This is a genomic window from Ruegeria sp. BG8, from assembly GCF_056538325.1.
This window is the reverse complement of sequence record NZ_JBQFSZ010000004.1, coordinates 339,990-388,551: the sequence shown is the minus strand read 5'-3', so window position 1 is coordinate 388,551 and position 48,562 is coordinate 339,990. Positions and strand designations below refer to the sequence as shown.

Annotated in this window: 35 protein-coding genes and 2 pseudogenes (1 of these 37 running past the window's edge); 24 read left to right on the top strand and 13 right to left on the bottom strand. The window is 54.0% G+C overall.

All coding sequences use genetic code 11. From position 1 onward, the window contains the following. From ACR0DG_RS11420 to ACR0DG_RS11400, 5 genes are all read left to right on the top strand, one after another. Positions 1 to 1,466, top strand: a 1,466-nt coding sequence (locus tag ACR0DG_RS11420) for a hypothetical protein (RefSeq protein WP_480707157.1), incomplete at its 5' end; no start/stop codon positions are given. Between the two features lie 17 nt (positions 1,467 to 1,483). Continuing rightward, positions 1,484 to 2,275: a SapC family protein gene (locus tag ACR0DG_RS11415; RefSeq protein ID WP_480700482.1), complete on the top strand. Its 792-nt coding sequence runs from the start codon at positions 1,484 to 1,486 to the stop codon at positions 2,273 to 2,275. Beyond that, entirely contained in the window at positions 2,272 to 3,582 is a 1,311-nt protein-coding gene (locus tag ACR0DG_RS11410) for a TolC family protein (protein ID WP_480700480.1), read from the top strand. The genes ACR0DG_RS11415 and ACR0DG_RS11410 overlap by 4 nt, the downstream gene beginning before the upstream one ends. A gap of 7 nt (positions 3,583 to 3,589) precedes the next feature. After that, positions 3,590 to 5,710 (top strand): type I secretion system permease/ATPase, encoded by a 2,121-nt coding sequence (locus ACR0DG_RS11405; protein WP_480700479.1) that lies wholly within the window; start codon positions 3,590 to 3,592, stop codon positions 5,708 to 5,710. Position 5,711: 1 nt separating this feature from the next. After that, entirely contained in the window at positions 5,712 to 7,013 is a 1,302-nt protein-coding gene (locus ACR0DG_RS11400) for an HlyD family type I secretion periplasmic adaptor subunit (protein WP_480700478.1), read from the top strand. Between the two features lie 145 nt (positions 7,014 to 7,158). Here the strand turns inward: ACR0DG_RS11400 and ACR0DG_RS11395 are convergent. Then, positions 7,159 to 7,812, bottom strand: a pseudogene (locus ACR0DG_RS11395) (site-specific integrase). 199 nt (positions 7,813 to 8,011) lie between these two features. Between ACR0DG_RS11395 and ACR0DG_RS11390 the strand changes: the two are divergent. Continuing rightward, positions 8,012 to 8,989, top strand: a complete 978-nt coding sequence (locus tag ACR0DG_RS11390; RefSeq protein ID WP_480700477.1) for a serine hydrolase domain-containing protein — start codon at positions 8,012 to 8,014, stop codon at positions 8,987 to 8,989. A 314-nt stretch (positions 8,990 to 9,303) separates the two neighbouring features. After that, positions 9,304 to 11,481: a CARDB domain-containing protein gene (locus ACR0DG_RS11385; protein ID WP_480700476.1), complete on the top strand. Its 2,178-nt coding sequence runs from the start codon at positions 9,304 to 9,306 to the stop codon at positions 11,479 to 11,481. 452 nt (positions 11,482 to 11,933) lie between these two features. Here ACR0DG_RS11385 and ACR0DG_RS11380 read toward each other — a convergent pair whose 3' ends face one another. After that, entirely contained in the window at positions 11,934 to 12,569 is a 636-nt protein-coding gene (locus ACR0DG_RS11380) for a glutathione S-transferase (protein ID WP_480700475.1), read from the bottom strand. Between the two features lie 282 nt (positions 12,570 to 12,851). On the opposite strand from ACR0DG_RS11380, the gene ACR0DG_RS11375 reads away from it, so the two are divergent. Continuing rightward, a complete protein-coding gene (locus ACR0DG_RS11375) occupies positions 12,852 to 13,391 on the top strand; it encodes a helix-turn-helix transcriptional regulator (protein WP_480707156.1) in 540 nt (179 codons plus the stop codon). A 60-nt stretch (positions 13,392 to 13,451) separates the two neighbouring features. Here ACR0DG_RS11375 and ACR0DG_RS11370 read toward each other — a convergent pair whose 3' ends face one another. Next, positions 13,452 to 14,783 (bottom strand): MATE family efflux transporter, encoded by a 1,332-nt coding sequence (locus ACR0DG_RS11370; RefSeq protein WP_480700570.1) that lies wholly within the window; start codon positions 14,781 to 14,783, stop codon positions 13,452 to 13,454. 252 nt (positions 14,784 to 15,035) lie between these two features. Between ACR0DG_RS11370 and ACR0DG_RS11365 the strand changes: the two are divergent. Beyond that, positions 15,036 to 15,743, top strand: a pseudogene (locus ACR0DG_RS11365) (IS6 family transposase). 168 nt (positions 15,744 to 15,911) lie between these two features. Here ACR0DG_RS11365 and ACR0DG_RS11360 read toward each other — a convergent pair. Both ACR0DG_RS11360 and ACR0DG_RS11355 read right to left on the bottom strand, forming a co-directional pair. Next, entirely contained in the window at positions 15,912 to 17,834 is a 1,923-nt protein-coding gene (locus ACR0DG_RS11360; RefSeq protein ID WP_480697891.1) for a DUF3604 domain-containing protein, read from the bottom strand. A 532-nt stretch (positions 17,835 to 18,366) separates the two neighbouring features. Beyond that, positions 18,367 to 19,308 carry a response regulator gene (locus ACR0DG_RS11355; RefSeq protein ID WP_480697890.1) on the bottom strand — a complete coding sequence of 314 codons (942 nt, stop codon included), beginning with the start codon at positions 19,306 to 19,308 and terminating at the stop codon, positions 18,367 to 18,369. Positions 19,309 to 20,047: 739 nt separating this feature from the next. Here ACR0DG_RS11355 and ACR0DG_RS11350 point away from each other — a divergent pair. Together ACR0DG_RS11350 and ACR0DG_RS11345 are read left to right on the top strand one after the other, a co-directional pair. Continuing rightward, positions 20,048 to 20,620, top strand: coding sequence for an acyl-homoserine-lactone synthase (locus tag ACR0DG_RS11350; protein ID WP_480697889.1), 573 nt, complete (start codon positions 20,048 to 20,050; stop codon positions 20,618 to 20,620). A gap of 301 nt (positions 20,621 to 20,921) precedes the next feature. Next, positions 20,922 to 22,055, top strand: a complete 1,134-nt coding sequence (locus ACR0DG_RS11345) for a response regulator (protein ID WP_480697888.1) — start codon at positions 20,922 to 20,924, stop codon at positions 22,053 to 22,055. Between the two features lie 27 nt (positions 22,056 to 22,082). On the opposite strand, the gene ACR0DG_RS11340 is transcribed toward ACR0DG_RS11345, so the two are convergent. Next, positions 22,083 to 23,417, bottom strand: coding sequence for a cytochrome P450 (locus tag ACR0DG_RS11340; protein WP_480697887.1), 1,335 nt, complete (start codon positions 23,415 to 23,417; stop codon positions 22,083 to 22,085). Positions 23,418 to 23,666: 249 nt separating this feature from the next. Between ACR0DG_RS11340 and ACR0DG_RS11335 the strand changes: the two genes are divergently transcribed. The 4 genes from ACR0DG_RS11335 to ACR0DG_RS11320 all read left to right on the top strand — a co-directional run bounded on the left by ACR0DG_RS11335 (position 23,667) and on the right by ACR0DG_RS11320 (position 28,066). Further along, positions 23,667 to 25,139, top strand: a complete 1,473-nt coding sequence (locus tag ACR0DG_RS11335; RefSeq protein WP_480707154.1) for a sensor histidine kinase — start codon at positions 23,667 to 23,669, stop codon at positions 25,137 to 25,139. 168 nt (positions 25,140 to 25,307) lie between these two features. Further along, entirely contained in the window at positions 25,308 to 26,402 is a 1,095-nt protein-coding gene (locus tag ACR0DG_RS11330; RefSeq protein ID WP_480697885.1) for an NAD(P)/FAD-dependent oxidoreductase, read from the top strand. Then, entirely contained in the window at positions 26,383 to 26,685 is a 303-nt protein-coding gene (locus ACR0DG_RS11325; RefSeq protein WP_480697884.1) for a (2Fe-2S)-binding protein, read from the top strand. The genes ACR0DG_RS11330 and ACR0DG_RS11325 overlap by 20 nt, the downstream gene beginning before the upstream one ends. After that, the gene (locus ACR0DG_RS11320) at positions 26,672 to 28,066 is read left to right on the top strand and encodes an FAD/NAD(P)-dependent oxidoreductase (RefSeq protein WP_480697883.1); all 1,395 of its coding nucleotides are present in this window, start codon (positions 26,672 to 26,674) and stop codon (positions 28,064 to 28,066) included. The genes ACR0DG_RS11325 and ACR0DG_RS11320 overlap by 14 nt, the downstream gene beginning before the upstream one ends. Before the next feature lie 159 nt (positions 28,067 to 28,225). Here ACR0DG_RS11320 and ACR0DG_RS11315 read toward each other — a convergent pair whose 3' ends face one another. Continuing rightward, entirely contained in the window at positions 28,226 to 32,053 is a 3,828-nt protein-coding gene (locus ACR0DG_RS11315; protein WP_480697882.1) for a PA14 domain-containing protein, read from the bottom strand. A gap of 181 nt (positions 32,054 to 32,234) precedes the next feature. On the opposite strand from ACR0DG_RS11315, the gene ACR0DG_RS11310 reads away from it, so the two are divergent. The 9 genes from ACR0DG_RS11310 (at position 32,235) to ACR0DG_RS11270 (ending at position 43,986) form a co-directional block, all read left to right on the top strand. After that, complete coding sequence (locus ACR0DG_RS11310) at positions 32,235 to 33,941, top strand: ABC transporter transmembrane domain-containing protein (RefSeq protein WP_480697881.1); 1,707 nt, start codon at positions 32,235 to 32,237, stop codon at positions 33,939 to 33,941. Between the two features lie 422 nt (positions 33,942 to 34,363). Next, positions 34,364 to 36,034, top strand: a complete 1,671-nt coding sequence (locus ACR0DG_RS11305; RefSeq protein ID WP_480697880.1) for an ABC transporter transmembrane domain-containing protein — start codon at positions 34,364 to 34,366, stop codon at positions 36,032 to 36,034. Further along, a complete protein-coding gene (locus tag ACR0DG_RS11300; RefSeq protein WP_480697879.1) occupies positions 36,031 to 37,359 on the top strand; it encodes an HlyD family type I secretion periplasmic adaptor subunit in 1,329 nt (442 codons plus the stop codon). The genes ACR0DG_RS11305 and ACR0DG_RS11300 overlap by 4 nt, the downstream gene beginning before the upstream one ends. Positions 37,360 to 37,570: 211 nt before the next feature. Beyond that, on the top strand, positions 37,571 to 38,599 hold the full coding sequence (locus ACR0DG_RS11295; protein ID WP_480697878.1) for a GlxA family transcriptional regulator: 1,029 nt from the start codon (positions 37,571 to 37,573) through the stop codon (positions 38,597 to 38,599). A 125-nt stretch (positions 38,600 to 38,724) separates the two neighbouring features. After that, positions 38,725 to 39,864: an aromatic ring-hydroxylating oxygenase subunit alpha gene (locus ACR0DG_RS11290; protein WP_480697877.1), complete on the top strand. Its 1,140-nt coding sequence runs from the start codon at positions 38,725 to 38,727 to the stop codon at positions 39,862 to 39,864. Positions 39,865 to 40,044: 180 nt separating this feature from the next. Continuing rightward, positions 40,045 to 40,836 carry an SDR family NAD(P)-dependent oxidoreductase gene (locus ACR0DG_RS11285; RefSeq protein WP_480697876.1) on the top strand — a complete coding sequence of 264 codons (792 nt, stop codon included), beginning with the start codon at positions 40,045 to 40,047 and terminating at the stop codon, positions 40,834 to 40,836. Further along, positions 40,836 to 41,576 (top strand): SDR family NAD(P)-dependent oxidoreductase, encoded by a 741-nt coding sequence (locus ACR0DG_RS11280; protein WP_480697875.1) that lies wholly within the window; start codon positions 40,836 to 40,838, stop codon positions 41,574 to 41,576. Before ACR0DG_RS11285 ends, ACR0DG_RS11280 begins: the two co-directional genes overlap by 1 nt. Continuing rightward, a complete protein-coding gene (locus ACR0DG_RS11275) occupies positions 41,576 to 42,508 on the top strand; it encodes a 3-hydroxyacyl-CoA dehydrogenase family protein (protein ID WP_480697874.1) in 933 nt (310 codons plus the stop codon). Before ACR0DG_RS11280 ends, ACR0DG_RS11275 begins: the two co-directional genes overlap by 1 nt. 74 nt (positions 42,509 to 42,582) lie before the next feature. Continuing rightward, the gene (locus ACR0DG_RS11270; protein ID WP_480697873.1) at positions 42,583 to 43,986 is read left to right on the top strand and encodes an MATE family efflux transporter; all 1,404 of its coding nucleotides are present in this window, start codon (positions 42,583 to 42,585) and stop codon (positions 43,984 to 43,986) included. 9 nt (positions 43,987 to 43,995) lie between these two features. Here the strand turns inward: ACR0DG_RS11270 and ACR0DG_RS11265 are convergent, their stop codons facing one another. From ACR0DG_RS11265 to ACR0DG_RS11240, 6 genes are all read right to left on the bottom strand, one after another. Beyond that, positions 43,996 to 45,093, bottom strand: a complete 1,098-nt coding sequence (locus ACR0DG_RS11265) for a M56 family metallopeptidase (RefSeq protein WP_480697872.1) — start codon at positions 45,091 to 45,093, stop codon at positions 43,996 to 43,998. Beyond that, entirely contained in the window at positions 45,080 to 45,475 is a 396-nt protein-coding gene (locus ACR0DG_RS11260) for a BlaI/MecI/CopY family transcriptional regulator (RefSeq protein ID WP_480697871.1), read from the bottom strand. The genes ACR0DG_RS11265 and ACR0DG_RS11260 overlap by 14 nt, the downstream gene beginning before the upstream one ends. Positions 45,476 to 45,542: 67 nt before the next feature. Beyond that, the gene (locus ACR0DG_RS11255) at positions 45,543 to 45,944 is read right to left on the bottom strand and encodes a DUF2160 domain-containing protein (protein ID WP_480697870.1); all 402 of its coding nucleotides are present in this window, start codon (positions 45,942 to 45,944) and stop codon (positions 45,543 to 45,545) included. 8 nt (positions 45,945 to 45,952) lie between these two features. Continuing rightward, positions 45,953 to 46,750, bottom strand: a complete 798-nt coding sequence (locus tag ACR0DG_RS11250; RefSeq protein WP_058280831.1) for a carbohydrate ABC transporter permease — start codon at positions 46,748 to 46,750, stop codon at positions 45,953 to 45,955. After that, positions 46,747 to 47,610: a carbohydrate ABC transporter permease gene (locus ACR0DG_RS11245; protein WP_170479010.1), complete on the bottom strand. Its 864-nt coding sequence runs from the start codon at positions 47,608 to 47,610 to the stop codon at positions 46,747 to 46,749. Before ACR0DG_RS11245 ends, ACR0DG_RS11250 begins: the two co-directional genes overlap by 4 nt. Further along, positions 47,610 to 48,562, bottom strand: partial view of an ABC transporter ATP-binding protein gene (locus ACR0DG_RS11240; protein WP_480697868.1) — the 3' portion only. It continues 121 nt past the right edge of the window; only the last 953 of its 1,074 coding nucleotides appear in the window; its start codon lies off the right edge, out of view — the gene reads right to left on this strand; its stop codon occupies positions 47,610 to 47,612. Before ACR0DG_RS11240 ends, ACR0DG_RS11245 begins: the two co-directional genes overlap by 1 nt.

The window sequence follows — 48,562 nt, the reverse complement described above, 5'->3', positions numbered from 1 at the left end:
CCATCACTGGCTCGGCTGCAGATGAGCAGTTCATTCTGGGCGCGGGGACCGATGTTCTGAATGCGGGCGGCGGCTTTGACCAGGTGCGGTATGACCGCAGCGGTGTTGAAGGCGGGGTGACGGTGAACCTGCAGACCGGCACGGCGACGGGTGTTTGGGACGGTCTGGCGTTCGATCATGCGTTGACGGGCGTTGAATCTGTGCGCGGTTCGCGCGATGGCGATGACGACCTGACCGCAGCCGACACCGGCTCGCAACTTGAAGGCCGTGGCGGGAATGATGTCTATACCGGAGGCGCAGGAGAAGATATCTTCATCGTCGGTGTCGGAAACGATGTGGTTTTTGGCTTTGACCTTGAACTCGACCAGTTGCAGGATCGCGGTGGGGCATTCGATGGAGCGCTTCCAGACTACAGTGAGGTTGACTTCGACGGGCAGCCTTCCTTGCGCTTTGATCTGGGCTCTGGCAACAGCGTAACACTGGCGGGCATTTCAGTTGCTCAGTTCGAAAACACGCTCATTCAGGAAGTTCTGCCATTCTCGCCTGAGACGATGGATGATCCTGCGATCTTGACACTAAATGGCCCGGCTTCATTGAATTTGATCGCCTCTGACGCTCTAAGTAACGACCTCACCCAAAGCGCAGGCGAGTTTACCTTCGAGGAAACTGTTGGTCTTGAGACATACAGTCTTTCGGTTGTCGGCTCAGGTTTGGGTGTCAGCGGGCCACTGGGTAGCGAGGTTTACTCAGGGACGGTCGATGCCGCAACGATGACACTGGGATCCGACGTCGTGTGGTCGTTTACAAATCTTGGTATCGAGTTCGGTGACTTTGTGACAATGCTAAATAGTGCCGTTGGCTTGGGAGACATTGACGCGTCGCTTGGGCTCGGAAGTCGCGATTTGGTTGTCGTTGGCGATGACACTCCACAGGATCTGTTTGTCGAAGGCGTCGATCAATGGATCGAAACCGGCGGTGGCGATGACGCGATCACATTTGATCGTTCCGGTACCGGGGTGTTCATCCTCGGGGGTGGCTCTGACACGGTTAACCTTCAGGATGGAGACGGCCAAGCGTATATTTATATCGACCCTGACGACCTCGGTATCGATCAGATTAACGGGTTCCGCTTCAATGACGATGACTCGATCGGCGATCGAATTGTTATCGAGGACCAACGTGCGGACTTCTCGCTGACGTTTGGGGTCGACGATGTCACAGATCAGGGTGCGCTGGATGCGATTGCGTCGACGTTCGACGATATCGGTGAAGGTGAATACGTGCTGTTTTTCGACAGCTCAGGAAACGCTGTTATGCAGGAACTGATTGGCAGCAACACCTTGGGTCAGACCGTTGCGACCTTCAGCGGGGCGGATACGAGTACACTGTCCGATGGTCATCCGTTCGAACCAAACTTGGTTTTTGCTGAAGACTTAGAACTACCTGCAACCAGTGTACTGGTCTGAAGATAAGGTCTCAACTGATGCCTGAACCCGGTGCGCCTTCGCTGCGACCAGTAACACTGAAAGAATGCGCCAATCTTCGTTGGCGCATTCCGACTAATCATCGTCATGTCTCGTTTAGTCCGACCGTACTGCTCAGTGCTCCCGAGTTGCCGCTGGTGTCTTTGGAATTGCCATGGGCATTCGTGGACACAAATGGAAGCTGGCGCGCGATATCAGTCCTGAAAGTTTCGCGGCAGTCTGAGTGTCCCTGGCTCGGCGAAGATGGCAAGCTTGCACTGGCGCATATCCCGTTTTTACTACGCATGTATCCATTTTCGATTTTGCCTGACGGTGCCGGACATGTCTTTGCCTTGTGGGACGATCCCGACTGTGTCGGCGAAACAGGCCAGGCCTTGTTTCAAGGCCGAGAGCTTTCTTCTCCGGTCAAGCCAGTGGCGCAAGCATTCGCCAAATTCATTGGCGGGCTTGAACTGGTAAACCGCATTGGCAAAGATTTGCATGCCGCTCGGCTATTAAAGCCGTCGGCGTTGCGAAATAAAGGAGAAAGTCAGCTTTATGATGTGGACGAATCCGCGCTAAGACGGTGTCAGCCAGAGCTACTTTCGAAGCTGGCACAAAACGGGGCGTTGGGAGCGGCTTATGCGCAGATTTTGTCACAGCATCACCAAAAAAGCTTTTTAGGAACAAAGGCTTCTTCAAACCATTCCAGGCGTTCGGTAGTGACCGACCCGGATAACGCTTTTCTTGGGGCATTGACGGATGACCTGTTGGAAGGCTTGCACTTAAAGCCGGGGGCGTTAGCACCATGAAAGCTGGGATAGCGTACACAATAGTTTTGGCTTTGGTCGCAGGGTGTACGCAGAACCCGGATGCAACCAACTCTGTCGACACAGTTGCCCCGGCGGCGCAAACGGCTGACAAGCGAAACATATCCGGATCCGTTGCCCGCACTGATTTCGCTGAGCTCATTCGGACAAGTGTTGTCGAATCTCCGTCCTCTTCGGCGGGTCTTGCCAGTATATCGGCCTCACGGTCTCGTATTGATGCTGAAAAAGGCGCGTTTTTGCCCCAACTGAATGCCGAAACCTCTTTCACGTCCGAGGGTGAGTCCGTTCCTATTCTGCGGTTAAGCCAGATCATCTATGATGGTGGGAAAGTATCGGGCCGCGTTAGTTTGCGAAAAACCGAAGCACGTCAGGCCTGGCTGGATGAACTATCTGTCCTCAGTGCACTGAGTTTTGAAGCAGTTGAAACGGTAGTTGATCTAGACCGAAATCAAAGGCTGGAACAACAAGCGCGTCAGAACCTGAAGCGGATCGCGGGGGTCGTTGATGACATGCAGGCCCGGTTTGATGCTGGAGGAGGATCGGTTGCGGATCTTCTGGCCGGGCAGGGGCGTCAGTCCAACGCTGAAACAGAGCTGGCGCAAGCCCAAACCGAGGTTGCTTTGTCTAGGGCTGCCTGGGTCGAGGTTTTCGGTAAACCGCCTTCAGCCATACCAACTATTCCGCCTGCACCGGGGCTGGTTTCAGACTCGGCTCAGATAATGGTCGCGCGAAGCCCACGCTTGCAAAGCCAGATCGCGGCCAGCGAAGTGCGTGCGCAAGAAGTTGTTGTGGCGGAACGCGCGATACGGCCCACTTTGCTGGCTATTTTGGAAACAGATTTTGATTCAGGTACTTTGGATGATGGGGCGCAGGCAAGATTGGGTGTGGACATTCCAATCTACCAAGGAGGTTCTGCGCGGGCCAACGTACAGACGGCGCTGGCCAATCTGGAGCAAAGCAAAGCGCAGGAAGAAGAACTGAAACGAGAGTTGTTGCGCAACCTGTCGCAAGCTTTGGAAGAAACAACTTCGATTCAAAAACGTCTTCAATTTGCGCGTCGGGCAGTTGCGATCAATGACGACGCGCTTGAAGCTGCCCAACGGCAATTTGAGATCGGAAGAAGCACTTTTTTGCAGATATTGGACGCTTTGCGCGAACTGAATACGGCTCAGGTCCGAGTTATCCAGCTAGAGGCCCAGGCGCATCGGGCTGAATATGCGATCCTGGCCGTAACCGGGGACATTCTTGACGCATTGGGTGTCGCCCGACCTATTGACCCCACCCTGTGATCCACGTATGAAACCTGTTGATAGCGACCCGCTGATAAACCACCTGAAAGTCCTTACGGAGCATTTGGGTCACGGGCTGTCCGAGGCTGACTTCTTTCGTGTTTTTGAAGGCAGGCCTGATTCATACGAAGTCCGGGATGCGGTCAAAGCGCTGGAGGCAGCCGGCTACAAGGCCGAATTTGGGAAAGCCAAGGTCGTCACGCTGGATCCCATTCTGTTTCCCGTTCTCGCATTTACGTCGGATGGGGCACCGGTCGTTGTACTGGACCGGGAAGACAAGGATCGGTTCCTGATCGTTGACGCATCGACTGGATCAAATGAACCACAGATTTGGCGACGAAACGATCCACGGCTAAAAAAGGCGCGGTGGATACTGCGTGCCGCGCGTACCCGTCGGGCAGAAGATGCCCGAATGTCCCCACAGGGTCATTGGTTTTGGTCCGCCTTTAGTGATCTGCGCGGTGTTTACGCACAAATCCTTGTGGCAGCCATGGTCACAAGTATTCTGGGCCTTGCTACATCACTGTTTACCATGGTCGTCTATGACCGCATTCTGCCCAATGAGGCGGTAGACAGCCTTTTTGCACTCGTGGCGGGTGTCGGGTTTGCACTCCTATTCGATTTCCTTATCAAAAACCTGCGCAGTCGGTTTATTGATACGGCCGGCAAACGGGCCGACCTGAAAATCGCCGAACGTTTGTTCAATCAACTTTTGGCGCTCAAGATGAAAGCGCGGGGTGGTCAGAACGGAAGAATGGCGTCGATCCTGCGGGATTTCGAAGTGGTGCGGGACTTCTTCACTTCGGCTTCTCTGGTAACTTTGGTCGATTTACCATTTTTGTTTGTTTTCATCGGCGTCATCTGGGCTATCGGAGGGCCCCTGGCGCTTGTTCCCGCTATTGCTGTTCCAATCACGCTGATTGCCGGGATTCTGGTCCAGCCATTTCTAAGTCGGTACGCGCGCGAATCCAGTGTTGACGGACAGACCAAACAATCCGTGCTTATGGAAACGCTGACCGGGATGGAGACCCTAAAAACGACGGGTGCGGAACCGGTTATGCGGGCACGTTGGGCAGACACAGTCAGGGCGCAATCGGAAAGTTCGGGCAAGACGCGGATTTTGTCTCAGGGAACGCTGAACCTGACCTTACTGGTACAACAGATTGCCCAGGTTGCCATCGTCTTTTACGGCGTGTTTCTGATCCGGGATGGCGTAATTTCCATGGGTGCCTTGATTGCGTGTGTCATCCTCACCGGGAAAACGCTGTCTCCTTTGTCGCAATTGGCACAGGTCTTGACTCGATTGAACCAGGCACGGGTCGCGTATCGTCAGATTGACGCGCTAATGGCGCAGGAAGTTGAGCGGGAGGTCGGACGCAGGTATCTGTCGCGCCGCGATCTCGCCGGGCAAATCGAATTCAAAGATGTCAGCTTTTCTTATGATGAAGCCTTGGGTCCTGTCCTGAAAGATGTGAACCTATCCATAAACGCAGGGGAAAAAGTCGCGATATTGGGCCCTGTGGGTTCGGGCAAAAGTACTTTGGCGCGTCTTATTCTGGGTCTTTATGAGCCGGATGAAGGGTCCATTGTTCTCGATGGGTTGGATGCCCGCGCGGTGGACCCAGCCGACAAAACACGCAACATCGGGGCGGTTCTTCAGGATTGTTGGTTGTTTTCGGGAACCATGACCGAAAACATTGTCGCAGGCAGATTTGGCGTCACGGATGAGGAAGTTCATCGCAAAGCTACGCTGTCTATGGCGGATCGTATCGCGGCCGCGCATCCGCATGGGTTTGATATGGAAATCCGGGAAGGCGGCAGCGGTGTTTCGGGCGGCCAAAGACAGGCGATCGCAATTGCAAGGGCGCTGATCGGTGATCCCAAGACTCTTGTGATGGATGAGCCAACTTCGGGAATGGACGTACAGACCGAGGCGCAGGTCATTAGCAACCTCAAGCAGTGGCTATCCAGTGATCGCACCCTTGTTTTGGTGACTCACCGCACAAGTTTGCTGCAACTGGTGGATCGGGTCATCGTCATGACGGATGGCAGGGTTACTTATGACGGAAGTAAGGAAAAAATGATAACTCGAGCTCGCCCAGCAGCGCGTGTGGTGAAGGAGGCGTAGGATGGCGGGAGCAGATTTTGCGGCAACTGCCCGGGAACTTCGAGGAAGACGTAGCGCGGCAGGTGGGCTATTGCTACTAGCGGTGATTTTGTTGCTGTTGATTGTTTTTGTCTGGGCTTATTTCACCGAAATCGACGATGTTACCCGCGCCGAAGCACGCGTGGTCCCGTCTCAATTGGTCCAGATTGTGCAGGCTGCCGAAACAGGAACCATCACAGAAATCCGCGTCAAGGCCGGTGATACCGTTGATGCGGGGGATATTTTGATGAGGTTCGATCCCGCGCTGCTGCGATCGGAACTGGATGCAGCCGTATCCGAATTTACGGCGCTGACGCTACAGCGGGCGCGACTTGAAGCGCAAATCGGCAACCAGGAATTCCACGTGCCTGAAATCTCGACAGCAGGGGACACGTTGATCCGCGCCGAACAGGACCTTTTCACGGCTATGGGCGCACAATTGAAAGCTGATTTGGACGTGTTGGAATCGCGCCGAGACATAAAACTGGCCGAAATTGAAGCCGCTAGGATCAACAAGACCATGAGCCACGATGCCATTGCCCTTCTGGAAGAGGAAATGGCCGTGATCAAGCCTTTGGTCGAGGGGCGGCTGGAAAGCCCTTTGGTGATGATCGACCTGCGTCGTGAACTCAGCGATCAATCTGGACGTTTGAGTGATTCAGACAATCGCATATTGATGGCGCAATCTGCGTTGACAGAAATTGAAAACCAGATCATCGCGCGAAACCGGGAATTCAGAGCTGTTGCCAACAGGGAGTTGACTGAAACTCAAACCCGTTTGGCCGCGTTAGAAACCCGCATTCCAGCCCTTGAAACCCGGTTGAGCCGCGCAGAAATACGTGCGCCCGCCCGCGGTATCGTCAACCAGGTTCTGTTCTCGACGCTTGGTGGCGTGGCGCAGCAAGGCCAAACAGTTGCCGAAATCGTGCCCTTTGGCGACGCGGTCACAGTCGAGGCTTTTGTAACCCCTGATGACATCGCTTTCATCAGACCCGATCAGGATGTCAAAGTGCGTATTACAGCCTATGATGCATCGCGTTATGGCGCTCTGAGCGGTCGTGTGACCCGTATTGGCGCGGATACCGTTTTGGCACCAGATGGCGAGTCTTCCGTCTATGTTGTCGAGGTTCGTTTGGATGGTGAGCTTACTGATGCAGAGGGGCAAAAACTGGATGTGATCCCAGGGATGATCGCGCAGGTCGACATGCTTTCTGAGCCAAAAACAGTTTTAGAATATCTTACCAAACCCGTTGTACGGATTAAGGATCGAGCTTTTAGAGATTGAAAGAAAAATTACTCGTTTCGCCGTCAAACTTTGGATCTATATAGTACTTGGCTTTGCCCTTTGCAGTGAATGTCGGCGATGCGGACAGCAAATGCAGGGTGCTAAACGGCAAGTTTGGGCCACCTGTTCAAACGGTCCAGGATTTCTAAACTTCGATGGTTTCCGCGATAGCCAAAGCGTCTTCTAGTTCGACCCCCAGATATCGTACCGCGCTATCCATCTTGGTATGTCGGAGTAGAAGCTAAACTGAGCGGAGGTTGCCCATTTTCTTGTAAGATTGAGTTACATTGGTTCTTCGCATGGAGTGTGCATCATAGGTGCTTGCCTCAAGTTCGACGGACGTCGCCCAATCCCGGACTATCCGGGCATGCTGTTGGGTTTAGGTATTCAAACGTTCATGAAAACGGCCGTACCAAAGTTTACCGGCTCCGACCATTAGCTAATCTACCATCCACTTCTCGCACGAAACAGGTGTACCTTCGGAAATTTCGAAGCGTACCGGTTTCTGCATTTTGCTTTGCAGAACGGAAGCGTGCTCTTTGATCTGTCCCGATGACACGACAGCCGCTACTTTCATCTTCAATAGGTTACCGCCGCGGGGTTTGCTGTCGATAGCCATATTGATCAATGCAAGGTCACAGTGGTTTTCGGCCAGCTCGTGTCTAAAGCGGATCTCCCAAACATGTTTCGGTTTTAGCGGTCGCTTTCTACGAACAATGCGACCCTTGTTCCACGCTGGTCGAAGGGCGCGAATGGCAGGCGAGTTTGGGTTTTCATTACTGATCTTACTATCCGCCATAACCACGCACAACGACAACTCGAAGTTGACCAAGGCAGTATAAGTCAGTCTACTTCGCTGCCAAGCCGCATGGCAGCAACGAGCCCAGAGCTTTCGTTTGCCGGTCCGTAAGTCGCGCAGGGGCTAAGGCAATTGACTTTCACAACAAGAGAGACCAGCGGGACTGGAAATTTCGGCAAACGTAGCCACATGTGCTGGTATGATCAGTCGCCGACAATTTGTTGTAGCCGCAACTAGTGCAGTTGCTGCTCCGCACATCGCGAGAGCACGGGCCGGTGCCCTAAGCGAAGCGATTGGCCAGCTCCCGCAACTACATTCCCTTCAGATCAAAAGAGGCAGCGACACAGTCTTTGCAGAAGCGCCTCGTGGCCCCGGTCTCAACCGACTGGCAAATATCAAATCCTGCTCGAAGAGCATCGTCTCACTGCTTCTTGGGGTGGCGATCGAAAACGGTGAAATCCCATCGATCAATTCGACTCTTGGGGAGGTCGCACCCGGCATTCTTCCACCAGATGCCACTCCCGGATCAGCAGAGATTTCGATGGAGGATTTGGTGACACTGCGGGCGGGTCTCGAAAGGACTTCAGGCCCCAACTACGGTGATTGGGTGCGCTCACAAAACTGGATTGCAGACGCTCTGACCCGCCCGATGGTGGCAGAACCCGGGACACGCATGCTGTACTCAACAGGTTCAACACATCTCCTTGGGGCCGCTCTAACTGAAGCTACAGGGAAGAGCCTTCTTCAGCAGGCTCGGGAGCGGCTCGGTGACCCGCTGGGAATTGAGATACCCGCATGGACGCGAGACCCGCAAGGCTACTATCTCGGCGGAAATGAGATGGCACTGAAACCCACAGCGATGTTGGAGATTGCAACCCTATTGCTTAATCGCGGGGCATTTCAGGGGACTCAGATCATTCCCCAAAATTGGATTGAGGCTTCAACCAAACCCCACGCTCGATCCCCTTGGTCAGGCCTGGAATACGGATACGGATGGTTCTTGTCGCCTTCCGGCTATTCCCTGGCGAGAGGCTACGGCGGCCAAATCATCGCGGCACACTTCGAACGAAACCTCGCCGTCGTCATAACTTCTGATCCCACATTGCCCGCCCGATCAGGTGGCTACTTCGGCGACCTTGTCCGGCTATTGGACGGCCCGGTACTAGCAGTCGCATAGGCCGAACGCCCCGAACCGGCGGATGACTACCTGGAGCTCAATGTGACGCATGCTGTTTTCTGACCAACAGCAGAATATATAGCGAACTGGCATTGGCCCCCGTGCCAACGGCCCAATTCTGATCTTCGCATTTTGCAAATGCGCAGCAGTGTAGCTTCAACGAAACAGAAATGCACCACATCACCCCGCAGCCGGTTTCCACCTTTTGGGGAAATCAATCTAAGATTGTTCGATCGTCTAGACGCTCATTGTCAAATTGTTGACGTAATTCTTTGTCACTCATCCAGTAAGTCTATAGATTAAAGGAGTTTATTATGCCCAAACCTAATAAAGGTGGCAGTGACAACAACGTCATTTCCGGAAACAAAAGAGACAATGTGCTCATTGGTTCAGATGCCGACGAGATATTGGACGGCAAGGGAGGGAACGACCGGCTGATCAGCGGCGGTGGTAACGATAAAGTATATGGCGGAAGCGGCACCGATACAGTTGTATTCACCCATGCCAGAGACGACTACGACGTCAATTTACTGAGCGATGGCAGTATCCAGGTAGCTGGTCCAGAAGGCACTGACACAATTTCGGGCGTCGAAGCATTCGAATTTGCGGACATGACGCAATCAGCGGCCGAAGTCATTGTACCCCGCCTTGCCAATCTTACTGCCGGGGCCCTTGAGGTTGAAGATGCAAGCCTGTCCCCCGGCGAGACAACCGACATCCACGTGGATATCGCGTCCAACGGTGTGATCGACGCCGCAGAGTCTACAGTTGAACTTTTGGTCGCATCCGCCCCGGACGACGCGGCTGTGATAAGCACAGTCGATACGGCGCAGCTTGGAGCGACACCCGTTGGAACTTCGGACACGGTCTCGTTCTCATTTGACCCGGGATCGCTGGAGCCGGGAACGTACTGGGTTGCCGTGCGCGTAGACAGCACCAATGCTCTTGACGAAGAAAGTGAAGCGGACAACCAGACTGACTGGGTGCAGATCACGGTCGAAGCCCCCAGCACAGACCTGCAACTTGTGTCCGCAACCGTCGACGGCAGTTCTGATCTTGATCTGGAAAGCGGTGCGAGAATTCAGATGAATTACGTCATCCACGATGCCTCCAACATGGATGTCTCGTATTTCAAGGTTGCGACATATATTTCTGAGGATGCCACGATTTCTGCGGACGATCACCGGATTGCGGGTATCACCGGTGGAACCTATTCCGGATTGACGACAAGCCCCTCAACGTCTCATTGGCTGCCAGAGGACTATGCTCCGGGCGATTACTATCTGATCAGTGTTGTTGAATGGGGCGACGGAACCGCAGACACGCAACTGGACAACAATACTGTCGTCCAAACGATCACTCTTTCTCCACCACCAGAACCGACCGTGGATATCTCGATGGGCACTGTCAGCATCGAGGCTTCATCAGATTTCGATCTGGGTCCGAATGATTTCCCTGGTTCTTCTACAGGTGCGCGGCTTGATCTGGAATTTGACGTATCAAACCTTGGCACTGGTCCGGCAATCAATACAGGGTTCACGGCCTATCTTTCAACAGATGGGACCCTTTCTGAAGATGACATCGAGATTTGGACCGGCACGGCAAGCCTGCAAGCAGGGGGAACGACGACCCTCACGGCTTCCGCAAACATCGACGTTAGCGTGGCGGCTGGTGACTATCAGGTCATTCTGGTTTCAGATGTCCCTTCGGACGTTGATCCTACCAACAACAGCTCGGCAGCCGACGTGACATTGGTCGGTGGAATTGTGGTTGGTACCGAAGCGGATGACGTTTGGATCAGTGGCGCCGGTGGAGACATCGTGGACCTGCTTGGCGGTGACGACATTGCATTTGCCGGGCCCGGCTTTGACTTGGTCGATGGCGGCGCAGGCATTGATACGCTGAATTTCTCCTCAAGCTCAGAAGGTGTAGAGCTATATTCTGTAGAATCCAACTCGTACGAGTTGATCGAATTCTCACAGGCCAGTGGTCAGATCGCGTCGGTCTACACAAATTTTGAGCGTATCGTAACGACGGATTACGACGATCAGGTGGATTTGTCCGGAAGCACCGTTAACGATCTTCAAACCGGGGCAGGAAATGACCTGATCATCGGCAGCGACGGGGACGACACGATCGATGCCGGTGTAGGAGACGATTTGATTGTCGGCAACCTCGGGAATGATGTGCTGATCACCGACGACGGAAATGACATGATCGGCGTAGTGCGCAGCACATCGACTGGCGTTGCAACAGGGGATGGTCACGACGTTGTTGATGACTTCGATTTCAACTTCGACTCCGTTGTGATCGAGGTTGGAGCTGGCGAAACATATGATCCTTTGCTGGACCTCGTCCAAACTAGCGACGGTGCGCTGTTGCAGTATGCTGAGGATTCCAGCTTGCTGTTGAAGGAAGTGGATATCGACGATCTGGAATTCCATCACTTCCTGATAATTGAAGGACAGCCAGATGTTTCAGTTGGTTTTTGACTAACCCTGCACTGACCTTTGGAAAACCGATTTGCAGGAGTGAAACAGGAAAGGCATCGGCAACTGCGGTTGCCTTTCCTGATCCAGATCACGCCTAGGGTCACCGCGAAGTCTCCCTCAAACGCTTAAGAAAAATCAGGCAGATATCAAAGTTACAGCACAGGCGCGCTGACCAAAGGAGAGTTGACGTCCGCTAGTTACTCAAAAAGGATAGCGTTTGAAATTGCGCCCCGGCACTGACTCTACCCACCGCTGCAGTTTTCTTTCCAGCCATTCCGTTCGCAATGTGGCCCTTATACTTGACGAAACCAACGGTAACAAAGTCCCCCCGTCCAGTCATATGATAAGACGTAGTTCGACCAAATATGGCTAACTTTTGCTGTGCGGGCTGCGAATGCAGCATCTTGACCGGTTGGTTAATGGAGGGAAGGGGTCGGTACGAAGTCTTGCGTTTAGACGTTGAGCCAAACCGGTGCATCGTCTTCTGACCAAATTGTATGCTTTGTCATTACCAGCATAAAAGTTTCACTGTCCAGGAACTGATCCAACCAAGCCACTAATCTTGGCCACTCCTGTGCATCAAACCACGCCCTGTCTATATGAGCAAATTGGCGAACAAACGGCAGAAGCGCTAGATCGGCTAAGGTGGGCCTACCTCCAAATAGCCAAGCTCGCCCGACTAACCGTTCGTTGAGGTCGAGCAAGTAGCGCATCGCTTTCCTGCGTTCCTCATTGATGTCCAGATCCGGATAACGCGTGGCGTATTTTGTGTGATCCAATGCAGCTTTGAACGGGCCATCATTCACCGAAATTAGGTCCCAACCTTCTGAAGGCATGTCCAAAAGCCGCTGCGGGTCGTTTTGTTGTAGCGCCCAAACCATGATTTCTAGGCTTTCATCTATGACTTTGTCTGGAAGGCGAAGCGCGGGCACTGTGCCGGATGGAGATGTTTGCAAGAAAGCCTCTGGCTTGTCCCGCAAGAGAATTTCGCGCAACTCGACTGTTACTTGTGAACTCGCAAGTGCGAGCCGGGCTCTTATCGCGTAAGGGCAGCGGCGAAACGTCCAAAAGATAGGGTGGTTATCCATACGAGGATTTATCTCCGAACTACCTGATTGGTCAAACCTTCTATCGATTGCCAATTGGGACTTCCGCTTAACGTTTATGGACAGTAGCGTGGCGATCCTGACTTCCCAGCAGATAAACGCTGCGACGGAGCCGGAGTTGGCTTTGCGGTTGCTGTCGCAGTAAAAAGAACGGTCGCTGGATGCCGGCTTATGGGGCCATGCACCTCACTGATCAGACCAGCAATTTCGGCCCCTATCCTAAGTGGAACGAGGCACTTACCCTGCTGCACTGGGCAGCCGATCTTGGCAAGCACACGGGGCACGCCGCCGGGCATCTGGCGCCTGAAGGAAATCGCCCCTGACCGGTTCTATCAGGGTGAATATTTCCGCAGCTACTATGCCCAAACCGGACTGGCTGAAGAAGTTGGATTCCTAGTTGACGTAGATGACCGTCTTTCGATCGTTGTGTCGCTGATGCGAACCGAGAAAAAGTTCAGCAAGACAGAGATGCGTGTTTTGTCGGATATCCAGCCTGTCGTGGACGCGCTTTGCCGCCGCCACTGGTCTGATACGGAAAGAAGAGACCGGGCCAAGACGTCCGAACTCATGAACCAAAAAGTCACCACGGCTTTCAAGTCAATCGGCGACGGCGCTTTGACCCCCAGAGAGGGTCAAATAGTTGAACTGACGCTACGCGGACATTCCTCCGAGGCGATCGGAAAACTCCTGAACATTTCGCCGGGCACCGTTCGCATACACAGGCGCAACGTGTACTCCAAACTACGCATCAATTCGCAGGGGGAACTGTTTTCGGTTTTCCTGCAGACCATGGGAAACGAATAAACAGTTGGGCAAACGTTGTTTTGGGCTGGCGCCGAAGTCCGTTCACATTGAGTCACACAACTATTCCACTTTGGTCAGTGACCAAAACCGAATGGGTAGTGCAACCGCCGCGACCACCAAGCCCAGGGTATACCCCAGCCAAACACCAACAGCGCCAAGATCGAACACGAACCCAAGTACATAGCAGGCTGGTAGGGCAAGTGGCCAATACGCGGTAAGCGTAATGATGGTCGGCCAGCTCATATCTGACATTCCGCGCAAAGCCCCAAGCGCAGTGCCTTGGACGCCGTCTGCGACTTGCAGAAGCGCAACAATCAAAAACAGTGTTGCGGCAAGGTCTATCACCGAGGGGTCGTCGGACATTGTTTCCGCCATCACGCGACCTGCGGTCACAAAAACGATGGCTGCAATTGCTTGCCAGAGTGTCACCATGACAAAAGATGCTTTCAGGATAGGCCTCAGTCGAGAAACATCCCCTGCACCGACTGCTAGCCCAACGCGGATCGACGCGGCACCCGCCATCCCAAGGGGTATCATGTAGGCCAGGCCGCCCAGTGCATTGACGATCTGGTGTGCAGCCAAAGCTTCGGCTCCAAGCCAACCCATCATAAGGCCAACCACGGCATATGCTCCGCCTTCACCAGCATAGCCAATACAAAGCGGAGCCGCGCCCTTTGTCTGCGCCCATACGTCGGACCAGGCGACAGATACGCGTTGACGAAATGCCGCAAGCCCGGGCGATCTTACAAGAACCACAATGGCTGCCAAAAGTGACGCACATTGCGAAAGTATGCTGGCCAACCCGGCACCCAGAATTCCGAGGTCGAGGATATGGATAAGGGCGTAATTGGCAGGCACATTGATAACGACACCCAGATAGGACAGCACCACCGCAGTCCACGGGCGACCGACCGAGTCGAACAGTGCTTTAAGACCGAAGAACAGAGTGAACGGAATGATCCATAGCGCCATCGACATCCAGTAAGGCGCCAGGATCGCAAGCACCTCTTCCGGTTGACCTAACGGGCCCAACAAAGGGTAGAGCGCGGCCATCGAAAGTGCCGCAACCCCGCCGCCGATCAGGCACAGCAACATCCCACTGCGCAATGCTAAAGCGACCCGCAAGGCGTCACGTGCCCCTTCGGCCTGACTGATCTGAACAGAAATTGCAGTAACAATGCCCCAAAGGGCAGAGATCAAAATAATCAGAACTGCAGTTGTCACACCGGCTGCTGCCAGCGGTACGGTCCCAAGCGGGGACATCATTACGGTGTCAACCACACCAATCAACAGGGCTGCGGCCAGTCCCACCATCAATGGGACAGCCAGCCTAATGAGCGGCAGCAATTCTGAGCGCGTAGACGCCCCAGGTGTAATGGTTTTATTTGTCATGATTCATAAACGGGAATAGCCCGGCCTTTAAGTCGCGCTTTAGCGTTTTTCGCTCTGAGTGATTAGGGGGCGTTTAGCCCTGCGAAGGCAGAATCATGACTTTGGTTCTTTTGGGGGCTGTGGTTTTCGTGTGTTTCTAAAGGATAACTTTGCGCCCGTCCAGAGAGCACCATATTCGGCTCGTACACTGTAGCAGGCCTTTTTAGAGGAAACTGGCTTGAGGCGGCTAAGGTGGTTTCGTAGCATCGTGGGATGACAAAGACCAATCCATTTCGCTACTTCAAAACCAGCCCAGAGATCATTCGCCTGGCGGTTATGATGTATGTCCGGTTCCCGCTGTCGCTGCGGAACATGTAAGATCTTCTGCATGAGCGCGGCATCCACGTAAGCCACGCAACGGTGCGGTTTTGGTAGAACAGATTTTGTCCAATGTTCGCAGCTGAGATCCGCAAAAACAGGGGGAGCCTGATGCGTTCTTACTCGAACTTGTAGTGGCACCTGGACGAGGTTTTCGTGAAGATCAATGGCGAGACACACTACCTTTGGCGAGCCGTTGATCATGAGGGTGAAGTAATGGATAGCTATGTCACTAAGCGTCGGGATCGTAATGCAGCGTTGAAATTCTTAAGAAAATCAATGATGAGGTATGGCCGGCCGGAAGTGATTGTGACGGACAGACTTCGGTCCTATGGCGTCGCTTTGAAAGTTATTGGCAACGCGTGAAGGCAGGAAATGGGATGCTGGGTGAACAACCGAGCGGAAAACTCACACCTTCCATTTCGACGAAGAGAACGAGCGATGCTGCATTTCCGACAGATGCGATGTTTGCAAAAGTTCGCCGCTGTTTATTCTTCGGTGCACAAACACTTCAATCAGGAACGCCATCTTTGTTCGCGACACATTATTAAAGTTAACCGAACCGTCGCCCTCGCCGAGTGGCGTCAACTTTGTTCCGTGTAAGCTCACGCATTTGCCGGCAAACTGAGACCGGTTCGAATTCGTCTGAAAGCACTCCCTGCAGAGCTTTTTTAAGCTGCCGCCACCCATCTGGGTATGTCGCACCTGTTGCTTGGCGGGACAGAGGGTAAGGTGCAGTTGCAGCCGATGCGTTGTGTTTTGGAATTTAGCTCAACCGCCTGGCGTGTACCAAATCGGAGACGAATAGGCGCGTTCTTGATGGGTGAGGCGAGCCTCCTCAGGCAGATCTATTCCAAACCTCAACTTGTCATATAGTACCCACCGGGGGGTCGGAATCTCCAGCACCCGGACGTAGTAGAATGCACGCTCGTCCGGGTTGAACTCGGGATCGGTCCACACCGTCAAAAGCTCGGATGCGCCGATCGTATTGCTCCAACTTGCGGTGTCTAAATCGACAGTGTTACCGACATCCGGTAGGTTTCCTTGCGCATCCAATGTGCGTTCACCGGACCAGGCGACATTGAAAACCTTCTCTTGTAGATTTCCGTTGGCGTCTAGCCAGCCTTTTATGACCTGTACACGATCAAGATTTGCTCCGATCGGGTCGCGTAATGCTCCAATCAGGAAATTCGGCGCGCCGTCGTTCTCACGGGGTCGCAGGTCGCTGCCCATGGGCACACCTTTTGTGTACCCCACATCGGCCACCAGCCTCGTCAACATATCCTCTTCGGCAAAGTCCCAGCCACCAAAGAATCGCAACCCAATTCGTGGTCCGGTCGTTGCATACGTTTCCCTGCGTTTAAAGGCGTCGAAGATTGCGGCCCTTGTATTTTCCGATGCCCAAACTGCAGTGTAGCCAGACGCGACCAGTGTATGCCCCTCAAAGGCACCAAGATCGCTTTCTACAAACGGGTGCAACACGCGCGTGGCAGAGGGTTCTGCGCTGACCGATTTTCCGAAGTAGTTTTCCTCTTCGGCTGTCGCGAGCGAAGTGTGGCTGTCCGTCGCGCCACCCATCCCGAACTTGTAGGGATTGACGCCGAACTTTTCTTCCAAAGCCAAGCCTCGTTTCAGAGCTTCACGCGCGTATTCGCCGGCCAGCATATCTTCGGTTTTTAACTCGGTGATATCGAGGTTGCCGACATCCCAGTTTTCATAGTCGGCAAATGGGTCTTCAGGGCTGAGAAAGGGATGGGCTTCTCCGTCACCCTTAATCTGAGTCACCTCGTAATGAGGTTCCCATTTGGCGCGGTTTGTGACGTATTCTTCATCGACCTTGCCACCGTGATAGGTGTCTTCCGTCGGAAACATCCAACCGTTTGACAGATTGCCGTTGTGCGCGAATGCAACGGCGCGTCCCCCGGTTTTTTCCTGATATTCTTCGAGCCATGCATAAAGTGCCCTTGGGTCGGTGTCGCCGTACGGGGGCTGGGTTACTGGGGGCACCATCTGCAAGGCGCGAATTGGCCCATCCCGAAGCATGACGTTGCGATGCAGATTGAAACCCTTTGGAACCGAGGTCCATTCGAATCCGATAAAGGCGGTGAACTGGCCCGGATCGTTGTGTCGTTCTGCGGCTAGTACAATCTGTTCCCAAGTGAAGGCGAACGCATCGGCGCCAGGGCTGTAGGACTCCAGCAGTATTTCGGGAAGGGTCATCTGCGAAAAGTTAGTGATAATATCAAAGGCAGCTTTTGCGGCATTTTCCCCGCCAGCTTTATACCCCTCATACCATTCCAGCCCTTTCGGGTCGGACAAAACACCAGGTTTGCCCGCCTGAAGGTCTGGCGCAAACCCCATCAGGTCAGTGTGATCGGTCAGAACCATCCAGTCCAAAGGTCGGGACAGGCGAACTGGTTGTCCGGTTGACGAGATAACCTGCTCGCCCTTAGCAAACCGCCATGCGTCATCCGGAAGCAACGTGTTGCCAAATGCGCCGGCGTCCAAGGACAAACCGGTATGCAGGTGCGTGTCACCCCAGAGGGGGCGCTCGGGGAAAGTCCGATTGGCGTAGGGTGAAAAGGGCTGTTCAGCAAAAGTACCTTCCGCGGCTTTTTCGCTAGGTACAGCGTCAGCAACGCCAGAGGTCGGTAGTAATACCATAGTAAATAGGCAAGCGGACAATCGAAGCATCTGAACCTCCCAATTCAAACAACCAAACGGGTGTGATGGATTGTGAAATCACATTCGAATTTAATTATATCATAAGAGCGTAACGTAGCGTGAGAGTTTTTGGTTGCCGTTTACAAACGCTGTTCATCGCTGACACTTCGTGCAGTCGAAAAACCTTGCTCTAGCTTAACTTCTGGAGAGGGCATTCGAAATAACCCGTCCGACCGCGCTAAACGGTTTTAACTTCGAATCCGGTTTTTAAGATGGGTCATTTGACGCCCAATGCTATGGGTTATGGCGCGGCAGGTCTTCAATCATCCGTGTCGTGCTGAAAAGTTTTATGCCTGTAGTCGAAGCATCCCACTGCTGGAAAAGCCGCAGCAAATGGTCCAATTTTCTCGATAGTCAGGCAAGGGCACCGCTTTGTCAGCCGTCACCGACGACTAACAGCGATTATAGTGATAAACTAAACCAAGACGCCACAATCTAGTTGTCGGCTTGTGAGCTTGCTCAGAGATGTAGCGGCTCGGCTGAAGAGCCTTGAGCATTCAAATCAGCCGACCCGTGCTACCGGTGTGTTGGGGATATCCGCCAGTTCCACGGCTTTGTCTATTAGGAACAGCGCTTCCATCTTGGACGATGCGCGCAGGGCGATTTCCTGACCTACCTGATAAGAAAAATCGCCATATGGATCATTTGCACCTAGACCTGACATGAGGCGCTTGGACAGTTGATGGCCCAACTGAGCGGCGGTTACGCCCGATTTGCTCTCATGGATGAGCAGAAAGACGCCATTCCCCCAATAGGTCGCAAAGTTTCGCCCTTCCTGTGTCGCGGCCAACAGCGCGGATCCGGCGGCCGCCATGGTTTCACGGAACTCAACTGAAGTCGAAGCGAGGTAAATTTCTTCGACGTCCGTGACTTTGACGGCCATCATCTTGGACGCTCTGGAGTGCATCGTCGACAACTGGACCACGTAGTTTTCGAATTCTGCCAACCCAATGCAACCTGGCAAATCGCCAAAATACAAAGGATCACTGAGGCGGAAGTCAGGGTTGATCTCGGAATCGTTCACCGCATAAACATCAGCCTCAAAAACTTCGATCGCTGCGCGGCGTTCTGCGGCAAGTCTGTAAGCGTCAGATAGTCTCTGCTTTAGGTCAGCAAACTCGAAAGGTTTGGTGACGTAATCTGTCGCGCCGACTTCGAACGCCTCGTCGATGTACTGTTTTTGCACCATCGCCGTGATCATAATGATCGGAGTGAACTGATAGTCGGGCAGGGCACGTGCTTTTTCGCACAATGTAATGCCGTTCATCTCGGGCATCTGCACATCCAGCAAGAGACAGTCAAACGTCTCGGTCGTTTGGGACAGGACCTCAAGTGCCTCTTGGCCGCTGCGGGCGGTTACGACATCTTCATAGCCAAAAGCGCCCAGAACACAGGTCAGCAGCTCCAGAATGCTCGGGTCGTCATCTACGGCAAGTATACGCATAAACAGTCACCAGATTTTGCCGCCAAACTGAACCTTTAGGCTTTGCAGACCATGGGTAAAGGCCAGCTGGGGCGTTGACATCTCAATTTTGAGCAGGTTGTCGGAGAAAAACGGCAAAAGGATGACGCATGATGGGCGCACAAGTGACCGAATACCTTTTTTTTCAAGGCAAAATGATTAGAGAAAAAAGCGAAGTGCGGTGAGAGTTATCCACAGTCGATTCTCAATCATGAGTTGGGTAATTGAGTGAACTGCGGGGCTTTGCCATAGACGTTTTCCAGTCAGTTCTGTGGCTTTGGTCATGAAAATCTATGCCAAAATCTGAATTTTTTGGAAATTTTCTATCTATCAAGAAGTTGTCCGGAGTCTTTGAAAGCAAAGATCAGTGCAAATTGGTGAAATGAGTACGCAATATGTGCCCAAATTCTATGTAATTTGCTCAAGGTTATGTGTTGGATGTGAATTCGCCACACAAAATCGCGTTTCAAAAAAAAATCATCATTTAGTTGTGGACGTGGCAATCAATATCTTGTCATAAGTGTGTCTAAAATAAGAGCAAAATATGGACCGACCACTCAGGTACGAACAGGCATATCCAGCGTCCAAGGTATTTCCCGACCTGGAGCCAGCAAATACAGGCCAACCCGTGCCGAAACCTGCGGCACGGCGCAAGCTTTTCTCGTTTAAACGGGGGAAGGCTGATCGTACGCGCGATTTGGGAAGCATTCGTGCAACGGCCATGAGTTTCCGTAATATGCACGAATACGGGACGCTGCTGTCCAAGTACCTTGAGACCAGAAAGTCCATTTTCATAGATCGTCTTCATTGGCAGGTCGGCGAAGTCGACGGGATGGAATTCGATCAGTACGATACACCTGCGTGTAAATGGGTCGTGTTGCACGAGTTCGGCGAGATCATGGGCGGTGTGCGTCTGCTACCCACCGATGCAAGGTGCGGGGTCTACAGCTACATGCTGCGGGATGCGCAAAGGGGTATTCTTAATGACTTGCCCACGGATATTCTGTTCTTCGAAGCCCCGGTTAATCCAAACATCTGGGAGGCGTCGCGCTTTTTCGTAAGCGACCACGTTCCAGCAGCGCGTAGATTGGCAGTACAGCAGGAACTGTTTTATCGCATGACAACTACCGCTGCAGAAAATGGAGCTTCGCGTATTCTGGGTATCGTACCTGCGGTTTGGGCGCGTTGGTCTCGGCGTCTTGGGGTCGGGGCCGCACCAGTTGGTGCAAAATTTTCTATCGATGGAACAGTCAGTCAGTCGGTCTTGTTCAACATTGATGCTCCGCGCAGGTGACAACCTTTACTTGCTTCACGGGCTATTAGTTTCTTGTTGAGACTGGATTGCGGCGTTGGTACTTTGTGGCAGGCCCGTAGCACGGCTTGCGATTGGATGAATGCGCCGGTAATTTACTGAATTTGTTGAATAATAATTTGTGGCCTCACTAATTTTTTAGATCAAAAAGCCCAAATCTGCGCCAAAATAAGGTCAAGAAAAAACCCAAATCTTTCGAGGTTTTTGCAGTTTTTGCCGCCGTTTCGTCCCACTCGTTTTCTAATCTATCCCTGTTTAACAGGTGGAAAGCGGTTGATCAGTCATGAAACACTCGACCCCAGGAAGAGACCAATTCCAGCGTAAGCTGAACCAGCGCGCGTTGAAGCAGACATCTTTAAAGGTGTTAGCTGTCGATGACGAATTGGGAATTCTTGAACTTTTGCAGACAGCTCTGTCAGAGTTTGAAAGCTGCCAGGTGTCAGTGGCAAGTTCTGCTGACGAAGCGCTTCAGATCATCAAGGCGTCGGAAACTCCGTTCGATTGCTTTCTGTTGGACATCCAGATGCCCGGAACGAACGGGATCGAGTTGCTGCGGCAAATTCGGTCGACGCCTGGAAATGCGGAAACTCCGGCGATCATGCTGACGGCGATGAGCGACAGAAAACACGTAGAGGATGCTTTTGCCGAAGGGGCTTTTGACTACATCACCAAGCCTTTCGACTTCTTCGAATTGCGCAGCCGTATGAATGCGGCGCATCTGATGATGCAAGAGCGGATCCGTACCCGGATGACCAAGGATTCAGTAAAAAATCTGCAGGATGTGCTTGATTATAATCAACAGTTCAGTTTCGAAGATCCACTGTCGATCACGGGCATAAAGCGCTGTTTGCGGTATGTTGAGTTCGACAACTATATTGAGCAACTTGCAAGAAGTCGGCTGTTTGACTCGTGGGTTACGGCCGTCAGACTGCAGGACGCAGCGTTCCGTTTTGATTTGAATGAGTTTGCTGAGTTTCGCCGCACGATTTCCGCGTTGGGGCAGACCCTTCAAACGGCGACCCGAGATGCAGAGTCGATTTTCTCATACCGCGGCAGCGGCATTTTCCTTGTCGTGTCGCATGGTAGGTACAGCGCTGCTAAATTGCCCAATGAAGAAAGCTTGAACAGTATCTTTGGCGATGTACTGGGTGGTCAGGGAATCTCGGGCAATGTGCGTGCAGTCATGAGCGCGCCGATCTCTATGCGGGCAATCTCAAAAACCGGCGCGCTTGCAGCGTTCGACAAGGCCGTTGCAAAACTTGAGGTGCGGGAAAAGGTTTCGCACATGGTGGAACAGCCGGCGCGGCAGTCCATGCAAAAAACTGTGCGACGCAAAAAAGACAAGCCGCAGGGTCGGCTGTTCGAAACCGTTTTGAAAGAGATGTACGGCAGTAGAACCTACCTAAATCGGGGGTAGGTGAGGCGGACGTTCCTGCGATCCTTATCAGACGCGTGTTGCGTTCAAGACAAGTGGGCCACTGGTGCGCATTGTGAATGTCAGTACCGGCTCAGGCAATGGTACGTCGGAGAGCGAGAAGGACACCCGCCGAAGAACCGAGGCCATAAGCACCATGATTTCGGTCTCGGCGTATTGCGCACCGATGCAAATCCGGGGTCCGGCACCGAAGGGGATGTATTGTCCTCTTGGTATCGTGCCACCAAGAAACCGCTCGGGTCGGTATTTATCTGGTTCATCCCAAAGCTTTTCGTTGCGGTGCAGGGAATAAACCGGAAAGAACAGCGCGTCCCCTTCTTCAATCTTCACGCCATTGACATCCAGCGCATCGGCGGCGTCACGCGCAAAGAACGCAGCCGATGGGTACAGGCGGAGTGTCTCTTTGATGTGCGCGCGCAGCAAAGGCATATTTTCAAGGTCGGAAAATTCTATCGGACCGTCGGACCGTACCGAAAGGATTTCTTGGCGTACCCTGTGTTGCATACCGGGGTTCAACGCCAGTAGGTAGTACCCCCAAGCCAACGCGTTGGCCGAGGTCTCATGCCCTGCCACAACAAAGGTCAACAGATTGTCGACCGTTGTTTCTGCATCTTCAAAATCGGATTTCAGCGCCTCAATCATCAAATCAAGAAAATCTTCGGGTTCTTCTCTGTTCTCAGAGCGGCGCAGCTCAATCACCTGGCGCGCAAGATCGCGCATTTTGGTAACGGGTGCTTTGCTGCTGAGCCATTTTTTGCGCGGAAGCCACTTTGGAAGCCCCATTAAGTCAAACAGAGAAAGGTCTGAAATGTAATTGAAATATGCGATCAGGCCCACGCGAATCTGTTCGGCGCTCACTTCCTCATTGCCCGAGAAAATGACCCGCGAGATATTGGTCAGCGTCGATGCGGGCGCAACCTGCGCCATGTCGACCGGTCCTTCATTTTCAGCAAGCGAGTCCGCGATTTCGATGCCGGTTTCCGCAAAGTGCCGCGCCAGAACGGGCAGGTTTCTGGCCGCAAACAGGGGCGAGTACCGATGTCTTTGTTTTTTCCACTTTTCACCTTCGGACAGGATTAATCCATTGCCTACGGCAGACCCGATGATATCCTTGGTGAACTTTGCTTTCGGAAATGCACGGCCTTGGCCAACCAACAATTCGGTGATCATTTCCGGGTCGCAGATATAGTGAATATTGAGCGGTCCCCGGACATATGTCTCGCGAAGCGTTTCTGCTGGAATGACCTCAAGCATATTGCGGCCCGCTGACCGCGCGAACTGTATTAATGAGACCGGTTCTTCTGCCAGCCGTGCCGCAACCGGCGTGACCGCCAGCTGGTCCATTTCTATCTTTCCTATAGCGATCAAAGCACCACCCCTTTGATTGTCTCGCCAGCCTGTAGGGGCATTAAGGGGGAAACTCATTGAAAACGCAATGAAATCGAAAATTAATAAGGTCAAGCGTTGCTGCTTTGCCCGCTATGCTGCGTGAGTGAGCAGTGAGGTCAGGCAAAGCTGCGCGCGACAATATTGAAGTTCGGTTCAGACTATTGCCAAACTGTGAACCCATTTCCGACCAACTACGTCCTCATTGTGTCGCTAATCAGAGGCAAGGACGACGAGCAAAAAGATTTCACGATGACCGCCATCGAAGCACCTCAACTGGATCGGGTCTCTGAACACCCCGACAACAGGCTGCTACAGAACATCAAGGATTACACTGCCATGAGCTTTGCGCTGCTGTGGCAGCGGCAGGCGATTTTTCTGGCGACAACAATCCTGACTGCATTCTTTTTCAACCCGCTGAATGCGCTTTTGTTTTATGGCACGATCCTGATCTGCGAAGCTCAGGATTTGTATCTCGCCAAGCGCGTCGCCAAGTTACAACCGGAAGAACGGCGCGCCATCATCATGATGGTGGCATGGATTCTGCTCAACACGATCCTCAGCTCGACAGCGATTTGTTTATACGCCGTGTCCGTTGCGCTAAAGCAGCCGACCGGCGGACACTTTACACCGCTGTTTTTCTTATTCGCAGCGGCCTTGTTCGCGGCCATGAACAACCACCAGTTCGTCTGGGCAATGATTGTGCGTCTGGCGATGTACGGCATCTCGTTCATGATTATCGTGGTCAAAGATATTTGGATCGAACAACCTGATCTTTCGTCAGACCTATGGCTGCACTTCTTCACCGTCATCTTTGTGATGTACTTTCTGATCGACTGCTCGCTGGTGTTCCTGAAGCTTTACCAGACGAACCTTGAGCAGCTGGAAAAGCTGAAAGAAGAGCATGAGCGCACCAAGGCGGCCTATATCGCCAAGACCCAATTCATTTCGACGGTTAGCCATGAATTGCGTACACCGCTTACCTCGATCAAGGGGTCGCTTGACCTGATCAAGTCCGGAGCGATGGGCGAGGTGCCGGACAAAATGCAAAACCTTGTCGAGCTTGCCAGCAAAAACAGTGAGCGATTGGCGTCCTTGATCAATGATGTTTTGGATATCCAAAAAATGGAAGCAGGCGAGATGGTCATTCGCGAGTCTTTGGTCAATGTGAATGCGTTGGTAGACGAGGCGATTTCCTGCAATCTGGGATTTGCCAGCGCGCATAATGTCGAACTTGTTGAAGATCAGTCTGCGCACCAAGACATGTTCGTCAAAGGTGACCCGTCGCGCTTGTTGCAGGTTCTGACGAACATGATTTCGAACGCGGCCAAATTCTCTTTCGAAGGCGGCACAGTCACGGTTGGGTGCAATGTTGTTGATGACCGGGTGCGGATCTTTGTTAAGGACCAAGGTGTCGGCATTCCCGAAGGTAGCCACGACAAAGTGTTCGACCGCTTTTCGCAGATCGACTCGTCTGATGAACGGCATGCAGGTGGGACCGGGCTGGGAATGAATATTTCCAAAGGTATCGTCGAGCACTTTGGCGGAACCATTGACTACAACAGTACGTTGGGCAAAGGCACAGAGTTTTTTGTCGAGCTTCCATTAGTGGAAGTCAAGAAACCAGGCTTTTCCGCTGACGTGACTGCGATAGGACCGAAGGCCCTCGCCGGAGAGTGACGCCGCCTACCATCGCCAATTCGTCCATTTGGTATACCCTTGCTGCGCCTCGACGGGTGGTTGGAACGCCACGTCTAGCGTTCAGAGGCACTTCGGTTCATTAAGGGCTTTCGTCTTGATTGAATTGCGAAGTAAAAACCCAGCACCAGTTGGGCTCAGGGCGAAGGCATGGAATCCGAGTATATCGTCATCGGCGGCGGAGTTGTCGGCTTATCAATCGCTTGGGGTCTGCTCAGGCGTGGGCGACGCGTGACAGTATTGGATGGTGGCGATCTGGATTTTCGCGCCAGCCGTGGGAACTTTGGGTTGGTGTGCGTTCAGGGCAAGGGGTTGAACCAGCCGCGATACGCGCGTTGGTCGCAACAATCCGCAGCTCTGTGGCCGGAATTCTCTGACGAGTTGGGCGAGGCAACCGGTAAAGACCTAAGCCTCGAACAGCGCGGTGGTTTCGACCTGCATTTCTCTGATGAAACTCTCGAAGATACCGTACACAGCTACTCTGGCCTGCGCGACGCGCTGGGGGGCGATTACCCGTTCGAAGTGCTAGGCCATAACGCGCTGCGAAAAGAGGAACCGTACATCGGGCCGAAAGTGACTGGCGCGATTTTGCATCATCAAGACGGCCATGTGAATCCTTTGAAACTGCTGCAGGCGCTTTCCGCAGATGTACGTCGTTTGGGTGGGCGGGTGATTTCGGGGGTAACCGTAACGCGTGTTTCCAAAGCAGATGGCTTTCAGATTTCCACGGCGGACCAAAGAGAATTTCAGGCCGAAAAAATCGTATTGACCGCTGGCCTTGGCGCGGCGCAATTGGGGCCTCAGCTGGGTTTTGAGGCACCTGTGCGACCGGAACGAGGGCAGGTTTTGATTACAGAAAAACTACCCAAGATCATTTATCGTCCGTCCATCATCGCAAGGCAGGTTGATGAAGGCGGAATCCAGATTGGCGCCACGAACGAAGATACGGGACGGGATGACCGGGTGACCAGCCGGGGTATGGCCGGATTGGCCGCAGAAGCAATTGCAGCATACCCGATCCTTGCCCGCGCGCAGCTGGTGCGCAGTTGGGGCGCGTTGCGCGTTCTGACACCGGACGGGCTGCCGATCTACCAGCAAAGCGCAAAGATGCCGGGTGCTTTCTTGGTGACCTGCCACAGCGGTATTACTCTTGCCGCAGTTCATGCCATGCAATTGCCGGACTGGTTGGAAAATACGACCGCCAGCCCGGATTTGGAGGTGTTCGGTGAAGACCGCTTTCATTGAACTTGAAAACGATGAGCGTGTTCCTGTCTTTGTGGATGAGGAGCGGTTCGATCTGCCGCTTGGGGCAAATCTGGCGGCTGCGCTTTTGGCGGCAGGTATCACTGTTTTTCGTCATACTCCGGTTTCGGGCGCTCCAAGGGCACCGTTTTGCATGATGGGTGCCTGTTTTGACTGTCTGGTCGAGATCGAAGGTATCTCGCGCCAGGCATGCATGATCGAAGTTTCCGAAGGTCTAAAGATTACAAGGCCAACGCCGCCGGAGGCCGGTAATGTCCCGCTATGATCTGGCGATTGTAGGGGCAGGGCCAGCAGGTATGGCCGCTGCAGCTCAGGCGGCCGAGCTGGGGATGACCGTTGTTCTGCTGGATGAGCAGCCTCGGGCAGGGGGGCAGGTTTTTCGATCGGTTGGCCATGTGTCTGACTTGCGATCGAAAATCCTTGGTAAAGATTATCTAAGCGGCCAGGCGCTGACGGCCAAACTGGCGCATAAGGGTATCACGCATATTTCTGGCGCAGCCGTGTGGTCTATCGAAAATGGGTTCGATCTGTCCTACACATGTGCTGGTCGCGCGCATTCCGTTTCCGCCCCATATGTTTTGTTAGCAACAGGTGCACTTGAACGGCCCATGCCTTTACCTGGATGGACCTTGCCGGGGGTAATGACGGTGGGTGCTGGGCAAATCCTGCTTAAGCAATCTGGCGTTGTCGCGCGGAATGCGGTTCTGGTTGGCAATGGTCCGCTCTTATACCTTGTCGCGGCGCAAATGGTACGTGCAGGGCAGCCGCCTGCCGCGTTGGTTGAGACGGCTAAGGATTACCGCGCCGCGGCACGGTATTTGGGTGGCGCAATTCGAGGCTGGCGTTATCTGTTAAAGGGCTTGGGTCTTTTGGCTGAATTGCGACGGGCAGGGGTGGCTTGCTACAAAGGCGTGACGAACGTTTCCATCTTTGGAAAGAACGCTGTTGAGGGACTAAGTTTTACCGAGGGGCGACAAACACATCGCATCCGGTGTGAAACGGTTTTTCTACACCACGGCGTGGTGCCCAATACACAGGCGGCCAGATCCTTGGACGTCACGCATAGATGGAGCACACAACAAGCGTGTTTTCATCCGGTTCTGGATGCCTGGGGCGAAACCGACGTCAAAGGCGTATTTGTTGCCGGCGATAGCGGCGGCATAATTGGCGCGTCGGCATCAGAGATCGCAGGCCGATTGGCCGCGCACCGTTTGGCCGAATTGGCGGGCTTTATTTCTGAACACGAAAGGGATCATCAGGCGCGGCCTTTGCAAATGAAAATGGCGAAAGAGACCGCGATACGCCCATTTCTGGACGCGCTTTACCCACCTTACGCCCCTGCGCTAAATCCGCAGGACGATACAATAATCTGCCGCTGTGAAGAGGTTACAGCCGGTGATATTCGCAATTTTGCCCGCCTTGGATGCCTAGGCCCCAATCAGGCCAAGGCGTTTGGACGCCCCGGTATGGGGCCATGCCAAGGTCGTTTCTGCGGGCTTTCGGTCACCAATATCTTAGCCAAAGCCAACGGCAGTTCCGCCGACCAAACCGGCCATTTTCGTGTACGCCCGCCGTTAAAACCTGTCACATTGGGAGAACTGGCGGGGATGCACAATGAGAGTGTGGATCCGCCCCAATCCGAATGATGTTGGACACCTGAAATAGGACTCAGCTTCGCTTTAGGCGTTAAGATGTGTTTGCGAAATCCACTTTCGAACCGGATATCGCACTTCCATTGCGTGAACATGAGCCGCAGGCAAAGCTAAATAGTTGCGTTCGGTTTGAGACAGGGAGTGAAAACAAAACTACCAATCGAACCGCTCGTACGCGTCGCTGTCGATACTGGATATGTCCGGTTCTTTTGGGCTCAGAATTACCTCTGACATTACGTCTAGGTCCTGTTCCGCTTCGACTATTTGGTCGTCTAAATCCCAGGCGGGGGACTCATTTGCCGTTGCAGAAACGACCTCGACCATCTCATCAGATAGTCCAATTTGAGTTTCTGCTGTGACATCGCCCACAGTAAGCTCGAATGGAGTTTCGGACGTTAGCTGCGCCCCATTGAAGCCGATGTCTGATACAACGATTTCTCCATTAATCACCCCCTCGAACCCGGGCGGAGGAGAGATTTCCAAAAGGCTGATATCCCAACCTTGCAGGTTCAATTCGCTCCCGTCCGTTAGGGCTGTGTTTTCCCCACTGACGACCAAAGTGTCTGATGGTAGCCCCTCAAGCGTTACTGAGGCCTGCGGACCCGCATCAATCACGTCGATACCGACCTCAAATGTTCCGTTTTCTGGGATTGATGTCGCTGCATCCGCCTGAACGAATTCACGCCCGTCAGTATCCGGACCGTCCCATTCCAGCTTTAATCCCGCATGACCACGGTTTTCGAAGTACCGAACTTCGATGTCATGAGCGCCAGGGGAGAGGTCAACTTGGGCAGATCGCGTTCTGAAACCATGCAGGCCGTCGTTGTCGATGAGCTGCTGGCCGTCAATAAACAAAGCCACACCGTCATCCGCCCCGGCAAAGAAGGAATACGTCCCGCCTTCTTCGACCGTGATTGTCCCGTCAATTTTTGCACCAAATGTGTTTTTGGAACCGCCTTCCCAGAAAGAGCCAGCGCCGTTTTGATAATTGATTTCTTGTACGAATTCCTGATGGGTCGGATCCGCGCCCCAGTCGATGTCGTCTAAACGCCTTAGGTTGTGGTCCACGTCAAAGTACCGAGCTTGAAACCCGCCGGTAAGTTCTGCCGATGGCATCACGTGCTGGGCGTCATTAACCTCAAAGCTTAAAACTTGAACCGTGTTCATACTCAGATCGTTGCCGGACGATGCGGAACTCTGAAGTTCGGCCTGCACTGAGCCAACAAAATCAGGAGGAGGGGTGATCGTCACGAGGTCACCTTGCCAGTCGCTCAGTTCTGCGCTGCCGTCTGGACCTGTGATCGTCGTTCCAGCCTTTGTTGCGACTTGGGTTCCCGCCGGCAGCTCATTGATAACGAAATTTGAAGCATCCGAAAGTGCCAGCTGATTGATGTCGATGTCGAAAGTCAAAGGCATTCCGCCAACGGTTTGAGCTTCGGTCGCGTCAGGAGCGGTGACAGCTTCGCGACCATCAATACCAGGTCCTTCCCATTCGAGTTTAAGGCCAGCATGGCCGTAGTTCTCAAAATACCGAATTTCTATACTGTGGGTTCCGGGTTCCAGTGCAATCTGTCCTGTTTCTGTATGGTATGCGTGCAACCCGTCATCCTCGACAACTGGGACACCATTTATGGTCAACGTTGCGCCATCGTCCCCACCCAGAAAGAATGTAAACACTCCCCCCTCCGAGACGTTGATATTGCCGCTAACTTCCGCTCCAAACGTGTCCTTAGAGCCGCCTTCCCAGAATGATTCGCTACCGTTTTCGAAGTTTATTTCGGGGCGTATTTCTTGGTGTGACGGCGGTTCCGCCCAGTTCACGTCCGCCAGCTTTTCAAGCTTGTGGTCGACGTCGAAATACTTGACGTGGAAACCACTTTTTACCAGAGCTTCTTGCCGGTCCGCGACGTGGACACTGAAAGCCTCGGTCTGGCTCAGGCCACCTTCGTCGGTGACCGTGACGTCGACAGTTAAGGTAGAGGCCTGCTCATAATCCAGCGAAACACCGGGCTTTAGACTTAGATAACCGTCGGCAACCTCGAACCTGTCGTCGGATACCTCGAAACTGTGTTTGTCGCCAAGGTCGGCGTCGGCAAAGCTGATTTTCCCAACAATTGCCCCTTTGACGTTTTCTGCCACCGTCTGCTCGGCTGCCGTCAGTGTTATGTTGTCAATCAGGGCGCCAAAACTGTCGTTCTGACCTTCTGTTTCCCGCAGCTCTAACGTGTCCTGCCCGGTTCCCACCAACTGCAATTGAAACGTCTCCCAATCCGAGGATTGAGGGTCTAGAGCGGCTACCAAATCGCCGTTCCAATAGACTTCTACTGTGTCTGTGCCGCCTGTCAGGCGCTCTCGCAGATCCATGCCAAGGTTGTAAAGCTGCCCAGCTTCGGTTTGGACAGTCTGTGAAATGCTGTCCAGACCATGGCCGTGATCCAGTTCCATTAACTGATCGCCGTGCGAGGCCTGTGTTCCGCCAAGCCGGTCCCAGACTTCGATGCCATTTGCGTCTGTCCAGGCACCGGTCTGATCCTCGTGGAACCCTTTCCACCTACCCTTGGCAAGATCGAACTCTTCAAAGCTGCCGTTTTTAATGAGGTTTTGTGAGTTTGTTGTTAGGGCAAGGTCGGTCGGTCCCTCGTTAATATCCTCAACCGAAATGGTGAAATTCTGCGTCACGCTCAGACCTTCAGAGTCTGTGGCGGTGACCTGAACCTCAATTTCGTCGGTTTGCTCGTGATCCAGTTCAACTCCCGTCTTCAAGCGTAAACGACCGTCGCTAACTTCGAAGCGGTCGTCAGAAACCTGAAAACTGTGCTGGTCCCCGCGGTCCGGGTCCGTTGTGGTGACTTTTCCTACAACGCCACCAACCGAGTTTTCGGCCACGGAGAGATTGTCGAGGTCCAGTGCAACAGGGGCTTCGTTGACGTCCAGCACATTGATCGTAAAGCGTTCAGTCAGGCTTAATCCGCCTGTATCTGTGACCGTGACGTCAATATCAATCATATCTGCAGTTTCGTGGTCCAAAGCCATGCCGGGCTTAAGGCGCAGTTGCTCGTCGACAATTTCGAACCGGTCGTCAGAAACGTGAAAGCTGTGCGTATCGCCCTGGTCCGCGTCGAAAGCGTTTAAAGAACCTATAGTGGCACCGGGCGTATTCTCTGTGATGCCAACATCTTGCAGATCGATTTTGTTGGGTGCTTCGTTGATGTCCTGGACTTCGACAGCGAAAGTCTCTGTCAGGCTAAGCCCACCGCTATCGGTGACGGTTACGTCAACCTCGATAAACGATGCTTCCTCGCGATCCAACGCAATGCCGGGTTTCAGTTTCAACTGACCGTTGGCAACCTCAAAACGATCGTCTGATACATGGTAATGGTGGTCGTCGGCTTGGTCTGGATCGACTACGGAAAGCGTACCAACAACCGCGCCTGATGCATTCTCGGCTACGGTCGCATTATCCAGATCAATCTGTTCAGGGGCTGTGTTGGCCTCCGCCAAATTGGGTGGCGGAGGCGAGTACTGCGGACTTTCGTGACTGCGGATATCCACCTGATCGTTGGAAGCGCGAGTGAGAGAGGGGGCGGATGACAGTTGAGCAGGAGTGGCCTCTACCATCTCTGACGTTGTGTTTGGTTCTCGGATAGTGCTGGGTGCATCTTTTTGCCGAACACTGGCCTGCAAGTCGACTGACGTGTTTATCGGAACAATGGGCTCTGGGCCGGATTGGATGCCTGTTTCTCGCTGGCTTTCCGCCGATGTCACATCTTCGACGTCCGCCCCAACGGGAGCGCCGTCAAAATAGGCGCGGTTTTCCATCGAGCCAGAACGATTTTCACCTGTGTGCAAGGTACTTCGTGACGGGTCGTCGACTTCATGCGGACCGCTACGCGAAAGTTGTGATGCAAGTTCAGCCTTCTCATCTTGCTCAGACTTTCGAGACTGCGCGTAAAATGAAATATCTTGACCTGTTTTCCCCATTATCCATTTCCTTATGCAGCCTGTGTGTTCTGGTGTGAGATAGCACGCGAAACCTTGCAGATGTGTTTCATAAATATTTGTAATTTAATGAAAATAAGAAGAATTAAGGCGACCTGAGTTTACATTTTCTAAAGCCGAGCGGCGCACATCCTGTTGGAAATCAAACGGGTGAGCGTGCAGAATGAAACCGCTTAAACTGGTCGGGAAATCGGTGGGCTTGGGGTTCAGAATCCCGATATGGGTCGCGTCTTTTTCATTGAATATTCTTGCGCTTCTGACGCCCATTTCCATTCTGCTGATTTTTGATCGGGTCATACCGTTTCAGGCGACAGAAACACTGTGGGTATTGTCGACTGCGCTGCTGGTCAGCGCGATGGCTGAGATGGTTTTGCGTCAGTGCCGGAACATTCTGCTTGCTGTTGCGGCCGAAGATACGGCGGTCCACAACCACAATCGGTTCTTGAGTAAACTTCTTTGCGCCGACCCCAAGACCTTTACCGAAAGCCCGGAAAATGCATATTTTGAGAGGTTTTCGGCCATTGGCCGGCTCAGAGATTTCCAATCTGGTCAGACCCAAAGCCTTTCGATTGACCTGCCTTTTACAGTTTTGTTCGCAGCTTTGATCGCCCTTATCGGAGGGTGGTTGTTTCTTGTTCCCCTGGGTGCGTTTTGTGTGGTTAGCACGGTCGCTTTGGTCATGAAGCGCGCGCAAAGATCGCTGTTCGAACAACGAAAGTCGTTGGACACACGGCGCTACGCGTTTCTGTCTGAAGTTCTGGCAAAAATGCCGACCGTCAAGGCGAACCGAATGGAACCGCAATTAGCGCGCCGGTTCGAGCGCCTTGAGGAACGAACCGTTTACATGAGTAGAAAGCTCATACTCTTCTCGGGTTTTACACAGAGTTTTGGTGCCGTCTTCTCGCAATTGATGGTCGCTGCGATGGGTCTGTCGGGGGCATATCTGGTCATTCAAAACCAAATCGGAATTGCGGAACTTGCGGCGTGCATGCTGCTGAACGGACGTATCATTCAACCTTTGACTAAGCTCATGGCACTGTGGGTGCAGTCCGAAGATGCAGCATTGGCGCGTGGGCGCTTGGCAGATATGGAAAGGTTGAAACCCATCGCTGTACCTCAGCAATCTGCAGGCAAAATGACCGGGAACATTGAGGTTTCCAACTTGTCGCTGAGCGTGGCTGGTGAAGCTGGTCGGTCAAGTTCTCCAATTTCATTCTCGGTGGGTCGATCCCAGTGTGTTTTGGTTGACGCCGAAGAAAACTGGATGGTTGGCGCATTGTTTGAAGTCATAGCAGGCACGCGCTCGCCTAATCGCGGTTCCATAATGATTGACGGGCTGGCCGCGTCGCAAAGAGTAATGCAGAAAGGGCAGGGGGCTCTGATCGCTTTGGAAACAGAGCCAGCGATATTCTCCGGCACGATACTAGAAAACCTGTCCGCTTTCTCGGATGACGCGACCGCTGGTAAGGCAAAGCACATTGCCGCGGCTTTGGGGTTGGAGCGACGTATCAACCGTCTTCCCGCCGGGTACAGCACTGTGCTGAACGCCAACACCGGGTTCGAAAAGGAACCGGTGAACCGCCACCTTATCGCTCTGACGCGCGTTTTGGCGTTGCAGCCTCGGGTTTTGTTGATGAACGAACCGACGGCGGCTTTAGATACACCAGAACGACAAGCCTTAGCGGATTACCTTGAGAGTGTTTCCCCAAGACCCACGTTAGTCTTGTCCAGCCCGGATCCGCGGCTGCGAAAGTTGGCGGATCAAAGCGTAAAACTTACCAACATCTTAACTGACGATGTCATTGCGTGGAACCAAGACGCGGCGGTGGAGCTACACGCAGCGCAATCGCACAACAGAGGTGCCGCATGAGCACGTTGAGCACAATTGACGCTGCCTCGATCTTGCAACGATTTCTGCAGGTTGGAGGGCGCCGGAAGAGTGCAGACACGGTCACCGAAGCCTTGCCGCATTTCACCGAGTCACTCAGTCAAGATGATGTCTTGAATGCATTGGAAACATTGAAAGTTTCCTATTCTACAGTCAGATGCCGTGAACGGGAACTGACCCAACAAGAATGCCCTGCACTGGTATTCCCGAATAGAGGCGGGTGTTACCTGGCTCTTGAAAGGTTGGGGGCGGATTTACGAACAAGTGATAGTCAAAACCCAGACCTGCGCTTTTATCACCCGGGCGGTGGAAAGTGCTTAGCGGTTCGGCTGGACCGTGTCAGTCGCAATGAGGCTGGAGGCCACTCGACCTCCGTACGAACGGCATTTCGGGACCTCGGCCCAATGATGCCATCGCTCCTGTTTGCATCTCTTTTGATCAACACGCTGGGTCTGCTGACGCCTCTGTTGATCATGGCCATCTATGACAGAGTTATTCCGTCCGGTTCCGCTGGCTTACTGATTTCGCTGGCGTTTGGTGTCATTATTGTGGGTGTTTCGGATTTTTGTTTTCGTCTGGCGCGCTGGAAGGCCCTGGCCTATGTGGGTTGGCGCGGTGAACAACTGCTTATGGTTGCCCTGTTTCGCAAGTTGATGTCTCTGCCCTTGGCGCAATTGCAGAAATCGGGCGTTCATCAGCAACTGGCCCGGTTCCGTCAGTTCGAAGGTGTAAGAGACGTTTTCACCGGACAACTCATGACGACTTTGCTGGACCTTCCATTTGTCCTTATTTCCTTAGCCCTTCTGTTGTATTTGGCGCCTACGGTTGGCCTGCTTTGCATGTTCATTATCATAGGCTTTGTTGTTCTAGGTCTGATCACAATACCACGCCAGCAGTCCTTAGATCGCAATGCAGCGGAATTGGCTGAGGTTCTCCGCACCAAGGTGCAGGATGCCGTTCGCCACCAGCACGTCATTTCTAACCTTGGGCTGCAGGCGCGCTGGATGGAAGCGAGCATACCATTGGTTGACGCTGCTGAGGATGCGTCCCGCCAAGCGCGTCAGTTTCAAACGCTTACGCAATCCTTGGCACAATCCATGGTCGCGCTGACAACTGTAGGCGCAATCGTCATGAGTGCCCTTGGCGCAGTGAATGGAACCTTGAGTTTCGGTGCCCTCATCGCGTCCATCGCGTTAGTGTCCAAGGTCTTGGCACCTGTTCAATCGCTTTATTCAGCTTGTCCTCAATTGCTGGCCTTCTCAAAGACCCAAGCGCAGGTTGACCGCGTCCTTAGCCTGGAGGAAGAGCTGGAGCTGGGGCCAGATCACTCCCATGGAAAAACGCTCAGGGGTGGGGTGACATTCTCGGGCGTTACCTACCGGCCTGACCCTTTGAATGCGGCACTTTTATCTCAGGCCAGCTTCAACTTCGAACCCGGCGAAATCGTTTTAGTAATGAGCAGCGATGTCGCCAGTCGCACTGCCGTGTTAGAGTTGATCGATGGCCTGCACGCACCTTTGGCTGGAACGATCGAGCATGACGGGATCGACATCCGCCAAATCGCCACGGACGAGTTGCGAAAGTCGACTACTTATGCGCCTTACCATCCCTCTCTGTTCTACGGAACGATCGCTCAGAATTTTCGTTTGGCGTCTTTATCGCTCACGGATGAAGAGATCTATTCGAAGCTCGCGTTTATGAAACTACTAAACGAACCGGGATTGCTGCAGGACGGTTTGAATACGCGACTGACGGATCGATTGCTTGCGGGGCTGTCGGATGAAACAATCAAGTCGTTGGCATTGGCGCGTAGTATGGCGCGTGAATCTTCACTTTACCTGTTTTCGGAGCCGACCAACGGCTTAACAGATTTGCGGCGCGCTCAGTTTAAGGATTGGGTCCGGGCGCAACACGGCCAAAAAACGGTTGTTGTTGCGACCGCAGATAGGTCGTTCATGCAAATCGCTGATCGCTTCATTTTTTTGAACGGCGATCGTGTGGTGGTCAACGCGACCGGAGAAGCCGGACTCAGAAAGCTGCAAGCCGTCTTAAAAACACTGGGGGGACAGTCATGACCAGCAAAATGGAACGAAATACCAATGCTGGGCCGATGGCGGATGCGGCTAAGCGAAAGCGATTGAGGCAGCCTCGGTTCGCGGCGTTTTTGGCGCTAGGGTCGTTCGCGATGATCTGTTGCATTCTGTCCCTGGCGGGGTACACCAGTGTTCCGCAGATCACACGTGCGCCGGGTACAATTCTGCCTTTTGGGGACTATCAGCAAGTCGACACATTGCACGGTGGCATCGTTCGTGCAGTGCATGTCCACGATGGTCAACGGGTGAAATCCGGTGATTTGTTGGTTGAACTCGCGAATCCGGACCTCTTGCAAGAGACTGAGTTGTTGACCGAACAACTGGCGGCAATCGCGCGTGATCTGAAAAGCGGCGAGGTTGTTTTGTCTATGTTAACCAGACCGCAACCTCCAAGCTCTGACGAACTGGACGCGCTGGGTCAGAGTGGCCTGAAAACTGCTGCTTCGCGATTGCGCCTATTCTTCGAAGGCCAAAAGATTCGGCAATCCTCGTTGGAACAACAGGCGGAGACTGTGCAGATTTTGAAGCAAGCTTCCGAGTTTTCAAAAGACCGGGTTGCGAGAAAAGAAAAAGGCCTCGCGCGGTATGCTCAACTTCATGCGCAGGGCCTAAAATCGCTGAGCGACTATCTGGAGGAAGAAGACGAAGTAGATGTTTTACGTGCCACGGCCTCTGCTGCCGAAGCACGTCTGGCCGAAGCCCAGAATGCACTGATGAATTCGACCGCAGCCATGTATGAAGAAGCGCTGTCTATGCAGGACGAAGTTGTAACGCGGATCTCGGAGTTGGAGCAGGAACATGATCGCTTGCAGGTGTCCTTTTCCAATGTGGCCGCCAAGCTGCAGGCGTTGCGCATAGTCGCGCCTTCGTCGGGTGTGGTGCAATCTGTCGCTTATCCGAACCCGGGTGAAGTCATCGCGCCCGGTGAGACAATTTTTGAAATATTGCCATCAAGACAAGCCTTGGTGGTCGAGGCACGCATCCCGAACTCTGAAGTGGGGCATGTCACGGTCGATGACCCGGTCTCTGTTAGCGTGGATACGTTCGATGTGCGCCGTTTCGGCAAGGTCAAGGCGCATTTGAGTTCCGTCTATCCGCTTCCACTAACTGATGAGACTACGGGCGATACGTATTTTCGGGCGTCGTTCGATTTGACCGACGCGCATGTTGGCACGGGCGCGTTTGAAAGGCCATTGCGCGCGGGAATGACAGTCGTAGCCGAGCTGCAGACCGGAGAACAAAGCCTGCTTGCCTACCTTTTGAAGCCCGTCCAAGCCACGCTGGAGCGCGCCTTTACCGAGAGATAGGTTATCAATTTAGGGCTTACTGGCCGTGCGATCACCATCGTTTTAGAAGGCAATCGGTGGGTACGCTATGCAAGATTGGTCTTGCAGCTGGCAAGCAAGATTGGTGGAGGCCAAAGTTACGCTTCGAAGGCGTCATACTGCACCGACTTGCGCTGCTGACACAAAAGCTCTTTTCTTGACCTAAGGGTCCGTGGGTAATGGAGTGGCTGAAATGAATGAAGCCGTACCAATCAAAACGCAAATTGTGGTGATTGTGGCACCGGGCTTCAATATTTCTGCGACGATGGGCTTCATAGACCCTTTCAGGGCAGCGAACTATCTGGATGGCCAGTCGTATTTCAAGTGGAAGTTTGTATCTGCGACTGGCGGGCCCTGCATGTCGAGTAACGGAGCAGACATTTCGACAACCGCTTTGAGCGAGGTTGAAACTGACGGGGTGGATTTCGTTGTCGTTTCCACCAGTTGGACGCCGGAACAGCACCTGACCCCCGGACTTAGAAACGCGTTACGTAATTGGGCACGCAAGGGCGCGATTTTAGTGGGGCTGGACACGGGGGCGTTTCTCTTAGCTCAGGCCGGGCTTTTGAGCGGCTGTCGCGCGACTGTTCACTACGAGCATGTAGATGCTTTCAAAGAGCTTTTTCCAAATGTGGAAGTTGTTGAGAACCTTTTTGTTCTGGATGGCAACCGCTTCACGTGCTGCGGTGGTGGCGCGGCAGTGGATCTTGGCTTGCAGATCCTTATGGGAACCCGCGGTAGCGCGCTGGCGAACGCAGCGGCGCGATATGTTTTCCACGATAGGCTTCGCGAACCGGCCAACATGCAACAACCGGAAGGAAGTGAACCGTTGGGGGCGACTGTTCCCGATAAGCTAAGGCTCGCGATCCAGACGATGGAGGCCAATTTGGAAGATCCGCGGCCTGTACCCGAGATATGCAAGTTGGTGGGAATTTCGCACCGTCATTTGGACCGGATGTTTTCGGTTCACGTGGGGAAAACGCCAGCTCAGTATTACCGCGACATCCGGTTGGACCGGGCGAGAGGGCTGGTGACGCAGACCAATTTACCAATTTCTGAGGTCGCCATGGCCTCTGGTTTTGCCAGTCAGGTTCATTTCAGCCGGTCCTACAAACACAGGTTTGGTTTGCCGCCCAGTCAGGATCGGACAGAAGGGCGGGTCCCGTTCGAGTTCCGTGCATGGCCCATGCATCGTCAAAACAAACAAAATATTGTTGAGTGATGAATGGCGAAAAAGATGTAAATAGTGGCGAAAAAAGTTGCGCCTTTGGCATTTTTTCCGAAGATCATGTGCTCGAATTAGCCAAACATCCGGTCATAGGGTGACTCGGATATTCGGAGACCACGATGCGCCAGCTTCCTTCTAAAGACCAATTCGAGAGAATATCGCACGGTTATAGCGCTGATCCTTTTGACACCAGTTCGCTTAGGGCGGACGCTTACGTCGACCCCGATTGGTTCTGGGCTGATGTTGAGGCGATCCTGACCAAAACCTGGCGATGGGTGTGCCATGTCGAAAAGCTGCGCGCGCCAGGGTCCTACGTCACCGTCGAGATCGCTGGACACCCAATTGCCATCGTGCGCGACCGTGACGGAGTGCTGCGGGCGTTTTACAATGTGTGCAAACACCGCGCCCATCACCTGCTGTCCGGCGAAGGCCAGACGACGCGCATCATGTGCCCCTATCATGCTTGGGTATACAAACTGGACGGGCAACTTGTTCGGGCACCAGAGACCGAAAAGCTGAGCGGTTTCAATACCTCAGACATTTGTCTGGATCAGGTTCAAGTCGAGGAGTTTGCGGGTTTTGTCTTTGTAAATCTTGATGCGCAGTCACCCAGTTTGGCTAAGCTTTCAGGCAACCTGCAAACTGAGATTCGTCATTGGGCACCGGACATTGAACAACTGACATTCGGTCGTCGCTTAACCTATGACATCAAGTCCAACTGGAAAAACGTCGTCGACAATTTTCTTGAGTGCTACCACTGTCCGACCGCGCATAAGGATTTTTGCGATCTGGTGGACATGGATACCTATAAGGTGACGACCTACGGCATTTACTCCAGCCATATGGCCGAAGCGGGCAAGGGCGCGAACACCGCCTATGACGTCTCGAACGCGACGGTGCGCACCCATGCGGTGTGGTGGTTGTGGCCGACAACCTGCCTGATGCGCTATCCGGGTCGATCATCGATGATTGTGCTGAACGTTATCCCGATCGGGCCCGACCGCACGCTTGAGACCTATGACTTTTTTCTGGAAACGCCAGAGCCGGACGAGATGGAAGTAGAGGCCATGCGATATCTGGATGAGGTCCTGCAACGTGAAGACATCGACATTGTTGAGAGTGTCCAGCGCGGAATGAATACGCCTGCCTTCACGCAGGGCCGGATCGTTCATGACCCCGATGGTTCGGGCAAGTCTGAACATGCTGTGCATCATTTTCACGGTTTGGTGCTGGATGCTTATGCAAAGGTTGCGCCATGAAGCGGACGGGCGGAACGTGAGTAAGAGCAGGCGGTCGGTGCCCTTTCTAGGCGGCATCTCAGAACATCTAAACCAGCTGGAAAGCCTCGCGCGGAAATGCGTGATCCGTCTTGGCACATGTAATCACCGTTATTGTGTGGCGCGGTATAGCAACGAATACTAAAAGGAGAGCAAGCAGTGATGCTGAAAGGCAAAACCGCGCTGGTTAGCGGTGGACGAGGGGGGATCGGGCGCGCCATCGCTGCGCGATTGCTGCGCGAAGGCGCGCGGGTCTATGCAGCTGATCTGACGCCTGAGGGATCGCTGGAGGCGCATGACGAGGATGGTAGCGTTTTCGTCAGGCTGGATGTCACCAACGAAGCCGACGCGATTGCGGCGATGCAACGTGTCCAAGATGAAGCCGGGAAACTGGATATTTTGGTCAATGCCGCAGGCATCGAAATCGAAAAAACGATCGAGGAAACGACGCTGGAAGAGTGGAACTTGTCGTTCGCGGTGAATGTAACGGGAACGTTTCTGACCTCAAAACACGCATTGCCGCTGATGCGCCGCGCGGCGTCTTCCGGCGTATCGGCCTCGATCATTAATTTCGGCAGCTACGACGGCTTTATCGCCGACCCGGGACTTGCTGCGTATTGCGCGACAAAGGGCGCAGTCCATGCGCTGACCCGTGCGATGGCCTGCGATCACGGCCCCGAAGGTATACGGGTAAATGCAATTTGCCCCGGTTACGTCGATACCCCCATGCTGCAAAGCTTTTTTACGGGCGAGGGTTCGGGCGCAGGAGGGAAGTCTATTGATCAACTGCAACAGGCCGTTCGTGATGTGCACCCCACGCGTACTTATGGAACGCCGGAAGATATCGCCAACCTTGTGAATTGGCTGGCCTCGGACGAGGCGCGCTATGCCAGTGGTCAGCTTTGGGTTCTGGATGGAGGGTTGAGCGCGCAAGTTCAGCAAATGAGGCTCTGATGAGACTGTCGGGAAAACGGGCCTTTATAACAGGTGGGCGTCAGGGAATTGGCCGCGGGATCGTAGAGGCTTTTCTGCGCGAAGGGGCCCAAGTGGCCACTTGCGGACGCACCGCGCGCCCCGATGGCTTGGGCGATGACGTTCTTTGGCACAGGTTGGATGTAAGCGATGGCCCATCCGTGGAAGACTTGGCCCGGTTCTTGGATGGGGTCGACATTCTGGTGAACAACGCGGGTGTTCAGGTCGAGAAAACGGTCGCTGACAGTACGGATGATGATTGGGATGCCGTCATCGGGACAAACTGTCGGGGCGTGTTCAACATGTGTCGCGCTTTCATTCCGCGTATGTCCACAGGTGGGGCTATCATAAATATCGGCTCAATCTCGGGCAATGCGGCGGACCCCTCGATGGCCTTGTACAACGCATCAAAGGCCTTTGTGCATGGTTTGACACGTTCGATCGCAGTCGATCACGGGCCACAGATCCGCTGCAACGCAATCTGTCCGGGTTGGATCGAAACCGGAATGCTTGAGGCCGGGTTCGATCAGGCCAGCGATCCGAATGCTGCGCGTCGGGATGCCGTGGTGCGCCACGCGGTGCGCCGTTTTGGAAAGCCAGAGGATATTGCAAGCATGGCCGTTTGGCTTGCGTCTGACGAAGCCTCTTTTGCCACGGGTCAGCTTTTTACTGTGGATGGAGGCCTAACCGCGGCATCCCCTTTGAACCCAGGGCTGTTCTGATGGAAATCCAACACACGGTTTGTCTTGGCGGCGGGGTCATCGGTGCCAGCTGGGCGGCGCTATTTCTCGCCTCTGGGCGGTCGGTCGCGCTGTATGACCCGGACCCGAAGATTGAACACAAAGCCCGGGCGTATATCGAAGCGGCATGGCCCACAATGGTGGCGCTGGGATTGGGGGCAGAGGGCTCAGCCGATGCCATCACCTTTAGCACCAGCGCGCCCGAGGCTGTCGAAGGTGCACAATTCGTGCAGGAAAACGTGCCCGAACGATTAGACGTCAAACACGCCATTTATGCCGCTATTGAACCCGCTCTGTCTGATGAGGCGATTGTTGCAAGCTCTGCGTCTGGTTTGACACTGAGCCAGATGCAGCATGGCTGGAAAGATCCGGCCAGGTTCGTTTTGGGGCACCCGTTCAACCCGCCGCACCTTATCCCGCTGGTTGAGGTGCTAGGCAACGACAAGACACAAGAGGGCGTCGTCGAAGCTGCGCAACGATTTTACGAGAGCCTTGGCAAGACGACGATCCAGGTCCGTAAAGAGGTTCCGGGACACGTCGCTAACCGTTTGCAGGCGGCGCTGTGGCGCGAGGCTATTCATTTGGTGGTATCTGGGGTCGCGTCAGTCGAGGATGTGGACAAGGCGGTTTGGGCAGGTCCCGGCCTAAGATGGGCTGCGATGGGGCCGACAATGCTGTTTAATCTCGGAGCAGGCGAAGGTGGACTGAACGCCTTTTGCGACCATTTCTCTGATACATTTAATGGCTGGTGGGACGACCTCGGGCAGGTTTACCTAACGGATGATGTAAAACGGCAGATGTGTGAGGGTATCGCCGCTGCCGCAAAGAATGAGACCCCCGCGCAGCTTTCGCAGCATCGCGATGCCATGATCGTGGCCCTGCAAAAGTCTCTCATGGATATCCGAGAAAACTAGCGCGCATTTTTCCGGTTGCCCAAAGCCCGTGACCATTGTCAGAGTGCGATGAGGCATTGGGGAGCGGTCGGCTTATGGCAAATGATACAACAGGTCGAGCTGTTTTCCTTTCCGGCAGCTTGATGCGCCATGTAACGCGTATGTCGCTGACCACCAGCATCGGCCTGATGGCCATTTTCGCAGTCGACTTCGTGGATATGGTTTTCATCTCCATGTTGGGAAATGATGCGTTGGCTGCTGCTGTGGGCTATGCTGGAACGCTGCTGTTCTTCACCAACTCGGTCAACGTTGGGCTGTCTATTGCAGCCGGCGCACTTGTGGCCCGCGAATTGGGCGCAGGTCGGCACGAACAGGCCAGCAATTTCGCCACCAGTGTGGCAATACTCGGAATATTGATCGGAGTGATCGTTTCCGGCATCGTTATGCTGAACCTCGACTTTTTGCTATCGCTCTTAGGAGCCGAGGGAGAAGTCCTGCGTCTGGCTGCGCGCTATGTCTCGATCATTTTGCCTACGATGTGGGTCATGGCGATGGCAATGGCGGGGATGGCAGTGTTGCGGGCGCATGGTGACGCGCGACGTTCGATGCTGGCGACAATTTACGGCGGCGTGACCAACGCTGTGCTGGACCCGATCCTGATCTTTGCGGTTGGCCTTGGCTTGGACGGCGCGGCGATTGCATCGGTTATCGCGCGAATTTGCATGCTGCTGTTTGCGGTCGGCCCCGCTATCCGGGTACACAAGGCTTTTGCGCGGCCGTCTGTGGGGCAGGTCGTGTCAGATTTCCAACCAGTTCGTGGCATCGCCATTCCTGCCGTTCTGACCAATATCGCAACGCCCGTGGGCAACGCGATTGTCATTCGTGAGGTTGCGCAATTTGGAACAGATGCAGTGGCAGGAATGGCAGTCATTGCGCGTTTGATGCCTGTCGCATTTTCGGTCGTTTTTGCGCTTTCGGGTTCAATCGGGCCGATCGTTGGTCAGAATTACGGGGCCGGGCAATATGACCGCGTGAAAGACACGTTTCTTGCGGGCGTTAAGTTCACTGGTGTTTATGTGCTGTTGATGGCTTCGGTTCTATTTGTCCTGCGCGGCCCAATTGCTGACCTGTTTCAGGCGCAAGGAGAAACGCGTGCGCTGATCTACCTGTTTTGCGGACCTTTGGCGCTGGCTTCGTTCTTCAACGGCGTGATTTTTGTGGCAAATGCCAGCTTTAACAATCTGGGGCACCCCATCTATTCAACGTGGGTGAACTGGGGCCGACACACGCTGGGCACGTGGCCATTCGCGGTAGCTGGCGCCTATATTGCCGGCGCGCCAGGCGTCTTGCTAGGGCAAGCTTTTGGCGGCGTGATTTTTGCGCTGGTCTGTTGGTTCCTCGTACGCCGGGTTGTTTCCGGTCTGACGCCCCCGCAAACCGTTGATCCCTTTGCCGGGCAAAAAAGGCTGCATTCTCTGTTCGGGCGCAGAGGATGGTAAGCCGCCGGGTCAGTTGCCTGCGTTGCGTGCCTCGAGCCGTTCAAGGTTGACGACCGTCGACAGCATCAGACGATCGTGGCTCCAGTCGTTAGTTTGCTGAACGGACGCCGCACCCAGACCAAGGACTGTTGCGAACACCAGGGTCAGGCAAACAAATAGCGCGGGTGCCCCGGACTGCACTGATGGCGCATCCGCAAGCGCAATCACCCGTTGCCGCAGGACCCGTTTGGCTTTGCCGCCGGTCACCAACGCCACGTTTAGAACTTTGGGGCTGCCTCTGCTGACGGTTCTTGCGCAATAGTCCAGCAAACAATTGGTGTAATCGCTTGCGTTGATGCCTTTGCGCGAAACGACGGACTGATCGCATGCAAGTTCACGCAAGCGGTCGAACTGATATTTCAAAATCAGATATCCGGGGTTCCAGAACAGCAGGGGGCGAAGCAGTTCGAACCCAAGCTCCCATTCAACATCGCCAGCACGCACATGCTGAAGTTCATGCGCCAAGGCAAAGCGCAACTCGCTTGGCGTATCCAGTAGATGGCTGGGCAAAACAACATGACGCCTGCGCAAACCACGTACGGCAAACGGCACGGCTATTCGATCTGACAGCCTGATGTCTACCTTGGCCGAGCGGCGCCATAGGAAACTGTTTTGCACCGTACTTCTGATCCCCAATCCATCACGCACCAAGCGCACAGCATACACAGTTGCAGCAATTGCCAACATGGCAAGGCCCGCCAAAAGAACAGGGTGGTCGCCATGCAGCAGGTATTCCACCCAGCGTTCACGCGTGTTCAGCAATGCTTCGAACTGGGTCGCTGGCATCGAAATCTCACCGCGCAAATACGCAGCAACGGCGATATCGCCAATCGCAACCTTGCCGGTGGTCGATGTCTGAGCCGCCAGCGCAAAGATCCCCCACGCCAGAAGCGGACTGACCAGAATGCACAGGCACAGTGTCTTGAGCGCGCGAAGCTGCGCGACAAACCCATATTGCATTGGGGTTTTTGCCAATACGCCTCTTACGGCTAGCCATATGATCGCTGCCAGCACAAGGACGAAGCTTAATTCGAGATACGCATCGAGAACCGGTTTAACCGCCGTCATTTTGCAGTCTCCTCTCTACCAGTGCCCGAATTTCCTCCAGATCGGCTTCACTCAGGCCCGCATCGTCGACCAGACGCGCCACCAATGAGGCAGGCGTGTCATCGAACAATGTGCGCGAGAGGTTTTGCAACGACCGCGCCTGATACCTGTCTTTCTCCAGCAGCGGCGAATAGATCAGGGTCTTTCCGTCCTTGCGGCTTTCGACGAAGCCTTTGTCGTCAAGAATCCGCAGGATGGTCGCACCGGATGTATAAGCCAGATTGCGTTCTGGTGGCAGGCGATCAAGCACGTCACGGACCGAGCCCTGACCCAGCGCCCAGAGTTCATTCATGAACTCAAGTTCAACCTCGGTCAGAAGGTTTGTTGTTTTTTTCTTTCGCATCGGTCTTTCGTGTCGCATTTTTTTATTATGCCTGACAGACAAGCATCCTTTCGCTGTTTCGCAAAGCTCAAACTTTCCAGAAGACGAAAATACCCCAGCCAATGGACAGGAATAATGGGGTCCAGACAGGTTGTCCGACGATTCCCAGCCAGGCGAGGAAAATATAGGCCGATCCTAGCAGGGTGATGAACAAACGATCCCCAAGCGTAGTCGTCAGACCAAGCACGCCGCGCCGTTCGATCCCGTCGCGGAATTTGAACCCTTCGAGCACGCCAATCAGGGCGATGGCTGAGAAGATGCCGACGAACAGCGCCAGCGTTGCGGGCGTCCAGGCCATCCAGAAATCGGGCCACAACGGGTCAGTCCAGGAAAACCCCTTTTCCTCTTGCTGGCCGACATTGCCCCATCCGGCCTGCTGAGCAAACGCCATCGAAGGCAGGAAGGGGAGGGTGAGAAGTAGTTTACGCATATCGAACCTCACACACGGCCCATCGCGAAACCACGCGCGATGTAGTTGCGGACAAACCAGATGACGATGGCGCCGGGGATAATGGTCAGCGTCCCGGCGGCTGCCAGCAGGCCCAGCTCATACCCCGCGCTGGAGGCGGTGCGGGTCATCACGGCGGCGATGGGTTTCGCCTCAACTGCGGTCAGGGTTTTGGCCAGCAGCATTTCAACCCATGAGAACATGAAGCAGAAGAATGCCGCGACACCCACGCCCGCTTTGATGTTGGGCAGGAAGATCGTCACGAAGAACCGCGGGAAGGAATAGCCGTCGACATAGGCTGTCTCGTCCAGTTCCTTTGGGATGCCGCGCATGAAGCCTTCCAGAATCCACACCGCCAACGGCACATTGAACAGCGTATGCGCCAGAGCCACGGCCAGATAGGTGTCGAACAAGTGGATCGAAGAATACAGCTGGAAGAAAGGAAGCGCGAACACGGCTGCCGGAGCCATCCGGTTGGTCAGCAGCCAGAAGAACAGCTGCTTGTCGCCCAAGAAGCGATAGCGCGAGAACGCATAGGCTGCAGGCAGGGCGACACAAACCGACAGCACCGTATTGATCGTCACGTAGATGATCGAGTTGATGTAGCCCCAGTACCATGTCGGGTCGGTGAAGATGGTGATATAGTTCTCCAGCGTGAAGGTCTGGGGGAACAGGGAAAATCCCGACAGGATCTCGTTCGTGGTCTTGAAGGACATCGCCACCAGCCAGTAGATCGGCAGCATCAGGAACGCGATATAGAGGATCGGGATAAGAGACCGCTTCTTCATTGCGCGTCATCCTTTGTCATCAGAGTGTAGAAGACCCAGCTTACCAGCAGCGTGATGGCGAAATAGATCAGGCTCATCGCGGCTGCAGGGCCAAGGTCGAACTGTCCCAGCGCGATCTTCACAAGGTCGATCGACAGCAAGGTGGTTGAGTTGCCGGGGCCACCGCCGGTCAGAACGAAGGGCTCGGTATAGATGTTGAAGCTGTCCATGAAGCGCAACAGAACCGCGATAGTAAGGACGGTTTTCATCTTGGGCAGTTGGATATAGCGGAACACCGACCACGGGCTGGCGCCGTCAATCTTGGCGGCCTGATAATAGGCGTCCGGGATCGACACGAGGCCCGCATAGCACAGCAGCACGACCAGCGAGGTCCAGTGCCAGACATCCATGATCACAACGGTGATCCAGGCCGACAGAGGCTGTTGCGTCATGTCATAGTTGATGCCCAGAACGTCATTCAGGAAGTACCCCATCAGCCCGATCTTGGGCAGGGTAAAGATGTTCCACATCGACCCGACCACGTTCCACGGGATCAGCATCGGCAGGGCCATCAGTACCAGACAGACCGGCACCCAGAAGCCTTTGCGCGGCATCGACAGGGCGACGATGATGCCCAAGGGCACCTCGATCAGCAGGATCAGGAAGGTAAACAAGAACTGACGTCCCAGCGCGGCCTGAAAGCGATCTGAGCGCAGGATTTGTTCGAACCAGCCAAGCCCTTCCCAGAAGAACTGGTTGTTGCCAAAGGTTTCCTGCACCGAGTAGTTGACCACCGTCATCATCGGCACCAGCGCGTTGAACGCGACCAGCGCCAGCACAGGCAGGACAAAGAACCATGCTTTTTGGTTTTCCGTTCTCATCAGCCGCGCTCCTCGGTTGCGATCCAGCCGTCGCGATAGACGCGGGATTGTTCAGGTTTGAATTGCAGGAAGACTTCCGAGCCGGGCTCGGGCACGCTGTGTTCGGTCACGGCTTTCAGGGCCGTGTTGCCGACCATTGCGCTGACCACATAGTGGCGGCCAATGTCGGAAACCTTGGTCACATGCGCCGGAATACCGGTGTCGCCAAAGCCCACATATTCCGGGCGGATACCCAGATCAGTGCGGCCACCGTCGCCATGGGTCGGACCCTCCAGCATGACCTCATGACCTTCGAACACTGCGCGGTCACCTTTGGCTTCGCAGGGCAGGACATTCATGCCGGGGGAGCCAATGAAGTGGCCGACGAACGTGTGTTGGGGACGTTCGAACAGTTCAACGGGCGTGCCGATCTGCACCACTTCGCCCTCCTGCATCACGACTACTTCGTCCGCGAAGGTCAGCGCCTCGGTCTGGTCATGGGTCACGTAGATCATCGTGGCTTTGACCCGCTGGTGTAGCTCTTTCAGTTTCGAGCGCAATTTCCATTTCAGATGCGGGTCGATCACGGTCAGCGGTTCATCAAACATCACCGCGTTCACGTCATCACGGACCAGACCACGCCCCATTGAGATCTTCTGCTTGTTGTCCGGGCTCAGGCCGCTGGCGCGAGTGTTCAGCATATCGGTGACGTCCAACATCTCGGCGATCTCATCGACGCGGCGTTTGATCGTTGCCGGGTCAACGCCTCGGTTTTTCAGCGGAAAAGCCAGGTTTTCGCCCACAGTCATCGTGTCGTAGATCACCGGGAACTGGAACACCTGCGCGATGTTGCGCTGATCGGGGGGCAGGGCGGTCACGTCCCGATCATCGAACAGAATCTGCCCTTCGGACGGGGTCAGCAAGCCCGAGATGATGTTCAGCAGGGTGGACTTGCCGCAGCCCGACGGCCCCA

Excerpts from the sequence above, each read along its gene's own strand:
- ACR0DG_RS11280 (WP_480697875.1), top strand. The coding sequence starts at position 40,836 with ATGAGACTGTCGGGAAAACGGGCCTTTATAACAGGTGGGCGTCAGGGA.
- ACR0DG_RS11320 (WP_480697883.1), top strand. The coding sequence starts at position 26,672 with ATGTCCCGCTATGATCTGGCGATTGTAGGGGCAGGGCCAGCAGGTATG.
- ACR0DG_RS11250 (WP_058280831.1), bottom strand. The coding sequence starts at position 46,750 with ATGAAGAAGCGGTCTCTTATCCCGATCCTCTATATCGCGTTCCTGATG.
- ACR0DG_RS11285 (WP_480697876.1), top strand. The coding sequence starts at position 40,045 with ATGCTGAAAGGCAAAACCGCGCTGGTTAGCGGTGGACGAGGGGGGATC.
- ACR0DG_RS11315 (WP_480697882.1), bottom strand. The coding sequence starts at position 32,053 with ATGGGGAAAACAGGTCAAGATATTTCATTTTACGCGCAGTCTCGAAAG.
- ACR0DG_RS11245 (WP_170479010.1), bottom strand. The coding sequence starts at position 47,610 with ATGAGAACGGAAAACCAAAAAGCATGGTTCTTTGTCCTGCCTGTGCTG.
- ACR0DG_RS11295 (WP_480697878.1), top strand. The coding sequence starts at position 37,571 with ATGAATGAAGCCGTACCAATCAAAACGCAAATTGTGGTGATTGTGGCA.
- ACR0DG_RS11330 (WP_480697885.1), top strand. The coding sequence starts at position 25,308 with ATGGAATCCGAGTATATCGTCATCGGCGGCGGAGTTGTCGGCTTATCA.
- ACR0DG_RS11255 (WP_480697870.1), bottom strand. The coding sequence starts at position 45,944 with ATGCGTAAACTACTTCTCACCCTCCCCTTCCTGCCTTCGATGGCGTTT.
- ACR0DG_RS11270 (WP_480697873.1), top strand. The coding sequence starts at position 42,583 with ATGGCAAATGATACAACAGGTCGAGCTGTTTTCCTTTCCGGCAGCTTG.
- ACR0DG_RS11370 (WP_480700570.1), bottom strand. The coding sequence starts at position 14,783 with ATGACAAATAAAACCATTACACCTGGGGCGTCTACGCGCTCAGAATTG.
- ACR0DG_RS11385 (WP_480700476.1), top strand. The coding sequence starts at position 9,304 with ATGCCCAAACCTAATAAAGGTGGCAGTGACAACAACGTCATTTCCGGA.
- ACR0DG_RS11405 (WP_480700479.1), top strand. The coding sequence starts at position 3,590 with ATGAAACCTGTTGATAGCGACCCGCTGATAAACCACCTGAAAGTCCTT.
- ACR0DG_RS11380 (WP_480700475.1), bottom strand. The coding sequence starts at position 12,569 with ATGGATAACCACCCTATCTTTTGGACGTTTCGCCGCTGCCCTTACGCG.
- ACR0DG_RS11290 (WP_480697877.1), top strand. The coding sequence starts at position 38,725 with ATGCGCCAGCTTCCTTCTAAAGACCAATTCGAGAGAATATCGCACGGT.
- ACR0DG_RS11265 (WP_480697872.1), bottom strand. The coding sequence starts at position 45,093 with ATGACGGCGGTTAAACCGGTTCTCGATGCGTATCTCGAATTAAGCTTC.
- ACR0DG_RS11410 (WP_480700480.1), top strand. The coding sequence starts at position 2,272 with ATGAAAGCTGGGATAGCGTACACAATAGTTTTGGCTTTGGTCGCAGGG.
- ACR0DG_RS11275 (WP_480697874.1), top strand. The coding sequence starts at position 41,576 with ATGGAAATCCAACACACGGTTTGTCTTGGCGGCGGGGTCATCGGTGCC.
- ACR0DG_RS11305 (WP_480697880.1), top strand. The coding sequence starts at position 34,364 with ATGATGCCATCGCTCCTGTTTGCATCTCTTTTGATCAACACGCTGGGT.
- ACR0DG_RS11260 (WP_480697871.1), bottom strand. The coding sequence starts at position 45,475 with ATGCGAAAGAAAAAAACAACAAACCTTCTGACCGAGGTTGAACTTGAG.
- ACR0DG_RS11340 (WP_480697887.1), bottom strand. The coding sequence starts at position 23,417 with ATGGACCAGCTGGCGGTCACGCCGGTTGCGGCACGGCTGGCAGAAGAA.
- ACR0DG_RS11415 (WP_480700482.1), top strand. The coding sequence starts at position 1,484 with ATGCCTGAACCCGGTGCGCCTTCGCTGCGACCAGTAACACTGAAAGAA.
- ACR0DG_RS11310 (WP_480697881.1), top strand. The coding sequence starts at position 32,235 with ATGAAACCGCTTAAACTGGTCGGGAAATCGGTGGGCTTGGGGTTCAGA.
- ACR0DG_RS11390 (WP_480700477.1), top strand. The coding sequence starts at position 8,012 with ATGATCAGTCGCCGACAATTTGTTGTAGCCGCAACTAGTGCAGTTGCT.
- ACR0DG_RS11300 (WP_480697879.1), top strand. The coding sequence starts at position 36,031 with ATGACCAGCAAAATGGAACGAAATACCAATGCTGGGCCGATGGCGGAT.
- ACR0DG_RS11400 (WP_480700478.1), top strand. The coding sequence starts at position 5,712 with ATGGCGGGAGCAGATTTTGCGGCAACTGCCCGGGAACTTCGAGGAAGA.
- ACR0DG_RS11360 (WP_480697891.1), bottom strand. The coding sequence starts at position 17,834 with ATGCTTCGATTGTCCGCTTGCCTATTTACTATGGTATTACTACCGACC.
- ACR0DG_RS11350 (WP_480697889.1), top strand. The coding sequence starts at position 20,048 with ATGAGTTTCCGTAATATGCACGAATACGGGACGCTGCTGTCCAAGTAC.
- ACR0DG_RS11355 (WP_480697890.1), bottom strand. The coding sequence starts at position 19,308 with ATGCGTATACTTGCCGTAGATGACGACCCGAGCATTCTGGAGCTGCTG.
- ACR0DG_RS11345 (WP_480697888.1), top strand. The coding sequence starts at position 20,922 with ATGAAACACTCGACCCCAGGAAGAGACCAATTCCAGCGTAAGCTGAAC.